The sequence below is a fragment of the Pseudomonas sp. B21-031 genome (assembly GCF_024748985.1).
In the GTDB taxonomy this organism is placed as follows: Bacteria; Pseudomonadota; Gammaproteobacteria; order Pseudomonadales; family Pseudomonadaceae; genus Aquipseudomonas; species Aquipseudomonas kermanshahensis.
The window spans coordinates 1-55,192 of the sequence record NZ_CP087181.1; the positions used below are offsets into that span (position 1 = coordinate 1).

Genomic DNA, 55,192 nt, shown 5'->3' on the forward strand with positions numbered 1-55,192 from the left:
GTGTCAGTGGAACTTTGGCAGCAGTGCGTGGAGCTTCTGCGCGATGAACTGCCTGCCCAGCAATTCAACACCTGGATCCGTCCGCTACAGGTCGAAGCCGAAGGCGACGAGTTGCGCGTCTATGCGCCTAACCGTTTCGTTCTCGATTGGGTCAATGAAAAGTACCTGGGTCGTCTGCTCGAGCTGTTGGGTGAGAACGGCAGCGGCATTGCGCCTGCCCTTTCCTTATTAATAGGCAGCCGTCGCAGCTCGGCGCCGCGGGCCGCGCCCAATGCGCCGGTCAGTGCCGCTGTGGCCGCTTCGCTGGCGCAGACCCAGGTACAAAAAGCTGCGCCTGCTGCGGTGTCGGTAGAGCCTGCCGCTGCGCCTGTGGAAGCTGCGCAGGTCAACGAGGTTGCCGAGCCTTCGTCGCGTGACAGCTTTGACGCCATGGCCGAGCCTGCGCCGGCACCGGCTACCAACACCCGCACCGAACAGCGCACCGTTCAGGTTGAAGGTGCGCTCAAACACACCAGTTACCTGAACCGCACCTTCACTTTCGACACCTTCGTCGAAGGTAAGTCGAACCAGCTGGCGCGGGCTGCTGCCTGGCAGGTCGCCGACAACCCGAAGCATGGTTACAACCCGCTCTTCCTTTATGGTGGTGTGGGCTTGGGTAAAACCCACTTGATGCATGCTGTGGGTAACCACCTGCTGAAGAAAAACCCGAACGCCAAGGTGGTCTACCTGCATTCGGAGCGTTTCGTCGCGGATATGGTCAAGGCGCTGCAGCTCAATGCCATCAACGAATTCAAGCGCTTCTATCGCTCGGTCGATGCGTTGCTGATCGACGACATCCAGTTCTTCGCCCGCAAAGAGCGCTCTCAGGAAGAGTTTTTCCACACCTTCAACGCACTGCTCGAGGGCGGCCAGCAGGTGATCCTCACCTCCGACCGCTACCCGAAGGAAATCGAAGGCCTGGAAGAACGTCTGAAATCCCGCTTCGGCTGGGGCCTGACCGTTGCGGTAGAGCCGCCAGAGCTGGAAACGCGTGTGGCGATTCTGATGAAGAAGGCCGACCAGGCCAAAGTCGAGCTGCCGCATGACGCTGCCTTCTTTATTGCCCAGCGCATCCGCTCCAACGTCCGCGAACTGGAAGGTGCCCTGAAGCGGGTGATCGCTCACTCGCACTTCATGGGCCGCGACATCACCATCGAACTGATTCGCGAATCGCTCAAAGACTTGCTGGCGCTGCAAGACAAGCTGGTCAGTGTGGATAACATTCAGCGCACAGTGGCCGAGTACTACAAGATCAAGATCTCCGATCTGTTGTCCAAGCGTCGCTCGCGTTCTGTCGCGCGCCCGCGCCAGGTAGCCATGGCCCTGTCGAAGGAGCTGACCAACCACAGTCTGCCGGAGATCGGCGACATGTTTGGTGGTCGCGACCACACGACCGTGCTGCACGCCTGCCGCAAAATCAACGAACTGAAGGAATCCGACGCGGACATCCGCGAGGACTACAAGAACCTGCTGCGGACGCTGACGACCTGATGGCCGTCTGCGCAGCTAATTGAAGGCAAGGGACTAGACCATGCATTTCACCATTCAACGCGAAGCCCTGTTGAAACCCCTGCAACTGGTCGCCGGTGTCGTCGAGCGCCGTCAGACCTTGCCGGTCCTGTCTAACGTATTGCTGGTTGTGCAAGGCCAGCAGCTGTCGTTGACCGGTACCGACCTGGAAGTCGAACTGGTAGGCCGCGTGCAACTGGAAGAGCCAGCCGAGCCTGGCGAAATCACTGTCCCGGCCCGTAAGCTGATGGACATCTGCAAAAGCCTGCCAAACGACGTCCTGATCGATATCAAGGTCGACGAGCAAAAACTGTTGGTCAAGGCCGGCCGCAGCCGCTTCACCCTGTCGACCCTGCCCGCCAATGACTTCCCGACGGTGGAAGAAGGCCCTGGCTCGCTGACCTGCAACCTGGAACAGAGCAAGCTGCGCCGCCTGATCGAGCGCACCAGCTTTGCCATGGCTCAGCAGGATGTGCGCTACTACCTCAACGGCATGCTGCTGGAGGTGTCGCGTAACACCCTGCGCGCTGTCTCTACCGATGGCCACCGCCTGGCGCTGTGCTCCATGAGCGCGCCCATCGAGCAGGATGATCGCCACCAAGTGATCGTGCCGCGCAAAGGTATCCTGGAGCTGGCCCGTCTGCTGACTGATCCGGAAGGCATGGTCAGCATCGTCCTGGGGCAACACCATATTCGCGCAACCACCGGCGAGTTCACCTTCACCTCCAAGCTGGTGGATGGCAAATTCCCGGACTACGAGCGTGTTCTGCCAAAGGGTGGCGACAAGCTGGTAGTCGGTGATCGTCAGGCGCTGCGTGAGGCATTCAGCCGTACCGCGATCCTGTCCAACGAAAAGTACCGCGGCATTCGCCTGCAACTGGCCGCTGGCCAACTGAAGATTCAGGCCAACAACCCTGAGCAGGAAGAAGCAGAAGAAGAGATCAGCGTCGACTACAACGGCAGCGCGCTGGAGATCGGCTTCAACGTCAGCTACTTGCTGGACGTGCTGGGCGTGATGACGACCGAGCAGGTGCGTCTGATTCTGTCCGACTCCAACAGCAGTGCGCTGCTGCAGGAGGCTGGCAATGATGACTCTTCCTACGTTGTCATGCCGATGCGTCTGTAACCTGTAGCAGACTGAATGTCCCTTCGACGTATCATGGTCACCGCGGTGCGCAACCTGCACCCGGTGACCCTCTCACCCTCTCCCCGCATCAACATCCTCTACGGTGCTAACGGCAGCGGCAAAACCAGTGTGCTCGAAGCTGTGCATTTGCTGGGGCTGGCGCGCTCCTTCCGCAGCACGCGCCTGAACCCGGTGATCCAGTACGAGCAGCCAGCTTGCACCGTGTTTGGCGAGGTTGAGTTGACGTCGGGGGGCACCAGCAACCTGGGCGTATCTCGCGAGCGGCAAGGTGATTTCACCATCCGTATCGACGGGCAGAATGCCAAAAGCGCTGCGCAGTTGGCCGAGCTGCTACCCCTGCAGCTGATTAACCCGGACAGTTTCAGGCTGTTGGAAGGCGCCCCGAAAATTCGCCGCCAATTCCTGGATTGGGGAGTGTTCCACGTGGAACCTCGTTTTCTGCCTGCTTGGCAACGTCTGCAGAAGGCGCTCCGGCAGCGGAACTCGTGGTTGCGGCATGGTACACTTGACCCAGCTTCGCAAGCCGCCTGGGACCGGGAATTGTGCCTGGCCAGCGCGGAAATAGATGAATACCGTCGCAACTACATCAAGGCCTTGAAGCCCGTCTTCGAGCGAACCCTGAGCGAACTGGTCGAGCTTGACGGGTTGACCCTGAGCTATTACCGAGGCTGGGACAAGGACCGGGAACTCAACGAAGTACTCGCCTCCTCTCTTCTTCGTGACCAGCAAATGGGCCACACCCAGGCCGGTCCGCAGCGTGCTGATCTGCGTCTTCGTTTGGCTGCCAATAACGCAGCCGACATTCTGTCGCGAGGGCAGCAGAAACTTGTGGTGTGTGCGCTACGCATTGCCCAAGGGCACCTCGTCAGCCAGGCTCGCCGCGGTCACTGTATTTATCTCGTGGATGACTTGCCGTCAGAATTGGACGAGCAACACCGCCGCGCATTGTGCCGCTTGCTAGAAGAATTACGCTGCCAGGTGTTCATCACCTGTGTAGATCACGAATTACTGAGGGAAGGCTGGCAGACGGAAACGCCAGTTGCTTTGTTCCACGTGGAACAGGGCCGTATCACCCAGACCCACGACCATCGGGAGTGAAGGCATGAGCGAAAATCAAACGTACGACTCCTCCAGCATTAAAGTGCTGAAAGGTTTGGATGCCGTACGCAAGCGTCCCGGCATGTACATTGGCGACACCGATGATGGTAGCGGCCTGCACCACATGGTCTTCGAAGTGGTCGACAACTCGATCGACGAAGCCCTCGCCGGTCATTGCGATGACATCACCGTCATCATCCACACGGATGAATCCATCAGCGTGCGCGACAACGGTCGCGGCATTCCGGTTGACGTGCATAAAGAAGAAGGCGTATCGGCAGCCGAGGTCATCATGACCGTGCTGCACGCCGGCGGTAAGTTCGACGACAACTCGTACAAAGTTTCGGGCGGCCTGCACGGTGTGGGTGTTTCCGTGGTTAACGCCCTGTCGGAGAAGCTGGTGCTGACCGTGCGTCGCAGCGGCAAGATCTGGGAGCAAACCTACGTTCACGGTGTCCCTCAAGCGCCGATGGCGATTGTGGGTGACAGCGAAACGACCGGTACCCACATCCACTTCAAGCCTTCGGCTGAGACGTTCAAGAATATCCACTTCAGCTGGGACATCCTGGCCAAGCGGATCCGTGAACTGTCGTTCCTCAACTCGGGCGTCGGTATTCTGCTCAAGGATGAACGCAGCGGTAAGGAAGAGTTCTTCAAATACGAAGGCGGCCTGCGTGCGTTCGTCGAGTACCTGAACACCAACAAGACGCCAGTGAACAACCAGGTGTTCCACTTCAACGTCCAGCGTGACGATGGCGTGGGTGTTGAAGTTGCCCTGCAGTGGAACGACAGCTTCAACGAAAACCTGCTGTGCTTCACCAACAACATTCCGCAGCGCGATGGCGGTACTCACTTGGTGGGCTTCCGTTCTTCGCTGACCCGCAGCCTGAACAGCTACATCGAGCAGGAAGGCCTGGCAAAGAAGAACAAGGTTGCGACCACGGGCGACGACGCCCGTGAAGGCCTGACCGCGATCATCTCGGTCAAGGTCCCTGACCCTAAGTTCAGCTCCCAGACCAAAGACAAGCTGGTTTCCTCGGAGGTGAAAACTGCCGTGGAACAGGAGATGAACAAGTACTTCTCGGACTTCCTGCTCGAGAACCCGAACGAAGCCAAAGCTGTTGTCGGCAAGATGATCGACGCCGCCCGTGCCCGCGAAGCCGCGCGCAAGGCGCGTGAGATGACTCGCCGCAAAGGTGCACTGGACATCGCGGGCTTGCCAGGCAAGTTGGCCGACTGCCAGGAAAAGGACCCTGCCCTTTCCGAACTGTACCTGGTGGAGGGTGACTCCGCTGGTGGTTCGGCCAAGCAAGGTCGTAACCGTCGCACTCAGGCGATCCTGCCGTTGAAGGGTAAGATCCTCAACGTCGAGAAGGCTCGCTTCGACAAGATGATCTCGTCCCAGGAGGTCGGTACGCTGATCACCGCACTGGGCTGTGGTATCGGTCGCGAAGAGTACAACATCGACAAACTGCGTTATCACAACATCATCATCATGACCGATGCTGACGTTGACGGTTCGCACATCCGTACCCTGCTGCTGACCTTCTTCTTCCGTCAGCTGCCAGAGCTGGTCGAGCGTGGCTACATCTACATTGCCCAGCCACCGTTGTACAAGGTGAAGAAAGGCAAGCAGGAGCAGTACATCAAGGACGACGAGGCCATGGAAGAATACATGACCCAATCGGCCCTGGAAGATGCCAGCCTGCACCTGGACGAGTCGGCGCCAGCGGTTTCCGGTGTTCAGCTGGAAAGCCTGGTGAACGAGTTCCGTGGCGTGATGAAGACCCTCAAGCGTTTGTCGCGCCTGTACCCACAGGAGCTGACCGAGCACTTCATCTACCTGCCGGAAGTTACCCTGGAGCAACTGGGTGACCACGCTGTGATGCAGGCCTGGCTGGCCAAGTTCCAGGAGCGTCTGAGCAGCACCCAGAAGTCGGGCCTGGCGTATCAAGCCAGCCTGCGCGAAGACAAGGAGCGCAATGTCTGGCTGCCGGAAGTGGAAATCACCTCGCACGGCCTGGCCAGCTACATCACCTTCAACCGCGATTTCTTCGGCAGCAACGACTACCGTACCGTGGTCAACATCGGTTCCAAGCTGGCAAGCCTGCTGGGCGAAGGTGCTTATGTGCAGCGTGGCGAACGCCGCAAGGCAATCGTCGAGTTCAAGGAAGGCCTGGACTGGCTGATGAACGAAAGCACCAAGCGCCACACCATCCAGCGATACAAAGGGCTGGGTGAGATGAACCCGGACCAGCTGTGGGAAACCACCATGGACCCAACTGTGCGCCGCATGCTCAAGGTCACCATCGAGGACGCGATCGCTGCCGACCAGATCTTCAACACCTTGATGGGCGACGCAGTGGAACCTCGCCGCGAGTTCATCGAAAGCAACGCGCTGTCGGTATCGAACCTGGACTTCTGATCAGGTGTAGGTTGAACGACATAAAAAAGCCCGCGAAAGCGGGCTTTTTTATGCGTGCGATACGGTGGGTCAGTAACCGCTGAGAATGTTCACGATCACCCCACTGGCAATCGCCACCAGCACGTAGTCGCCATTCACAGCCAACCAACGGTGGTCACGCGGTGGCGCATAGAGGTGACGTGCACGCCAGTCGGTTACCCAGTAGCGGTCGCCGCGGTAATGGGGGTCAACGGCATGCCCGCGTTGCCATTGCTGATGGGGTATCGGCATACCCGGCTGTGGACGAAAGTTCGGGTTTTGGTAAGGGGCTGGCGCATGGCCGTTACCCGGCCGACCCTGCGGCTGTTTGCCGTGCTGGCCGTTGCCATGCGGTGTGTTGCCCTGATGGGCGGGGCCGTTTTCATGCCCCTGGGGTGGGCCCGGTTGAGCGAAGCTGGCCAGCGGCGCGCTGAACATCAGCGCGGCGCACAGCACGGTCAGGGTTTTTTTCATGTGTTGCTGATCCTCTGCATGTTAATGCCCGGCGCAAGTTCTGTTCGCCTGGTGCGGTTAACGGATCAGACAGCGGTTTTGCCAAGCTACTCCTTGGCTTGAGGTAAAGGTCAGGTAAAGGTGGGCAAGGCCGAGTCGCCCTACGTGCCCAAGCCCAGTGCCTTCAAGCGTCGGTAGAGGGTGCGCTCACTCATGCCCAGATGGCGCGCCAGCTCACTGCGTGGGCCCTGAAACTGCTCCAGCGCCTGCGCCAGCTCACTCAGGTCGCTATGGCCTCGGCCCCTGGTCACGCCGGGTGCAATCGGTGGGCCGATGTCGTCAGGCAGGTGCTCGGGACGGATCAGCCCGTCATCGGCAAACAGCCGTGCCCGTTCAAGGATGTTACGCAACTCGCGGATATTGCCCGGGAACGGATGCAGCTCGAGGTGCTTCAATGCGTCATCGGCCAACCTGGGCGCAGGCTGCCCAGCCATACGCTGGAGCAGGCTCTCGACCAGCAATGGCAGGTCCTCCACGCGCTCACGCAGGGCAGGCAGCCGGATAGGAAAGCCACTGATGCGGTAATACAGATCCTCACGGAACGAACCTTCGGCGACCATTTTCTTGAGCGGCTTGTGCGTGGCCGAGACCAAACGGAAATCCGAGTGCACGGTCCGCAGGCTGCCCACCGGGCGGAAGCTGCCGGATTCGATCAGGCGCAGCAGCTTGACCTGCATGGCCATCGGCACTTCACCGATTTCGTCGAGGAACAACGTGCCGCCATGCGCGGCTTCGGCCAGGCCGATCTTGCGTTGGTTGGCGCCGGTGAACGCCCCTTTCTCGTAGCCGAACAGCTCGCTCTCGAACAGCGACTCGGTCAAGCCGGTGCAGTCGACCACGACCAACGGCCCGTTTGCGCGCGGGCTGCCCATGTGCAGGGCGCGGGCGAACAGCTCTTTGCCGGTACCCGATTCGCCCTGGAGCAACACCGGAATTTGTGCGGGCGCCGCGCGCTGCAGGCTGGCCAATGCTGCCTTGAACGCTGGCGCCCGCCCTACCAGGCCCTGCTGCTGAGGTTGCGCCGCGGCGAGCGTGATGGTGGTGAGGCGCTCGACAAAGGCGACCACCCTGCCCTGCTCATCCAGGATCGGCCGCAGCTCGACGTCCACATGCTCTGGGCCGCGTGGCGTGTGATGAATGTGCAGCACACGTTCCGGCACCTTGCTGTCCCATGCCTTGCGCATGGGGCAATGCTCGCCGGCCTGGTCGCACGGCACGGCATAGTGGTGCGAGACCTTGTGGCATTTTTCACCCAGCGGCGCCTGCTGGTCTCGGCCGAACTGGCGGCGGTAGGCCGCGTTGGCCGCGAGAATGTTGTAGTCCGTGTCCAGCACGATGGTGGGCAGGGCATCGTGTTCGAGGTAGGAAACCAACGCTAGGATGATGTGATGAGGCTCAGGCATGACGGCACCGATGTGATAACCCGGCGGAGGGTAGCAAGGACTGCCAAACACTGCCATTGGCTGACAGTCGACTGCCAACGTGACTGCCATGTTGCCAGGCAAGCGCCAGCCCGGCCCGTATTCATTGGCCAAGGCCTGTGAAAAACCCTGGCATGCATCTTGATAAACCTCCGTTCACTGCCTACGCCTCTATAGGGGGCGTAGGAAACTTTGGAGAACGTGATGATCATCGGTAACAACCTTCACGTGGAAGCCTTCTTCGACGAGGCGACCTCGACCATCAGCTACCTGCTCATGGACGGCGAGACGCGCAAATGCGCGTTGATCGACAGCGTTTTGGATTACGACCCCAAGTCGGGGCGCACCTGCACCGCCTCGGCAGACCGGTTGATCACCCGGGTAAAGGCGCTCGATGCCAAGGTGCAGTGGATACTGGAAACCCATGTGCATGCAGACCACCTGTCGGCCGCGGCCTATCTGAAGGACAAGCTCGGCGGCCACACCGCCATCGGTGCGCACATCACCCAGGTGCAAAAAGTGTTTGGCGCGCTGTTCAATGCCGAACCCGGCTTTGCCCGGGATGGCAGCCAGTTCGATGTCCTGCTGGAGGATGAGGAAGGTTTCCGTATCGGCAACCTGCATGCCCGTGCTTTGCACACGCCGGGGCACACCCCCGCCTGCATGAGCTATGTGGTGGTCGATGGCGGTGAAAAGGCGGTGTTCGTCGGTGACACGCTGTTCATGCCCGACTATGGCACGGCCCGTTGCGACTTCCCCGGCGCTGATGCCCGCACCCTGTATCGCTCGATCCGCCGCCTGCTGGCCTTCCCCGACCAGACCCGATTGTTCATGTGCCACGACTACCTGCCGGGCGGGCGCGACATGCAATACGTCACGACCGTGGCCGAGCAACGTGTCAGCAATATCCACATTCACCACGGCATCGACGAAGACAGCTTCGTGGCCATGCGCGAAGCCCGCGACAAGACCCTCGACATGCCCGTGCTGATCCTGCCCTCGGTGCAGGTCAACATGCGCAGCGGCCACTTCCCTGAGCCCGAGGCCAATGGCGTGAGCTACCTGAAGATTCCACTGAACACGCTTTAACCGCTTTTACCCATAACGAGATTTCCAGGAAATACCGCCATGCCTGCCTTGCTCCACCCTGCCAAAACGCTCAATACCGACCACCACAAAGTGGTCATCGTCGGTGCCGGTGCTGCCGGTATCGCGACCGCGTCCAGCCTGATCAGCCGTGATCCGTCACTGGATATCGTCCTGATCGACCCCGCCGACGTGCATTATTACCAGCCCGGTTGGACCCTGGTCGGCGCCGGTGTGTTCAAGGCGCCAGACACGGCGCGCACCATGGCCTCGACCCTTCCCCATGGCGTCCATTGGATCAAAGCGCGCGTGCAGGGCTTCGACCCCTTGGGCCAGTTGGTCGTACTCGAAGATGGCCGCGCTATCAGCTATGAACAGTTGGTGGTTTGCCCAGGCCTGAAACTCGATTGGCAGGCCATCGACGGCCTGAGCGAGACACTGGGCCGTAACGGCGTGACCTCCAACTACCGCTACGACCTGGCCTCGTACACCTGGCAACTGGTGCAGCAGCTGAAGCACGGCCGCGCCCTGTTCACCCAACCGCCGATGCCGATCAAGTGCGCCGGTGCGCCACAGAAAGCGCTGTACCTGTCTTGCGACCACTGGCTGCGCCATGGTCACCTGGGGGATGTGAAAGCCAGTTTCTTCAACGCCGGTGCCGTGCTGTTTGGCGTGGCCGACTACGTGCCCGCACTGATGGCTTATATCGACAAGTACGCCGTGGACCTCAACTACGCCCATCGCCTGGTGGCGGTGGATGGCCCCGGCAAGCGCGCGACGTTCGTGCGTATCTTGGCCGACGGCAGCACTGAAACCCGAGTCGAGGCCTTCGACATGCTGCATGTGGTGCCGCCGCAAGTGGCGCCAGACTTCATTCGCGAGAGCCCGTTAGCAGACAGCGCGGGCTGGGTCGACGTCGACCCGCAGACCTTGCGCCATCGAAAATTCACCAACATCCATGCCCTGGGCGACGTGGCCAACACCAGTAATGCCAAGACTGCTGCGGCAGCGCGCAAGCAGGCGCCGGTAGTGGCCAATAACGTGCTGGTGGCGTTGGGCAGGCTCCCTACCCTCGCCATGTATGACGGCTATGGCTCATGCCCGCTGACTGTCGAGCGTGGCAAGATCGTGCTGGCCGAGTTCACCTATGGCGGCAAAGTGGCGCCGAGCTTCCCACGTTGGTTGCTCGATGGCCGACGGCCGACGCGCCTGGCCTGGTTGCTCAAGGCGCGGGTACTGCCACCGTTGTACTGGAAAGGCATGCTCAAGGGGCGTGAATGGTTGGCGCGGCCGCAGCCATTGGTAGCTGAGGCCAAACAGTGATCGAACAGCAACTGTTGGGCGCAGGCTTGGGGGCGGTCATCGGTGCCGTGCTGGCCTTGACCGGCGCGGGGGGCGGTATTCTTGCGGTGCCATTGCTGGTGTTTGGCCTTGGCCTGTCGATGGTCGAGGCGGCGCCAGTCGGCCTGTTGGCGGTGGGCCTTGCTGCCGCCGTGGGGGCAGTGCTGGGTTTGCGTCAGGGGTTGGTGCGCTACCGAGCGGCGTTGTTCATTGCCCTGATCGGCATCGCGGTAGCGCCCTTCGGGCTGATGCTGGCGCACCGTGTGCCCAATACGCCGCTGGCATTGGTATTCGCCGGCGTGCTGGTTTACGCCTGCCTGCGCATTTGGCGCAAGGCGGCCAGGGAGCTGCGCGGTGAAGCCAACGATGCTCACCGCTACATCGAACCCTGCGTGCTCAACCCGCTGCAGGGCCGTTTGCGCTGGACGTTGCCCTGCGCACGCGCCCTGGCCTTTACCGGCGCGCTGTCGGGATTGCTGTCTGGGTTGCTGGGCGTGGGCGGTGGGTTTGTGATCATCCCCGCCTTGAACCGCTACACCAATTTGCGCATGGCCAGCATCGTCTCGACCTCGCTGGCGGTAATTGCGCTGGTGTCCACGGGGAGCGTGGTCAGCGCCAGCCTGGCGGGGGTGATGCACTGGCAGGTCGGCGCACCGTTTGCGCTCGGTGCGGTGATCGGTTTGCTGCTGGCGCGGCCATTGGCAGCCAAACTCGCCGGGCCTCGCCTGCAGCAGATGTTTGCCGTGGCCGGTTGGGCAGCCGCCCTGCTGTTGGCCGGCAAGGCGCTACTGGGCTAGCAGCTCGCCCTGTTCGGCGGCACACAGCGCCAGCAGGTAGTCCCACACTACCCGCAGGCGCACCGATTTGTGCAGCTCGCGACGGGTGCAGATCCAATAGCTGCGCTGGATGGTTTCGCTGGGCAGCACCCGGACCAGCGTCGGGTCATGGCGCGCCATGAAGTTGGGCAGCACGGCAATGCCAAGGCCCGCGCGCGCCGCGTGTTGCTGGGCGATTACGCTGGTGCTACGGAACGCCACGTTGGGCGCGCGGCAGAAACTGTTGAGAAACAGCAGCTCTTGGCTGAACAGCAGGTCATCGACGTAGCCGATCCAGCTGTGCCGAGCCAGGTCTTCGCGGTTGCGCAGCGGCGGTGCGCGGTCGAGGTACGCTTGGCTGGCGTAGAGCGCCAGGCGGTAGTCGGTGAGCTTGCGGGTGATCAGCAGGTCGGCGTTGGGCCGCTCCAGGTGGATGCTGATTTCCGCCTCGCGGTTGAGGATGCTGACGAAGCGCGGCACCGCCACCAGTTCCACCTCAAGGCCTGGGTAGCGCTCGAACAGCGCGTTCATGCGCGGGGTGAAGAACATGATGCCAATGCCTTCGGTCACCCCCAGGCGGATCTTGCCCAGGGGGGTGATGGCTTGGGTGATTTCTTCCTGCGCCAGCAAGGCGACGTTTTCCATGGCTTCGGCGTGCTTGAGCAGGGCCTGCCCGGACGGGGTCAGGTCGTAGCCTTGGGCATGCTGCACGAACAGTGGCGTGCCCAGGCTTTTCTCGATGCTCTCGATATGCCGGGCGACGGTGCTGTGGGTGGTATTGAGGCGTTTGGCGGCAGTGAGCAAACGGCCGCTGCGCTGCAACTCGAGGAAAAACCGCAGATCGTTCCAGTCGAACATGCTGATCCTTTTGGGCTGTTCACTCTGGCCGGCGATGGCCAAAGCAGACATGTCACTGTGCTAAAACGCACAGCGGCTGCGCGAAATCTCGTGTTTCCACAGCGAAATTAATCAATAAGATGGTTCGGGACAAGAACAATAATCAGGCGCGAGGTTTCACATGCCATCAGCCGATTCTGTCTTCGACTACGTGGTCGTGGGCGCCGGTCCAGCCGGGTGCCTGCTGGCCAATCGATTGTCCGCCGACCCTTCCTGCCGCGTGCTGCTGTTGGAAGCGGGTGGCCGTGACAACTATCCCTGGATCCACATCCCCGTCGGTTACCTCTACTGCATCGGCAACCCCCGCACTGACTGGTGCTTCAAGACCGAAGCACAAAGCGGCCTGGGTGGGCGTAGCCTGGGTTATCCACGGGGCAAGGTGCTCGGCGGTTGTTCATCGATCAACGGCATGATCTACATGCGCGGCCAGGCGGCTGACTATGACCACTGGGCCGAGCAAGGTAACCCAGGCTGGGCCTGGAAGGACGTACTGCCACTGTTCAAGGCCAGTGAAAACCACTTTGCCGGTGACAGCGAGCACCATGGCGCCGCCGGCGAATGGCGGGTCGAGCGCCAGCGTTACAGCTGGCCAATCCTCGATGCGTTCCGTGACGCGGCCGAGCAAAGTGGCATCGCCAAGGTCGACGACTTCAACACCGGTGACAACCAGGGCTGTGGATACTTTCAGGTCAACCAGCGCAGTGGCGTGCGCTGGAACGCGTCAAAGGCGTTTCTTCGGCCGGTGCTCAGCCGGTCCAACCTGACGGTACTGACCGGTGTAGAAGTCGATCAGGTACTGCTCAACAACACCCGTGCCCGTGCGGTAAAAGCCCGCTGGCAAGGTGCCTGGCATGAGTTTGCTGCCCGTCGCGAGATCATTCTGTGCGCCGGCGCCGTCGGCTCGCCGGGGATCCTGCAGCGGTCTGGCATCGGCCCGCGCAAGCTGCTCGAAGACTTGGGCATTGGCGTGCGGCATGACATGCCCGGCGTCGGCGGTAACCTGCAGGACCACCTGCAATTGCGCCTGATCTACCAGATTCGCAACACCCGTACCCTGAACCAGATGGCCAACAGCCTGTGGGGCAAGATGGGCATGGGCCTGCGTTATCTCTATGACCGCAGCGGCCCGCTGGCCATGGCGCCTAGCCAGTTGGGGGCGTTCGTGCGCTCCAGCCCCGAACATGCCACAGCCAACTTGCAGTACCACGTGCAGCCCTTGTCGCTGGAGCGGTTCGGCGAGCCATTGCACCGCTTCCCGGCCTTCACCGCTTCGGTGTGCAACCTGCGCCCGCTCAGCCGCGGGCGCATCGACATCCGCGCCGCCGATATGCACAGCGCGCCACTGATCGACCCCAACTACCTCAGTGACCCCCAGGACTTGCGGGTCGCCGTAGACGCCATCCGCATGACGCGGCGCATCGTCCAGGCCCCTGCCCTCGCGGCCTTCGCCCCCCAGGAATACCTGCCGGGCCCTGCCCTGCAAAGCGAAGACGAGTTGTTTGAGGCCGCGGGCAAGATTGGCACCACCATCTTCCATCCCGTAGGCACCTGCCGCATGGGCATTGGCCCAGAGGATGTTGTGGATAACCAGCTGCGGGTGCATGGCATCCCAGGCTTACGGGTGGCGGATGCCTCGATCATGCCGCAGATCACCTCCGGCAATACCTGTTCACCCACGCTGATGATCGCCGAAAAGGCGGCGCAACTTATCCTCAAAGGAGCTGCGACCCAGACCTACCTAAACGAAGACGCGATACCGACGCCCTGACCCGGGTGCGTGCAACACCGGCAGCTTGCGGTCGGAGGCTGCCGACAGTGGAACAAAAAGAATAATCACTGTGGCCTGTGGGCCGAGGACAGCAACGATGTCGGATTACATCCAAGAGCAGGGTGCGACGGCCAGCAGCGCCAGCCGTCGTGAAGAAAGAAAGATCATTTTCGCGTCATCCCTCGGGACGGTTTTCGAGTGGTATGACTTTTTTCTCTATGGCGCGCTGGCAGCGGTCATCAGCAAGCAGTTCTTTGCTGGGGTCAACGACACCACGGCCTTCATCTTTGCCTTGATGGCCTTCGCCGCCGGCTTCCTGGTCCGCCCCTTCGGTGCGCTGGTGTTTGGCCGGCTGGGCGACATGATCGGGCGCAAGTACACCTTCCTGGTGACCATCGTGCTGATGGGCCTGTCGACCTTTGCCGTCGGCCTGCTGCCCACGTATGCCAGCATTGGTATTGCGGCACCGATCATTCTGGTGATCCTGCGCATGCTGCAGGGCCTGGCGCTTGGGGGCGAGTACGGTGGCGCGGCCACCTACGTGGCCGAGCATGCCCCGCCGGGTAAACGCGGCTTCCATACCGGTTTCATTCAATCCACCGCCACCCTGGGCCTGCTGCTGTCGTTGCTGGTCGTACTGGGCAGCCGTTACATCAGTGGTGACCAGTTCGAAACCTGGGGCTGGCGCCTGCCGTTCCTGCTGTCGATCTTCCTGCTGGCGATCTCCACCTGGATTCGCATGAGCATGCACGAGTCGCCTGCCTTCGTGAAAATGAAGGCCCAGGGCAAGATCAGCAAATCGCCGATCCGCGAGTCGTTCACCTCCTGGCCGAACCTCAAGGTGGTGCTCACTGCGCTGTTCAGCATCAACGCTGGCCAGGCCGTGACCTTCTACACCGCGCAGTTCTACGTGCTGTTCTTCATGACCCAGATGCTCAAGATGGACCCCGCCCAGGCCAACACGTTGCTGATCATCAGTGTGGTGATCGGGGCGCCGTTCTTCGTGTTCTTTGGTTGGCTGTCGGACCGTATCGGGCGTAAGCCGATTCTGATGCTCGGCCTGCTGCTGGCGACGGTGCTGTACTTCCCGCTGTTCAAGGCGCTCAGCCATTACGCCAACCCGCAGATCGACGCCGCCAGCCGCCAGGCACCGATCGTCGTGACCGCCGACCCGCAGGGCTGCACCTTCCAGTTCGACCCGGTTGGCAAGGCGCGTTTTGACAGCCCATGCGACAAGGTCAAGACGTTCCTGGTCAAGCAGGGCCTGCCGTACAGCTCGGTGAGCGTGGCTGGCAGCGAGGTGGTGGTCAACATTGGCGACAAGACCATCAATGGTTTCGACGAGACCGCCATGCGCTCGGCGATCGAACAGGCGGGGTACCCAGCCAAGGCTGATCCGGGGCAGGTCAACCAGGTGATGGTAGTGGTGCTGATCGTGGCGATGATCCTGATCGCGACCATGACCTATGGACCACTGGCGGCGGTGATGGTCGAGCTGTTCCCGACCCGTATCCGCTATACCTCGATGTCCCTGCCCTACCACATCGGCAACGGCTGGTTCGGTGGCTTCCTGCCGACGGTGTCGTTCGCGCTGGTGGTGTATACCGGGGATATCTTCTACGGGCTGTGGTACCCAGTGCTGGTGACCGGCATCAGCCTGGTAGTGGGGATTTTCTGCCTGAAAGAAACCAAGGACGTGGATATCGACAAGGTCTGACACACCTCAGCCTCACCCATAAAAAAACCGGCTTTAAAAGCCGGTTTTTTTATGCCGCGAAAAAACTTATGCACGTTTTTAGCAAATCTGTCATGTGAAGAAATAAACAACTAATTCAATCACTTACTGCATACATAGAACAGATCGCAGAAAAACTGCTCACACGTTATCCACAGAAACTCAAGCAGTCTGCTCCTGCGGCTTTTCAGCCGCGGGTGGCAGCGAACCCAGGGCCCTTTGCGTGGCCTCGTTCCAGGCGGCGGCGCGGTCATTGAGCTCGGCAATTGCACGAGGGCCGGTGCCGTTGGCGTACATCGGCTCACCGATCACCACCTCGATGGTGCCCGCACGCTTGCCCCAGCCCGCCTTGGGCCAGAACTTGCCCGCGTTGTGCGCAATGGGCAGCACCGGCAGGCCGGCATTGACCGCCAGTGCGGTACCGCCACGGGAGAACTTGCCGACGGTGCCAAACGGCACGCGGGTACCCTCTGGGAAGATCAGCACCCACACACCCTGCTTGAGCAGTTCATCACCTTGGCTGGCGACCTGACGCAGGGCTTCTTTAGGGTTGTCGCGGTTGATCGCGATGGGCCGCAGCATGGCCATGGCCCAGCCGAAGAACGGCACGTACAGCAGTTCGCGCTTGAGCACTTGGCTGAGCGGCGAGAAGTACTGGGAAAGGAAGAAGGTCTCCCAGGTGCTCTGATGGTTGGACAGGATCACACACGGCTCATTCGGCACATTCTCGGCGCCGGTGATCTTGTAGTCGATGCCAAGGATGGTGCGGGTCAAAAATAACGCGCAACGGCACCAGTACACGTTGATGAACGTGTAACGCTTGGGGAACGACAAGAATGGCGCGACAAAAAAGCTCAGGGAGCACCACAGCAACGAGCTGGTGCCCAGCAGCAGGTAAAAAAGAAAGATTCTGATCGCCTGCAGGATCGACATAGTGGCATGTACCGTTGCGGGGCGTGCCCGCCTGAGAAAATGCGCCCTAAGGCGCACTGTTTAAATTAGTTCTCTGGCGATAGCTGCCAGATCGTCGAAAATCAGTGTAGTTTCAGGGACACCTTTTTCCAGGGTCCGCTCGCCCTTGCCGGTTTTCACCAACACGGGTTGTGCACCGACGGCCAGGGCGGCCTGAAGGTCACCTTGGCTGTCGCCGACAAACCACACGCCGCCAAGGTCGGCCTGGTAGTGCTCGGCAATCGCCCGCAGCATGCCCGGCTTGGGCTTGCGGCAATCGCAGCCTTCATCCGGGCCATGTGGGCAATAGACGATATGGCCCACTTCGCCGCCCTGCTCGGCCACCAACGCACGCAGGCGCGCGTGCATGGCCTCGAGGGTTTGCACCGGGTAATAGCCGCGGGCAATGCCGGACTGGTTGGTGGCCACGGCCACCGTCCAGCCCGCTTTGCTCAACTGCGCGATGGCCTCGACCGAGCCGGGGATGGGGATCCACTCCTCCAGCGACTTGATGTAAGCGTCGGAGTCATAGTTGATCACCCCGTCTCGATCGAGAATCAGCAGTTTCAAGGCTTACCCCAGCAGCGAGATGTCGGCCACACCCAGGAACAGACCGCGCAGGCGGCTGAGCAGGGCATAACGGTTGGCGCGGACCTTGGCGTCCTCGGCGTTGACCATCACCGCCTCGAAGAAGGCGTCGACCGGGTCACGCAGGGCTGCCAGGCGGGCCAGCGACTCGCTGTACTGACGCGCAGCGGCCATCGGTTGCACGGCCTGGTCGGCCTGCTGGATGGCCGAGTACAGGGAGAACTCGTTGGCGTTGTCGAAGTACTTCGGCTCGACCTGTTCGGCGATGGCGCCTTCGGCCTTGCTCAGCAGGTTCGACACGCGCTTGTTCACCGCGGCCAGGGCTTCGGCTTCCGGCAGTTTGCGGAACGCCTGCACGGCCTGCACACGCTGGTCGAAGTCCAGGGCAGAGCCCGGCTTCAGGGCACGTACCGACAGGTAGGTGGCAACGTCGATGCCTTCGTCTTCATAGCGTGCACGCAGGCGATCGAAGATGAACTCCAGCACTTGCTCGGCCAGGCCGGCGGCCTTGACCTTGGCACCGAACTGCTTGACCGCGAACTCGGCCGCACCGGTCAGGTCCAGGTCCAGCTGCTTCTCGATCAGGATGCGCAGCACGCCCAGCGCAGCGCGGCGCAGTGCGTACGGGTCTTTGCTGCCGGTTGGCAGCATGCCGATACCGAAGATACCGACCAGGGTGTCGAGCTTGTCAGCGATCGCCACGGCAGCACCGGTGACGGTCTCTGGCAGCTCGGCGCCAGCGCCGCGCGGCATGTACTGCTCGTTCAGGGCCAGGGCGACGTCTTGCGGCTCGCCATCGTTGAGCGCGTAGTAGTAACCGGCAACGCCCTGCATCTCAGGGAACTCGCCGACCATCTCGGTGGCCAGGTCGCACTTGGACAGCAGGCCAGCACGCGCGGCGCGCTGGGCGTCGCCGCCAATCAGCGGGGCAATGAACGCGGCCAGCTTGGAAACACGCTCGGCCTTGTCGTACACGGTGCCCAGTTGAGCCTGGAACACCACGTTCTTGAGGCGCTCGTTGAAGGTCTCCAGCGGCTGCTTCTTGTCTTGCTTGAAGAAGAACTCGGCATCGGTCAGGCGTGGGCGCACGACCTTTTCGTTGCCTTCGATGATCTGCTTCGGGTCACGGCTTTCGACGTTGGCCACGGTGATGAAGCGCGGCAGCAGCTTGCCTTCGCTGTCCAGCAGGCAGAAGTACTTCTGGTTGTCCTGCATGGTGGTGATCAGGGCTTCTTGCGGCACGTCGAGGAAACGCTCCTCGAACGAACACACTAGCGGCACTGGCCACTCGACCAGCGCGGTCACTTCGTCCAGCAGCGCCGGCGGCACGATGGCGCTGCCTTCCTGCTGCAGGGCCAGTTCGGCGGTGCGCTTGGCAATCAGCTCGCGGCGCTCGGCGAAGTCGGCCAGCACGTAGGCTTTGCGCAGGTCTTCGACGTAGTTGGCCGGGGTGGTGATAACCACGTTTTCCGGGTGGTGGAAGCGGTGGCCACGGGACTCACGGCCGGCCTGCTGGGCGAGGATGGTGCAGTCGACGACTTGGTCGCCAAGCAGCATCACCAGCCACTGGGTTGGGCGCACGAACTCTTCGCGGCTGGCGCCCCAGCGCATGCGCTTGGGGATCGGCAGGTCGTTGAGCGAGTCTTCTACGATGGTCGGCAGCAGGCTGGTAGTGGCCTTGCCTGGGATGTGCTGGGAGAAACGCAGCTTGGCGCCGCTCTGGTCGATTTCCGACAGCTCTACACCGCACTTCTTGGCAAAGCCCAGAGCCGCTTGGGTCGGCTCACCGTCTTTGAAAGCAGCCTGCAGGGGCGGGCCGTCGATGTTGATGCTGCGGTCAGGCTGCTGCACGTCAAGCTGGCGGATCAGTACGGCCAGGCGGCGCGGCGCGGCGTATACCGATTTGCTGGCGTAGTTCAGGCCAGCGGCCTGCAGGCCTTTCTCGATACCGGCCAGGAAGGCGTCGCCCAGGCTGGCGAGGGCCTTGGGTGGCAGCTCTTCGGTGCCCAGTTCTACCAGGAAATCTTGAGCACTCATTGTGCAGCCTCCAGCTTAGCCAACACTTCGTCACGCAATTCAGGGGTGGCCATCGGGAAGCCCAGGCGTGCGCGGGCTTGCAGATAGCTTTGCGCCACGTCCCGGGCCAGGGTACGTACGCGCAGGATGTAACGCTGGCGCTCGGTCACCGAGATGGCGCGGCGGGCGTCGAGCAGGTTGAAGGTGTGCGAAGCCTTCAGGACCATTTCGTAGGTCGGCAGCGGCAGCTCCAGCTTGATCAGGCGGTTGGCTTCGCTTTCGTAGAAGTCGAACAGCTCGAACAGCTTCTCGACGTTGGCGTGCTCGAAGTTGTAGGTCGACTGCTCGACTTCGTTCTGGTGGAACACGTCACCGTAGGTGACCTTGCCGAACGGGCCATCGGCCCATACCAGGTCGTAGACCGAGTCGACACCCTGGATGTACATGGCCAGGCGTTCGAGGCCGTAGGTGATTTCACCGGTGACCGGGTAGCACTCGATGCCGCCCACTTGCTGGAAGTAGGTGAACTGGGTCACCTCCATGCCGTTGAGCCAGATTTCCCAGCCCAGGCCCCAGGCGCCGAGGGTCGGCGATTCCCAGTTGTCTTCGACGAAACGGATATCGTGGACCAGCGGATCCAGGCCAATGGCTTTCAGCGAGCCGAGGTACAGCTCCTGGAAGTTGGCCGGGTTCGGCTTGAGCACCACCTGGAACTGGTAGTAGTGCTGCAGGCGGTTTGGGTTTTCGCCATACCGTCCGTCGGCAGGGCGACGGCTAGGCTGCACGTAGGCGGCGTTCCAGGTCTCTGGGCCGACGGCGCGCAGGAACGTGGCGGTATGGAAAGTGCCGGCGCCTACTTCCATATCGTAGGGCTGAAGCACCACACAACCTTGAGCTGCCCAGTAGTTCTGCAGGGCGAGGATCAGGTCTTGGAAGGTACGCACGGCTGGCGTAGGCTGGCTCACGAAATTCACCTGTATCTGGGGATGCGGATGTAAAGAGCGGGAGTATAACCTGATTCGCCTCGCCCTCTACTCATTGGAGCCTTATGCCACGCTGCTTTTGGTGTACCGACGATCCGTTGTACCAGGCCTACCACGACCAGGAATGGGGAACACCGCAGCGTGATCCGGCGTTGCTGTTCGAGATGCTTTTGCTCGAAGGGTTCCAGGCGGGGCTGTCATGGATCACGGTTTTACGTAAACGCGAGCGTTATCGCGAGGTGATGCATGGCTTCGACCCGGTGAAGTTGGCGCAGATGAGCGATGAACGGATCGAAGCACTGATGCTCGACGCCGGCATCATCCGCAACCGCCTCAAGCTCAAGGCGGCCCGGCGCAACGCCCAGGCCTGGCTGGCTGTGGATAACCCGGCCGAGTGGCTCTGGTCGTTCGTGGGTGGCGTGCCCAAGGTCAACCATTTCAAGGACCGAAGCGAAATGCCTGCCGTTACCGATGAAGCGAAGGCAATGAGCAAAGCCCTGCAAAAAGCCGGCTTCACGTTTGTCGGCCCAACCATCTGTTATGCCTTCATGCAGGCCACCGGTATGGTCATGGACCACACCACCGATTGTGATCGCTACGCCGCCTTGGTGCGTTGACGGGGTACAATGCGCGCCTTGCTGAAATAAGGAATTCGCCTGTGGAAAAGTTCAAGGGCGCCCTGATGGTCGGGGTGCTTCGACTGTTCGCCAAGTTGCCCTGGGGCGCTGTGCAGCGCGTCGGCGCCGGTATCGGCTGGCTGATGTGGAAGGTCCCGAACGGGTCGCGCAACGTGGTGCGCATCAACCTCGCCAAGTGTTTCCCGGAGATGGACCCGGTGGCGCGTGAGCAACTGGTTGGCCGTGCGCTGAGAGACATCGGCAAGTCCTTTGTCGAAAGCGCTTGCGCCTGGATCTGGCCACCGCAGCGGTCGCTGGAGCTGGTCAAGGAAGTGCACGGCCTGGAAGTGCTGGAGCAGGCCCTGGCCTCAGGCAAGGGCGTGGTGGGTATCACCAGCCACCTGGGTAACTGGGAAGTGCTGAACCACTTCTATTGCAACCAGTGCAAACCGATCATCTTCTACCGCCCGCCGAAGCTGAAGGCGGTGGATGATTTGCTGCGTGAACAGCGGGTGCAGATGGGCAACCGCGTGGCGCCTTCGACCAAAGAAGGCATCCTCAGCGTGATCAAGGAAGTGCGCCGCGGGGGCCAGGTGGGCATTCCTGCCGACCCGGAACCTGCTGAGTCGGCGGGTGTGTTCGTGCCGTTCCTGGGCACCCAGGCGCTGACCAGCAAGTTCGTGCCGAACATGCTGGCTGGTGGCAAGGCGGTGGGTGTGTTCCTGCATGCGTTGCGGCTTCCGGATGGGTCTGGGTTCCGGGTGATTCTGGAAGCGGCGCCGGAGGCGATGTACAGCACGGATGTGACCGAGTCGGCGGCGGCCATGAGCAAGGTGGTCGAGCGGTATGTGCGCGAGTATCCGAGCCAGTACATGTGGAGCATGAAGCGCTTCAAGAAGCGCCCGGCGGGTGAGCCGCGTTGGTATTGAGATAGTTGGGGGCGCTTTGCGCCCCATTCGCGGGGCAAGCAGCCCTGGCAATTTCAGGCTTTATTCAGCTTTTTGAGGAACACCGCCATCTCTTTCTCGGCCTGCTTGTCCCCATGGGCCTGCGCCGCCACGATCCCGTCCTCCCAGGCCTTGCGCGCCGCCGCCAAATCCCCCTGCAACTGATACGCCTTACCTAGCAACTTCCACGCCGCCGAATACTTCGGGTCCTGCTCCACGCAACGCGCCAGGTGCACCGCCGCCTCAGCGCCATTGCCCTCATCCAGCCAGGCCTTGCCAAGGCCGAACCTCAACAGCGGGTTATCCACACCCTTGGCCAGCATCTTCTCCAGCGATTCGCGCATGCCCTCTTCTCCTAGAAGAAACTCAAGCCGACGTGGAACAGCTTCTCCACATCCCGAATATGCTTTTTATCCACAACGAACAGAATCACATGGTCACCCGATTCGATCACCGTGTCGTCGTGGGCAATCATCACCTCTTCGTCGCGAATGATCGCGCCGATGGTGGTGCCTGGCGGCAGGGCGATGTCTTCGATGGCCTTGCCGACCACTTTGCTCGACTTCGAATCGCCATGCGCCACGGCTTCGATGGCCTCGGCCGCGCCGCGGCGCAGGGAGTGCACGCTGACGATATCGCCACGCCGCACGTGGGCCAGCAAGGTGCCGATGGTGGCCAACTGCGGGCTGATGGCGATGTCGATCTCGCCGCCCTGCACCAGGTCCACATAGGCCGGGTTGTTGATGATGGTCATCACCTTGCGCGCACCCAGGCGCTTGGCCAGCAGCGACGACATGATGTTGGCCTCGTCGTCGTTGGTCAGGGCCAGGAAGATGTCGGCGTCGGCAATGTTCTCCTCCAGCATCAGGTCTTTGTCCGACGCACTGCCCTGCAGCACCACGGTGCTTTCCAGGCTATCGGAGAGGTGACGGCAGCGGGCCGGGTTCATCTCGATGATCTTCACCTGGTAGCGGCTTTCGATGGCCTCGGCCAAGCGCTCGCCAATCTGCCCGCCACCAGCGATGACCACGCGCTTGTTGGTTTCGTCGATGCGTCGCAGCTCGCCCATCACGGCGCGGATGTCTTTTTTCGCGGCGATGAAGAACACTTCGTCATCGGCCTCGATCACGGTGTCGCCGCGTGGGGTGATCGGCCGGTCACGGCGGAAGATCGCCGCCACACGGGTGTCGACGTTGGGCATGTGCGCACGGATCTGGCGCAACTGCTGGCCCACCAGCGGGCCGCCGTAGTACGCCTTGACCGCCACCAGTTGCGCCTTGCCTTCAGCGAAGTCGATCACCTGCAGTGAACCTGGGTGCTCGATCAGGCGCTTGATGTAGTTGGTCACCACTTGCTCGGGGCTGATCAGCACATCGACCGGGATATGGTCGTTGTGGAACAGCTCTTCGCGGGTCAGGTAGGCCGACTCCCGTACCCGGGCGATCTTGGTCGGGGTGTGGAACAACGAGTAGGCGACCTGGCAGGCCACCATGTTGGTCTCGTCGCTGTTGGTCACCGCCACCAGCATGTCGGCGTCGTCGGCGCCGGCCTGGCGCAGCACCGTCGGCAGCGAGCCGCGGCCTTGCACCGTGCGGATGTCCAGGCGGTCGCCGAGGTCGCGCAGGCGCTCGCCGTCGGTGTCGACCACGGTAATGTCGTTGGCCTCGCTGGCCAGGTGTTCTGCCAGCGTACCGCCCACCTGCCCCGCGCCGAGGATGATGATCTTCATCCGCTACTCCCTAACCGTTGTGCTTATCCGCGTGACGCGGCGATCTTGATCAGCTTGGCATAGTAGAACCCGTCGTGGCCGCCTTCCTGGGCCAGCAACTGGCGGCCATGTGGCTGGCGCAGGCCGGCCTCGGTGGCCAGGTCCAACTCACGGGCGCCCGGGGTGCGGGCGAGGAAGGCGTCGATCACCTCGGTGTTCTCGGTCGGCAAGCTCGAGCAGGTGGCGTAAAGCAGCATGCCGCCCACTTCCAGGGTCGGCCACAGGGCATCGAGCAGCTCGCCTTGCAACGTGGCCAGGGCCGGAATGTCGTCGGCCTGACGGGTCAGCTTGATGTCCGGGTGGCGGCGGATTACACCGGTGGCCGAGCACGGGGCGTCGAGCAGGATGCGCTGGAACGTTTTGCCGTCCCACCAGCTGGCGGTGTCGCGGGCATCGCAGGCGATCAGCTCGGCGTCCAGTTGCAGGCGATCGAGGTTCTCGCGCACGCGGGTCAGGCGCTTGGCTTCCAGGTCGATGGCCACCACCTGCGCCAGGCCAGCTTCGGCCTCGAGCAAGTGGCAAGTCTTGCCGCCCGGGGCACAGCAGGCGTCGAGCACGCGTTGGCCGGGGGCCAGTTCGAGCAGGTCAGCGGACAGCTGCGCGGCTTCGTCCTGCACGCTCACCCAGCCTTCGGCAAAGCCAGGCAGGCTGCGCACGTCGCAGGGCTCATTCAGCACGATGCCGTCACGGCTGTACTGGCAGGCGCTGGCGCCCACACCGGCCTCAGCCAGCAAGGCCAGGTAGGCATCGCGGCTGTGGTGACGGCGGTTGACCCGCAAAATCATCGGCGGGTGGGCGTTGTTGGCGGCGCAGATGGCTTCCCATTGCTCGGGCCAGAAGGCCTTCAGCGATTTCTGCAGCCAGCGCGGGTGGGCAGTGCGCACCACCGGGTCGCGCTCCATGCCCGCGAGCAGCGCTTCGCCCTCGCGCTGTGCGCGGCGCAGCACGGCGTTGAGTAGGCCTTTGGCCCACGGCTTTTTCAGCTTGTCGGCGCAACCCACGGTTTCGCCGATAGCGGCGTGCGCCGGAATGCGCGTGTAGAACAGCTGGTACAGGCCGACCAGCATCAAAGCCTGCACATCGGCATCGGCAGCCTTGAACGGTTTTTGCAGCAACTGCGCAGCGAGCAGGTCGAGGCGCGGCTGCCAGCGGGCGGTGCCGAAGGCCAGGTCTTGGGTCAGGCCCCGGTCGCGTTCGTCGACCTTGTCCAGTTGTGCCGGCAATGAGCTGTTCAGCGAAGCCTTGCCGCTGAGCACAGCGGCCAAGGCACGGGCGGCGGCCAGGCGTGGGTTCATTGGCCGAGCACCTTGCCGTTGGCGAATTTCTCGCGGCGGCTGTTGAACAAGTCGCTGAAGTTCAGCGCCTTGCCGCCGGGCAGTTGCAGGCGGGTCAGGCTCAGTGCCTGGTCACCGCAGGCGACTACCAGGCCGTCCTTGCTGGCAGACAGGATCTCGCCAGGGGCGCCGTTGCCTGTGGACAACGTGGCAGCGAGCACCTTCACGCTTTCGCCGTCCAGGGTGCTGTGGCACACCGGCCACGGGTTGAAGGCACGCACCAGGCGCTCCAGCTCCACGGCCGGGCGGCGCCAGTCGATGCGTGCTTCGTCTTTGTTCAGCTTGTGGGCATAGGTGGCCAGGGCGTCATCCTGGGCTTCACCCAGCAGCGAGCCGTCGGCAAGGCCAGCAATGGCTTGAATGACCGCAGGCGGGCCCATTTCGGCGAGGCGGTCATGCAGGGTGCCGCCGGTGTCTTCGGCGCTGATCGGGGTGACCACCTTGAGTAGCATCGGGCCGGTGTCCAGGCCCGCTTCCATGCGCATCACGGTCACGCCGCTCTCGGCATCGCCGGCTTCCACGGCGCGCTGGATCGGCGCCGCTCCGCGCCAGCGTGGCAGCAAGGAGGCGTGGCTGTTGATGCAACCAAGGCGCGGAATATCCAGCACGGCCTGGGGCAGGATCAGGCCGTAGGCGACCACCACCATCAGGTCGGGCTTGAGCGCGGCGAGTTCTGCCTGGGCATCGGCATTGCGCAGGGTTGGCGGCTGCAGCACCGGGATGTCGTGGGCCACGGCCAGTGCCTTGACCGCGCTCGGCATGAGCTTCTGGCCACGCCCGGCTGGGCGGTCCGGCTGGGTGTAGACGGCCACGATCTCATAGGGGCTGTCGAGCAGTGCCTTGAGGTGTTCGGCGGCAAACTCTGGAGTGCCTGCGAAGACGATGCGCATGGAGTTCTCGCTGCAAAAAAGAAAAAGGCTTGCCGGAGCAAGCCTTCTGGAAGGTGGGGATCAGGCTTGCTGGCGGTGCTGCTTTTCCAGCTTCTTCTTGATCCGGTCGCGTTTGAGCGTGGACAGGTAGTCGACGAACAGCTTGCCGTTGAGGTGATCGAACTCGTGCTGCACGCACACGGCCAGCAGGCCTTCGGCTTCGAGCTCGAACGGCTTGCCGTCGCGGTCCTGGGCTTTGACGCGCACCCGCAGGGGGCGGTCGACGTTTTCGTAGAAGCCAGGCACCGACAGGCAACCTTCCTGGTACTGGCCCATGTCGTGGGTCAGTTCTTCGACGACGGGGTTGATGAAGACCCGCGGCTCGCTGCGGTCTTCGCTCAGGTCCATCACCACCACCTGCTTGTGGACGTTGACCTGGGTCGCCGCCAGGCCGATGCCAGGCGCTTCATACATGGTTTCAAACATGTCGTCGATCAGCTGGCTCAGGGCGTCGTCGAACACCGTCACCGGTTTGGCGAGGGTGCGCAGGCGCGGGTCCGGGAATTCGAGAATGTTCAAGATGGCCATAAGGTCGGGCAGTCACTGTGCGTTCGGTTGAAAACTGAGCACACATAATAAAGGTAATCGGGGCATTCGGCACCTGGCAAAGCTCGGCTAGGGTTTAAACGGACGGCTTATCACCCATTTGATGGACAGGTTGTCAAAGCGTTATCAACACAGTTATCCACAGGTTGTGCCACGTCGATGGCCCCGTTTCGATCAAGGATGATCCTCATGTTGACCCACCATTCGTCGCCTTGCGCGCCTGCCGAACTGGAGGCGAGGTTGCGCCTGCACCGCCTGCCGGACACTGGGTTACGCCGCTTTCACAGCCTGCTGAAAGCTTTTGGCAGCGCTTCTTCGGCGCTGAGTGCGCCGGCCGCAGCCTGGCGCGCACTGGGTATTCCGCAAGCCAGCATCGAAGCCCGAAGAAGCGCCGAAGTGCGTGACGGTGCACTGGCTGCGATGGCCTGGTTAGAGCGCCCGGGCCAGCATTTACTGATGTGGGACAGCCCTGGCTACCCTGCTCTGTTGGCCGAAATCGACGACCCGCCGCCGTTGCTATTCGTCGCTGGCGACCCCGCATTACTTGAAAGGCCACAGTTGGCCATTGTGGGCAGCAGGCGTGCTTCACCCCCCGCGCTCGACACTGCCCGGGCATTTTCCCGCTACTTGGCGCAGACGGGTTTCACCATTACCAGCGGCTTGGCACTGGGTATTGATGGTGCCGCTCATCGGGCAGCGTTGCAGGCCGGGGGCGGCACAATTGGGGTACTCGGGACGGGGCTGCAAAAACTTTATCCACAGCGCCATCGCGAGCTTGCCCAGGCGATGATCGACAGCGGCAGCGCGCTGGTTTCCGAGTACCCACTGGATGCCGGCCCGCTGCCGGGCAATTTTCCGCGGCGTAATCGAATCATCAGTGGCTTGTCGCTGGGTGTATTGGTTGTGGAGGCGAGCCTGGCCAGTGGCTCGCTGATCACGGCGCGCTTGGCGGCCGAGCAGGGCCGCGAGGTGTATGCCATCCCAGGCTCCATCCACCACCCAGGTGCCAAAGGCTGTCACCAGTTGATTCGCGACGGTGCGCTGCTGGTGGAGAGCGTGGAACAGATTCTGGAAAGCCTGCAGGGCTGGCAGAACTTGCCCCCGGCCATTGTTGAACAGCGTGATCACCCCCTGCTCGCCTTGCTGCATGCCGCGCCACAGACTACCGAGAGCCTGGCCCACTGCAGCGAACTGCCGTTGGCCCAGGTGATGGCGCAGCTCACCGAATTGGAGCTAGAAGGCCGAGTCAGCAATGAAGCCGGGCGTTGGTTTGCCCGCGTTGGCTAAGTACACTGCTCACAAGCAAGGTATATAGGCGGAGAGACAGCAATGGTGAGCAGTTTTCGTGTGCAACAAGCCGCACGTGAGATCCGGGCGGGCGCGGTTATCGCCTACCCAACGGAAGCGGTCTGGGGCCTGGGCTGTGACCCGTGGAACGAGGACGCGGTGTATCGCCTGCTGGCGCTCAAGTCGCGGCCTGTGGATAAAGGGTTGATCCTGATCGCCGACAATATCCGCCAGTTCGACTTTTTGTTCGAAGATTTCCCCGAGGACTGGATTGACCGCATGGGCAGCACCTGGCCAGGCCCGAACACCTGGCTGGTACCGCACCAGGACCTGTTGCCGGAGTGGGTGACCGGGCAGCACGACACGGTGGCGCTGCGGGTCAGTGACCACCCGCAGGTGCGTGAGCTGTGCGCGCTGGTCGGGCCGCTGATTTCCACCTCGTGCAACCCCGGCGGTCGCCCGGCGGCGAAAAGCCGCTTGCGGGTGGAGCAGTACTTCCATGGCCAGCTGGACCTGGTACTGGGCGGGGCGTTGGGCGGGCGGAAGAACCCAAGTGTAATTCGCAACCTGGCGACGGGCGAAATCGTTCGGCCGGGCTAAATTGCCAAGCGCCGATACCCCTCCTTGTGGGAGCGGGCTTGCCCCGCGAAGAGGCCAGCCCAGGCGGCCAGTGTGTATGGCCAGGGCTTCGCCCTGGTTCGCGGGGCAAGCCCGCTCCTACAATTGATCGAGTCGCCTGGAATTTCTCTGATCTCCATCCAAATGGCTGTCCGGCATTCAGTTTGGGAAAACTCCTACATCTCGTAACGAATAACATCACCTTCTCAGTGGGAAGTCCTGTCTCTAGGCTTCAGACCGTCGCCGAACAACTTGGCGATCGGGTGTGGTAGCCCGGATGCATCTTTTCCATGACAGTCTATGGCGGCTGTGCGCGGGAGGCTTTCGAGCCTGCCTGGTTTGGAAAATGCCCGGGTCTACCACCTCGCGTACAGCCGCCACCCAATTCACGTGGTAGTGATTGGCGGCGGCATTGTGGAGCATTTTCCAATGGTCAAGAAAATAGTCCCCGATCCACCCCTACCCAGCACCTCAACTCGACCCTTCGGCCGTTGCGATGCCGGTCATGATCCACTCTTCACCGTAAACCCGAACATTTCCGCTGAAGACGCCTTGGTCCATGTCGCCCTATACCTGCGCAGCGCCTATGAAACTGGCTACAAAGCCCTGGACTATATGCGCGAAGAAGGCCGTGGCATGTTCTGGTCGAACCTGCATGCGATTGAAATGGCAGAGGGTGTGGTGGAGGCGATACTCGATGGCATCGAGTCGACACCGCCGCCGAGGAAGTAAGCCAGTTATGAAGAGACAAGCTGGTCAGACAGCTCACCTAGATGAGACCGTGTACTTGCTTGCAGGTCAAACAAATGCAAGCCGGCTTCGCGCGTCTATCGAGCAGCTCAATTCTATTGGTAACCAGATGCTGTGGGAGCTGTCCGTTGAATCCTCAATGCCTGTACTGACGCAATCGCCGGCAAGCCGGCTCCCACAGGGATAGCACTATAGTTTAAGGCCGACGCAGTTCCTGTGGGAGCGGGTTCACCCGCGAACACCGGCAGAGCCGGTGCCATCAATCGCAGTGGCTGATTCGCGGGCATGCCCGCTCCCACAGGGAATGTGTCTGGCTCAGGGGATCAGCACGGTCGACCCCACAGTCCTGCGCGCCGACAGCTCTGCCTGCGCCTTGGCCGCCTCACTCAGCGGATACCGCTGCTGGATATCCACAACCAGCTTCCCACTCGCAATCATCGCAAACAGGTCATCGGCCATGGCCTGGGTGTTCTCGGCATTGTTGGCATAACTCGCCAGGGTCGGCCGGGTGACATACAGCGAGCCCTTCTGCGCCAGAATCCCCAGGTTCACCCCGCTCACCGCGCCCGAAGCATTGCCAAAGCTCACCATCAACCCGCGTGGCTGCAGGCAGTCCAGTGAGGTCAGCCAGGTATCGGCGCCCACGCCGTCGTACACCACCGGGCATTTCTTGCCGTCGGTCAGCTCCAGTACGCGCTTGGCCACATCTTCATGGCTGTAGTCGATGGTTTCCCATGCCCCCAGCGCCTTGGCCCGCTCGGCCTTCTCAGCGGAGCTGACAGTACCGATCAACTTGGCCCCCAGCGCCTTGGCCCATTGGCAGGCCAGCGAACCCACGCCACCGGCAGCGGCATGGAACAGGATCACGTCGCCCGGTTGCACCGCATAAGTCTGCTTGAGCAGGTACTGCACGGTCAGGCCCTTGAGCATCACCGCCGCTGCCTGCTCAAAGCTGATGTTATCCGGCAGCTTGACCAGGTTGGCCTCGGGCAGCGTATGCACTTCGCTGTAGGCACCCAGCGGGCCGCCGGCATGGGCTACCCGATCACCGACTTTCAGGCGGGTGACGCCCTCACCCACGGCTTCGACCACACCAGCGGCCTCGGTGCCGAGCCCGGAAGGCAAGGATGGCGGTGCGTACAAGCCGCTGCGGAAATAGGTGTCGATGAAGTTCAGGCCAATCGCCTGGTTACGCACGCGGACCTGCTGTGGCCCAGGTGGGGCGGGGTCGAACTCTACAAGCTGCAGAACTTCCGGGCCGCCATGCTGGCTGAACTGGATACGCTTGGCCATCTCGCACTCCTGTTGTCGGGATTGGTAACAGCCCTCTATCGGACGCCTTTGCTTGATCGCCGTCAACTGCGGCGCGTCAGCCGCCGGTGGTATGCTACGCGGCGAATTCTTCTCTGCCCGCTCCAGGTGACCCGATGACCAGCCGCACCGAGGCCGTGAAAGCCTACCTGCTCGACCTGCAAGACCGCATCTGCTCCGCCCTTGAACGTGAGGACGGCGGCGCCCGCTTTGTCGAGGACGCCTGGACGCGTGAAGCCGGTGGCGGGGGCCGCACGCGGGTGATCGGTGAGGGCAAGGTGATCGAGAAAGGCGGGGTCAACTTCTCCCACGTGTTCGGTGCCGGCCTGCCACCGTCGGCCAGCGCCCACCGCCCCGAGCTGGCGGGCCGTGGTTTCGAGGCCCTGGGGGTGTCGCTGGTTATCCACCCGCACAACCCGCATGTGCCGACGTCCCACGCCAATGTGCGCTTCTTCATCGCCGAAAAAGAAGGCGAAGAGGCGGTGTGGTGGTTCGGCGGCGGTTTCGACCTGACCCCGTACTACGGCAACGAAGAAGACTGCATCCACTGGCACCGTGTGGCCGAGCAGGCCTGCGCGCCGTTCGGCGCTGACGTGTACCCGCGCTACAAAGCCTGGTGCGACCGCTACTTCCACCTCAAGCACCGTGGCGAACCACGTGGCATTGGCGGGCTGTTCTTCGACGACCTGAACGAGTGGGACTTCGACACCTGCTTTGCTTTCATCCGTGCCATTGGCGATGCCTTTGTCGAGGCCTACCTGCCGATCGTCCAACGCCGCAAGGACACGCCCTATACCGCCGAGCAGCGTGAGTTCCAAGAGTACCGTCGCGGTCGCTACGTGGAGTTCAACCTGGTCTACGACCGTGGCACCTTGTTCGGCCTGCAATCGGGTGGGCGTACCGAGTCGATCCTGATGTCGCTGCCGCCGCAGGTCCGCTGGGGCTACGACTGGAAGGCCGCGCCTGGCAGCGAAGAAGCGCGCCTGACCGAGTACTTCCTGCAAGACCGCGACTGGCTCGCCCAGTAAGCCTGTGGATAACCGAGGAGCCCCCATGGACCAGTACGTCGTTTTCGGTAACCCCATCGGCCACAGCAAGTCGCCGCTGATCCACCGCCTGTTCGCCGAGCAGACCGGCCAGGACCTGGAATACGCCACCCTGCTGGCGCCGCTGGACGAGTTCAGCGATTGCGCCCGCGGCTTCTTCAAGCAAGGCAGTGGCGGCAATGTCACGGTGCCGTTCAAGGAAGAAGCCTACCGCCTGTGCGACAGCCTGACCCCACGTGCCCAGCGGGCGGGTGCGGTGAATACCCTGAGCAAGCTGGCGGATGGCTCGCTGCGGGGGGACAACACTGACGGTGCTGGCCTGGTGCGCGACCTGACCGTGAATGCGGGGGTTGAGCTGGCGGGCAAGCGGATCCTCATTTTGGGTGCGGGCGGTGCAGTGCGTGGGGTGCTGGAGCCGATTCTGGCGCACGATCCGCAGTCGCTGGTGATCGCCAACCGCACGGTAGAAAAGGCCGAGCTACTGGCGCGTGAGTTCGCTGAGCTGGGGCCGGTGGTGGCCAGCGGGTTTAGCTGGCTGCAGGAGCCGGTGGACGTGATCATCAACGCCACCTCGGCAAGCCTGGCGGGCGAGATGCCACCGATTGCCGACAGCCTGGTCGAGGCCGGGCGCACGGTTTGCTACGACATGATGTACGGCAAGGAGCCGACGCCGTTTTGCCAATGGGCTACCAACCTAGGTGCGGCCAAGGTGCTGGATGGGCTGGGGATGCTGGCTGAGCAGGCGGCGGAGGCGTTCTTTATCTGGCGTGGGATTCGGCCGGATACGGCGCCGGTGCTGGCTGAACTGCGCCGACAGCTTGCTCGGGGTTGACGCTGTCGGGGCCGCTTCGCGGCCCATCGCAGGCAAGCCAGCTCCTACAGGGATATCGCAAGGCCCGAGGTTGGCGCTGTACTTGTAGGAGCTGGCTTGCCTGCGATGGGCTGCAAAGCAGCCCCAAGATCTCAACCCAACCTCACTCTTCAAACCTGATGGGACACAAATCCACCCCTTCCAACTTTTGCAATTCCTCGACCACCTGCGGCCGGGCCCGCTGCAAGGTCAAACTGCCCCCCGCCCGCCGCAACCGCCGTGCCTCCCGGTGCAACATATCCACACCCGAATAATCGATAAAATTTACCTGCCGCGCATCGATCACCACATGCGGCCCCTGGCAGCGCTGCAAGCGCACCTGCAGGTAATGCGCCGCGCCAAAGAAGATCGACCCGCCCACCCGCAGTACGTCGGCCTGCCCTTCGCGGCTCTGCTGCACCCGTGGCCGGGACGTGCGTTTGAGGTAAAAGAACAGCGAAGCCAGCACCCCGGCATAGATCGCGGTCTGTAGCTCCAGCAATAAGGTTGCGGCGGCGGTCAGGGCCATGACCAGGAACTCCGAGCGGCTGACCCGGAACAGCGCCCGAATGCCACGGTGATCCACCAACCCCCAACAGATCAGCAGGATGCTGCCCGCCATGGCCGGGATCGGCAGGTGGGCGATCAGCCCTGCCCCTGCGACGGCAAACAGCGCGACCCACAGGGCCGAGAACACCCCGGCCAGCGGTGAGCGGGCGCCGGCGTCATAGCTCAAGCCCGAACGGGTGAAAGAGCCTGATGACAGGTAACCGGAGAAGAACGCGCCGACGATGTTCGACAGGCCCTGGGCGCGGATTTCCTGGTCGGCGTCGATCAGCTGCTCAGACCGCGCAGACAGCGACCGGGCGATCGACAGGCTGGTGACCAGGCCGAGCATGCCCACCGCCACCGCCGTCGGCAGCAGCCGCAGCATCAACTCCACGTCCAGTAGCGGCAGTGGGCTCAACGGGGGCAATTGGCCAGTGAAGGCAGGTACCCGCGGCACATGCCCAAAAAAGCCAGGCAGTGACCAGGCCAGCAAGCTGACCACGACCAGGCTTATCAACAGGCTCGGCCAGCGTGGCCGCCAGAGCTTGAAGGCCATGCCGATCAGCACCGTGGTCAGCCCCAGTATCAGCGACGGCAGGTCGACCTCCCCGGCGTGGCTGGCCAGGTCTTGCACGGTTTTCAACGCCGTGGCCTGGCTTGGCAAGTCCATGCCCAACAGGTTGGGCAACTGGCCGAGGGCGATGACGATGGCGGCGCCGAGAGTGAAACCGAGCACCACCGAGTGGGAGACGAAATTGACCAGTGCGCCGAAGCGCAGCAGGCCGAGCAAGAGCTGGAAGATGCCGGCGAGCAATGTCAGCAGCAGGACCAGCGTGATGTAGTCGGCGCTGCCCGGCACCGCCAGGGGGCTGACGCTGGCGTAGAGGACGATCGAGATGGCTGCGGTCGGGCCGCAGATCAGGTGCCAGGAAGACCCCCACAAGCAGGCAATGAGCACCGGGACGATGGCGGCGAACAGGCCGTATTCGGCGGGCAGGCCGGCGATCAGGGCGTAGGCGATGGATTGCGGCAGGGCAAGGATGGCACCGCTCAGGCCGACCAGCAGGTCCTGGCGCAGGCTGCGGCCCGATTGGCGGGGGAGCCAGGCAAGGAAAGGCAGCAGCTGGATGAGGCGGTGCATAAGTATTTCAGTTTCCCGAGTGTTGTAGCGGCCCCTGTGGGAGCGGGTTTACCCGCGAATGCGTCGGTGGCTTCACTAGAGCATTCGCGGGTAAGCCCGCTCCCACAGGATGAGTGTGATTATCGAGATTACAGTTTGCTTGTGACGGCCTCTTTCGCATCGCCACCGGACTTGGCGCTGACCCCAGCCAACCACCCTTCCAGTACTTCGGGATGCGCCTTCACCCAAGCCTTGGCTGCTTCATCGAAGCTCACTTTTTTATCCACAACCTCGGCCATGATGCTGTTTTCCATGTCCAGGGTAAATGTCAGGTTGCTCAGCAGCTTCGCTGTATTCGGGCACGCCTGTGCATAACCTTTGCGGGTCAGGGTGTAGACCTGGCCCTTGCTGCCAAACCACTTCTCCCCACCCGTGAGGTAGTGCATCTTCAGCTTCACGTTCATCGGGTGCGGTGTCCAGCCGAGGAAGGTGATGAATTGCTGCTTCTTCACGGCGCGGTCCACTTGCGCGAGCATCGCTTGTTCACTTGACTCCACCAGCTTCCACTGGCCGAGGTCGAACTGGTTCTGGTCGATGATTTCTTTCAGCGACAGGTTGGCAGGCGCGCCAGCGCCGATCCCATACAGTTTCTTGTCGAACTGGTCGGCGTGCTTTTGCAGGTCGGCGAAGTCTTTGACGCCTGCGTTCCACACATAGTCGGGCACCGCGAGGGTGAACTCGGTGCCTTCAAGGTTGCGCGACAGCTGCTGCACATCACCATTGGCGATGAACTTGTCATGAAACCCCTGGTGCGCCGGCATCCAGTTGCCGAGGAAGGCATCGACGCGCCCGTCCTTGAGGCCGCCATAGATGATCGGCACGGCCAGGCTGTCGATCTTTACCTGGTAGCCGAGGCTTTCCAGCAGCAGGCGGGCGATGGCATTGGTGGTGGCAATATCGCTCCAGCCGGGGTCGGCCATCTTCACGGTGCTGCATTGCGCGTCTTCGGCGTGAGCCGTGGCAGCGCCCAGGCCGAGGGCCAGGGCAAGCACAGCGGCGGAGATTTTTTGCATGGCGAACTCTCTTCTCAATCCAGAGGGGCGGGCTGTGGATAACGGGCCTTGCGCTCGAGGTCGTCGAGATCGATGTGGTTGCGCATGTACTGTTGGCTGGCGTCCACCAACGGTTGGTGGTCCCAGCTTTTCAGCTTGCCGATGGCCAGGGCCTCGGCCACCAGGCGGCGGCGGCGCTGGCTGGCCAGCACCTGTTGGCGCAGGGTGGGGATGTCCCAGCGCTGCTGGGCTTCATCGGCAAATGCCTGCAGCAGCGCCTGATGGTCGGGGTTGCTGGCGAGGTTCTCCCGCTCGTGCGGGTCGCGGCTCAGGTCATAGAGTAGCCATGGGTCGTCTTCGCTGTACACGAACTTGTACGGGCCACGGCGGATCATCATCAGCGGGCCGACTGTGCCTTCGGCCATGTATTCGCCAATGACCTCGTCGTGGCCACCCTGCCCTTGCAGGTGGCCCAGCAGCGAGCGGCCGTCCAGGTGCAGGGACGTGTCCACGGCACCGCCGGCCAGTTCGACCAGGGTCGGCAGCAGGTCGCAGGTGGAGACCGACGCACTCACGCGCGCGGCGGCAAAGCGTTTGGGGGCGTGGATCAGCAATGGCACGCGCGCCGACATTTCGAACCAGTGCATCTTGTACCAAAGGCCGCGCTCGCCAAGCATGTCGCCGTGGTCACCGGAGAACACGATCAACGTATCGTCCGCCAAGCCGCATTCTTCGAGGGTTTGCAGCAGCTGGCCAATGTTGTCATCGATGTAGCTGCAGGCGCCAAAGTAGGCGCGGCGGGCATCGCGGATCTTGTCCACAGGCAGGGGCTTGTTCCACAGGTCGTAGACCTTGAGCAGGCGCTGCGAGTGCGGGTCTTGCTCGCGCTGGTCAAACTCGCCGCTGGGCATTGGGATATCCATACCTTCGTAGCGATCCCAGTAGCGCTTGGGAATGGTGTACGGGTCGTGGGGGTGAGTCATCGATACGGTTAGGCAAAACGGCCGGCCATCGTTTTCGCGCACATGGTCGTAGAGGTACTGGCGGGCTTTGAACACCACCTCCTCGTCAAAATCCAGCTGGTTGGTGCGCACGCATGGGCCGGCCTGCAGCACCGACGACATGTTGTGGTACCAGCTCGGGCGCTCGTCCGGGGCGTCCCAGTTCACGGCCCAGCCGTAATCGGCGGGGTAGATATCGCTGGTCAGGCGCTCTTCGTAGCCGTGCAACTGGTCTGGGCCGCAGAAGTGCATCTTGCCCGACAGCGCAGTGCGGTAGCCGAGACGGCGCAAGTAATGGGCGTAGGTGGGCACATCGGCGGGGAAGTCAGCGGCGTTGTCGTAAGCGCCAATCCGGCTGGGTAACTGGCCGCTGACCAGGGTGAAGCGCGACGGTGCGCACAGCGGGCTGTTGCAGTACGCCGAGTCGAACACCACCGCCTGGTCGGCGAGGCGGGCGAGGTTTGGCATCTGGATGGGCGAAGGGGCGTAGATCGGCAGCAGGGGCGCGGCCATTTGGTCGGCCATGATGAACAGGATATTCGGGCGCGTCATGGTTGGCTTCCATCGTTGAAGGTTATGCGAACCGCTTGCCTACCAAGATGCGACTGTGGATAACATGGGTAAAGCCCATGGCGGGCAATGACTGGGATTAGCTGAGCTTATGTTTGAGCGCCTTGGCGAGCTGTCGCTCGATACCCTGCGTGTGTTCGAGGCCGCGGCACGCTTGCGTGGCTTTACGGCCGCAGCGCTTGAGCTGGGGACCACGCAGCCCGCCGTGAGCCAGCAGGTGAAGCGCCTGGAGGCCCAGCTGGGTACCCGGCTGTTCGACCGGATCTACCGGGGCATTGCGCTGACCGAGGCCGGCCAATTGCTGTTCGAACAGGTGCACCAAGGGCTGTTGGCCATGGACGATGGGCTTGCCCTGGCCAGCGGGCGAGGCCAGCGCGAGGTGCTTCAGGTGGCGACCGACTTCGCCTTCGCGGCGTTTTGGTTGATGCCCCGGTTGCAACGCTTTCATGAAGCTTATCCACAGGTGGATGTGAGCCTGGTAACGGGTGAGCGCAGCCAGGCGATGCTGCGGACGGATATCGATGTGGCGGTGCTGTTTGGTGATGGGCGTTTTCATCAAGGCGAGAGCCGGTGGTTGTTCGATGAGGAGGTATTCCCCGTCTGCAGCCCCCGCCTGACTCATGGCAAACCCTTGTCAGCCGTGGCTTTGCAGCGTTTGCCGTTGCTTCACCTGCGCGGTGAGCAGGCCAGCCGCTGGTTTGATTGGGCGGGTGTGTTTCGTGGGTTTGGCGTAAACAGCCCACCGCCGCCGGGGCAGTTGCGTTTTGATAACTACACCTTGCTGATCCAGGCGGCGATTGCCGGGCAAGGGGTAGCGATTGGCTGGGGGCACCTGGTCGATGGGCTGGTTGAACAGGGGCTGCTGTGTCGGCCTTTGGAAGGGAGTTTGCGCTCGGAACGTGGGTATTACGCGGTTTTGCCACCGCGCAAGCGGCGTGGGGCGCTGATTGAGCGGTTTGTCGATTGGCTGGAGGATGAGCGGGGGGGGTGAGATTTTGGGGCTGCACAGCAGCCCCGGCGATCTACACCACGAAGTTCAAATGCTCGTCCCGATGCAACCCTAGGTCCAGCATATCGGCCATACCCGCCGCTACCCTCTCCAGGTCGACCAACGTCTGGGGTGCATTGATCAGGGTCCAGTGCAACGCGCTGCGCTGCAACCCATCGACAACCTGGTCCACGCCTTCGCGTGCTTCATCGCTGTAATCGCCTGGCCTGTCCAGCACATCGAAATCGCCCACCAGCAACAGCCGGCGTATAGTCGTACGCGCAAGCCCGGCCATCAGCGCTTCGCTCATCTGCCATTGCGCAGGCAGGTCACCGGGTGCCAAGGCTGACACCAAGGCAACTACCGCTGAGCCACCTGCGGCACCCTGCTCTGCCTGGTCGGCACTCGCCAGCCCGCCTATCTTGAAATGCAGACCAGGGCGTGGCGCATGGCGGTTGAGGTCATCGACCACGGCGGTCACTTCGTGCTGGCGTGACAGCAGCTCGGTAATCAGCGCACTGCCAAGGCTGGACTCGGCCCCGAACAGGACCAGCTTGAATACTGGGGTTTCGGCGTTTTTCACTGCATCACTTCCTTTGCAGGGGGTGATGGTTTGACCGCAATCAGGAGTTATCGTGCAAAGGATCAAGGGCTATCACGCCCACGTGTACTACGACGCATCGACCTTCGAGCAGGCGCGAGAACTGTGCGAGGAGGCGGCGCGGCTGTTCCCCGTGACCATGGGGCGCATGCACCAGCAACCGGTGGGGCCGCATCCGGACTGGAGTTGCCAGCTGGCGTTCGGGCCTGAAGTGGTGGGGGTGGTGTTGCCTTGGTTGGCGCTTTATCGGAAAGGGTTGGTGGTGTTTCTGCATCCGCTGACCGGGGATGAGCTGGCCGATCACAGGGATCATGCGATCTGGATGGGGGCTGTGCGGCCGCTGAAGCTGTCGATTTTTGGCGGTTAGATGGGGGCCGCTATGCGGCCATTCGCGGGGCAAGCCCGCTCCGACAGGTCGAGTGCTTTCTGACAGATTGCAGTGAACCTGTGGGAGCGGGCTTGCCCCGCGAAGAATGCAACGCCAATCAACGGCGGGCGCCGCGTACCCCTTCAGCCAACGCCGAGCACAGGCTCAGCACATCATTGACGGCCTGATCGGCATCCTTGGCATGAGCGATCTTGTCGACCAGCGCCGACCCCACCACCACACCATCGGCCAGGCGGGCGATGTTCGCAGCCTGCTCCGGGGTACGAATGCCGAAACCAACGCTGATCGGCAGGTCGGTATGCCGACGCAGGCGGGCAATGGCTTCGGTCACGTGCTCGGTGGTTGCCGAGCCCGCGCCGGTCACACCGGCGACGGACACGTAATAGACGAACCCGGAGCTGCGCTCCAGCACACGCGGCAGGCGTGCGTCGTCGGTGGTCGGGGTAGTCAGGCGGATGAAGTCGATGCCCGAAGCCTGAGCCGGGGTGGCCAGCTCGGCATCATGCTCGGGCGGCAGGTCGACGATGATCAGGCCATCGACGCCGGCTTCCTTGGCTTCTGCCACGAACTTTTCGACGCCAAAGCGGTGGATCGGGTTGTAGTAACCCATCAGCACGATCGGCGTGGCCTGGTTGCCCACGCGGAATTCACGAACCATCTGCAGGGTCTTGGCCAAGGTCTGGCCGGCTTCCAGTGCACGCAGGGTCGCTAACTGAATGGCCACGCCATCGGCCATCGGGTCGGTGAACGGCATGCCCAGCTCGATCACGTCGGCGCCGGCTTCCGGCAGGCCCTTGAGGATGCGCAGCGAAGCGTCATAGCCCGGGTCGCCCGCGGTAACAAAGGTGACCAGTGCCGAACGGCCTTCGGCCTTGAGTGCGGCGAAGCGTTGTTCAAGACGGCTCATGCCTGTTTCTCCTGGGCGGCCATGTGGTTCATCACGGTTTGCATGTCTTTGTCGCCGCGCCCGGACAGGCACACGACCATCAGGTGGTCCTTGGGCAGCTTCGGTGCGCGCTTGATCGCCTCGGCCAGGGCGTGGGAGCTTTCCAGGGCCGGGATGATACCTTCCAGGCGGCAGGTGGCGTGGAACGCATCGAGCGCTTCGTCGTCGGTGATGCTGACGTACTCGACGCGCTTCACTTCATGCAGGTAAGCGTGCTCCGGGCCGATGCCTGGGTAGTCGAGGCCGGCGGAAATCGAGTGGGCGTCGGTGATCTGGCCGTCAGCGTCCTGCAGCAGGTAGGTGCGGTTACCGTGCAGCACGCCGGGTACGCCGCCGTTCAGGCTGGCGGCGTGTTTGTCGGTGTGCACGCCATGGCCGCCGGCTTCGACGCCGATGATCTGCACGCTTGGCTCTTCAAGGAATTCGTGGAACAGGCCCATGGCGTTGGAGCCGCCACCGACGCAGGCCACCAGGCTGTCGGGCAGGCGCCCTTCCTTCTCTTGCAACTGGGCACGGGTCTCCTTGCCGATGATCGACTGGAAGTCGCGGACCATGGCCGGGTACGGGTGCGGGCCGGCGACGGTGCCGATCAGGTAGAAGGTGTCTTCGACGTTGGTGACCCAGTCGCGCAGGGCCTCGTTCATGGCGTCTTTCAGGGTGCCAGTACCGGCGGTGACCGGGACGATTTCGGCGCCCAGCAGCTTCATGCGGAACACGTTGGCCTGCTGGCGCTCGATGTCGGTGGCGCCCATGTAGATCACACAAGGCAGGCCGAAGCGGGCGGCGACGGTGGCGGTGGCCACGCCGTGCATGCCGGCACCGGTTTCGGCGATCAGGCGCTTTTTGCCCATGCGCTTGGCCAGTAGCACCTGGCCGATGCAGTTGTTCACCTTGTGCGCGCCGGTGTGGTTGAGCTCTTCACGCTTGAAGAAGATTTTTGCCCCGCCACAGTGCTCGGTCAAGCGCTCGGCGAAGTACAGCGGGTTCGGGCGGCCGATGTAATCGCGCTGGAAGTAGGCCAGCTCTTCAAGGAACTTCGGGTCGGCCTTGGCGGCTTCGTATTCGCGGGCCAGGTCCAGTACCAGTGGCATCAGGGTTTCTGCCACGTAGCGGCCGCCGAACGAGCCGAACAGGCCGTTGGCGTCTGGGCCAGGGCGGTATTGAGTCTGGGTCATGGGGCGCTCCAAGGCGTAATGAATGAGTGATGGGCTTTACTCTAACCACGCAACGCCCGTCTGAAAACCGATAAGATTGCGCAAACCTGTCAGGAAAACTCACAAGACAATGGCCCAGGACCTTCCCCCGCTCAATGCCCTTCGGGCCTTCGAGGCGACTGCCCGGCTTAACAGCGTCAGCCAGGCGGCCGAAGCGCTGCATGTGACGCACGGCGCGGTCAGCCGGCAGATCAAAGTGCTTGAAGAACACTTGGGCATTGCCCTGTTCGTCAAGGATGGCCGCGGCATCAAACTCACAGATGCCGGCATGCGCCTGCGCGATGCCAGTGGCGAGGCATTCGACAGGTTGCGGGGCGTGTGTGCCGAGTTGAGCCGGGATAACAGCGAGGCGCCGTTCGTCCTTGGCTGTTCTGGCAGCCTGCTGGCGCGGTGGTTCATCCCCAGGCTCGGGCGGCTCAAGGCCGACCTGCCGGAGCTGCGCTTGCACCTGTCTGCCGGGGAAGGCGACCTGGACCCGCGGCGCCCAGGCCTGGACGCCTTGCTGGTGTTTGCCGAGCCACCGTGGCCGGCGGACATGCAGGTGCACGTGTTAGCCGAAGAACGCATCGGGCCGGTGCTCAGCCCCCACTTCGCCGGTTTCGAGCGTTTGCGCGGCGCGGCGCCCCAGGCTTTGCTGGGCGAGTCGCTGCTGCACACCACCTCACGCCCGCAGGCGTGGCCTGCGTGGGCGGCGCAGCATGGGCTCGAGCCGGGCGCATTGCCGTTCGGCCAGGCCTTCGAACACTTGTACTACCTGCTGGAGGCCGCAGTGGCTGGGCTGGGGGTCGCGATCGCGCCGCAGCAGTTGGTGGCGGATGATCTGCGGGCTGGGCGGTTGGCGGCCCCTTGGGGCTTTTCACCCACGCACGCCGCGCTGGCGCTGTGGGTGCCACGGCGCGCCGCGGATGGGCGCGCCGAGCAACTGGCGCAATGGCTGCGCCAGGAATTGCGGCTGCAGATCGCTTAGTTGCGCTTGTACAGCAGCCATGCCGCCAGCAGGCCCAAGGCACCCACGGCTACCCCGGCGGTGGTGATGGGGTGCTCCTGGGCGTAGTCACGGGTGGCGATACCGGTTTGGCGAGTGCGGGTCTTCACTTCCTCGTAGGCGTCGCTCAGCAGGCTGCGCGAATGTTTGAGTGCGCTCTCGGCGTTGCTGCGGATTGCCTTCACCGACTTCTGGGACTCCTCCGAGGCATCGTGTTTGAGGTTTTCCAGCGATTTCAGAAGGCTTTCGATCTCGGCTTCCATGCTTTCCAGGGATGTTTTACGCAGCGAGTTGCGGTGCATGTTGACTCTCCTTCGGGGATGGGCTGTAAGAGTTGCGACTGCACCGCGTGGCGAAAGTGCGATCGAACTTTCATCCCTGGCGACGGCTCGCAGGTAAACCAAGCCTGCGCTGCTAGGCTCAATTTCACCGTCATCCAAGGAGAGTGCACATGTCCGATCATCACACGTAAAAGAAGATCGAACTGGTTGGGTCGTCGCCCACCAGCATCGAGGACGCGATCAACAATGCCCTGGCCGAAGCGGGCAAGAGCATCAAGCACCTGGAATGGTTTGAAGTGATCGACACCCGGGGTCATATCCGTGACAACAAGGCGGCGCACTTCCAGGTCACGCTCAAGGTTGGGTTTCGGATTGCTAATAGCTGAAACAGTGCCGGGCTAGCTGGCGCCGGCAAGATGGGGTAATAGAGAGGGGGCGCCGTTGCCGGCGCCCTCTTGATTTTCATCTGTACAAGGAAAGCGATCGATGAAGAAACTGATTCTGGCGGCGGGCCTGATGGCACTGGCGGGTGGTGCGCTGGCGGCGGGCAAGCCGTGTGAAGAGCTCAAGGCCGAGATTGCCGCCAAGCTGGATGCCAAGGATGTAAAAGGCTACAAGCTGGAGATCGTCAAGAAAGGCGAACCAGCGGGCAAGGTGATTGGCAGCTGTGAAGGTGGCACCAAGGAAATTGTCTACCGACGCGGCTGAACGGCGCCCCTTTCGCGGGCAAGCCCGCCTCCACGGCCTGTGGGGCGGGTTACCCGTAACGCGCGGCTACGCAGTCTTCAAGGCCTGCGCCATCAGTTCATAGGACCTGACCCGGTCCGCATGCTCATACAAGTCGCAAGTGAAGATCAGCTCATCCGCGCCGGTCTGTTCCAGTAGCACCTCGACGTTGGCCCGCACCTTCTGCGGGCTGCCAATCATCGCCAGGCCGAGGAAGCTCATCACCGCATCGCGCTCGTGGGGTAGCCACAGCCCATCCATGCTTGGTACGGGCGGACGCTGCATCAGGCTCTGCCCGCGAATCAGGGCAAGAATGCGCTGGTACACCGACGTGGCCAAGTACTCGGCGTGCGCGTCGGTGTCGGCCACCACCATGGGAATACCGAGCATCACATAAGGCTTGTCCAGCGTGGTGGAGGGCTTGAAATGGTTGCGATAGACGCGGATCGCCTCGTGCATGTAGCGCGGCGCAAAATGCGAGGCGAACGCATAGGGCATACCGCGCATGCCGGCCAACTGCGCACTGAACAGGCTTGAGCCGAGCAGCCACATTGGCACCTCGGTGTCATGCCCCGGCACGGCGATCACTTTTTGATCATCGGTGCGCGGGCCGAGGTAGCGCGACAGCTCTTCGACGTCATCGGGGAAGTCGTCCGCGCTGCCGGAGCGCTCGCGGCGCAGGGCCCGGGCGGTCATCTGGTCGGAACCAGGGGCGCGGCCCAGGCCCAGGTCGATGCGGCCTGGGTACAGGCTGGCCAAGGTGCCGAACTGTTCGGCGATCACCAGTGGCGCGTGGTTGGGCAGCATCACGCCACCGGAACCGACACGAATGGTCGAGGTACCGCCCGCCAGGTAGCCGAGCAACACCGAGGTCGCGGAACTGGCAATGCCATCCATGTTGTGGTGCTCGGCCACCCAGAAGCGGTTGTAGCCGAAGCGTTCCGCGTGCTGTGCAAGGTCCAGCGAGTTACGCAGCGACTGCGCCGGCCCGCCATCGGCGCGTACGGGCACAAGGTCGAGGGTGGAAATTTTCAGGTCACGCAGCTGCGTCATCGGAGCCTCCTTGAACGTGGTTGGCCAGAGGCCTTTTGAACTCTGTATGGGCACATTCGGTGGATTCAATGCTTGCGGTCAGATTGATCTGAACTTGCCGTAGGTAGCCGACCTCTGAACCCTTAAGCATGTCACCCCAAGATATGTAAACGTAGCGACCAGGAGGCATCATGAAAAAGACAGCATCGGCGATCTGGCAAGGCGGCCTGAAGGACGGCAAAGGCTTGCTTTCCACTGAAAGCGGCGCGCTCAAGCAGAACCCGTACGGCTTCAATACCCGTTTCGAAGGCTCGCCGGGCACCAACCCGGAAGAGCTGATCGGCGCTGCCCATGCCGGTTGTTTCTCGATGGCGCTGTCGATGATGCTGGGTGAGGCGGGGCTGACCGCAGACCGCATTGATACCATTGCCGAGGTGACGCTGGACAAGCAGGCCGACGGCTTTGCCATCACTGCCGTGCACCTGATCCTGAAGGCCAAGGTGCCGGGCGCCAGCGAGGCGCAGTTCCTTGAAATCGCCAACAAGGCCAAGGCCGGTTGCCCGGTGTCGAAGGTGCTCAATGCCACCATCAGCCTGGATGCCTCGCTGGTGGGCTAGGCGGCGCAACGAGGGCGGTTTGCTGTAGTCTAACCAGCAATGGCAGCACGACTGCCCTTTCAGGAGCCGTTCCATGATCCGCGTAGCAATCGCCGTGTTGGCCTCCCTGCTCGCCACCTCTACGCTAGCGGCAGTGAAGCCGTGCGAAGAATTGAAAGCCGAGATCGAGGCCAAGATCCAGGCCCAGGGCGTAACGTCCTACACCCTGGAAATTGTGGCCAATAGCGAGGTCAAGGACCCGAACATGGTCGTGGGTAGCTGCGAAGGTGGCACCAAGAAGATCATCTACCAGAAGAACGATCGGTAGCGTCTGAATGCAGGGGCCGCTTTGCGTCGCGAAAGGGGCGCAAAGCGCCCCCAATGTCACGGAATGCAAAACACGTTGCTGGGCTCGTTCACCACCACCTTGCGGCTGGCGTCGTACAGCAGCACCTGCGGCTCCATCACGGGCGCCCGGGCCTCTAGGCGATAGCGTTCGCCGGCTTTGAAATTGTCATAGCGCACCGTCAGATAACAGGTACGGTCCCTCGGCTGGGACATGATGCCCCCGCCGTAAATCTCATAATCAAATCGCACCACCAACTCGTGCTTGCCAGGCGTTACCTGGAAGTAGCGGCCATCTTCCAGCCGCTGACCGTCGAGGCGGTCGGCCATGAGGACTCTGCCGGGGGTGATGGTGGAAAGCTCGACCCAGGCCTGCTTGGGGTCGACGGGCGGCAAGGGGCTGGCACAAGCCCCCAGTGCACTGAGGGCGATCAGCATCATGGGCTGGCGCATGGCAAAACTCCCACTTGCGATTCACACGTTACAAGCATAGCGCCGTTTGCGGGGTTCAGGTGCGCTGACAGCCCGCTGGCAGGCCTTGGCCCACCAGTTTTTGCTGGTGGTCGTAAAGTTTGATCCAGGGGCGGAAGCCAATGCTGCCCGCCTGCAACTGGTAGCGCTGGCCGGCGCTGAAGTCTTTGAAGGTGAGGTTGAGCTGGCAATCGCGCCACAGCGGCTCGTTGACCGGGCCGATATTGCTTGGGGTGACCGGGAACTGGTAGCGCACGGTCAGTTCGTGGCTGCCGGGGGCAACTTCGAAATAGCGTGTGTCAGCCCAGTCGCGTTCGTCCACCTGCACGGCGTGCAGCGACGTCTCGTCAACGGGGGTGAGGTCGACCCAGGCCTGATTCGGATCCGGGTCCGGCAGGGTTGAGCACGCAGATAACAGCATGAGTGTGCTGGCGGCAAACAATGGACGCATGGCGAAACTCCCCCCTGGCGAGATAGTCTTGGAGCGAATTGGCCATGAGCGAGTCAGACAGTCCCAGATGCTTCGACTTTTTCTTTTTCAGCGCTCAGGCCCTGGGCCACTCGACCGCCTTTTCACCCGTTTTGTTCCCGTGTTGGCGGCCGTTCTGCTGAACGGTTGCAGCAGCGTCGGCTATTACGGCCAGTTGGCAGAGGGCCAATGGCTGCTACTGCGCGCGCGTCAGCCGGTAGAAAAGGTGCTGGCAGACCCGGCCAGCAGCCCGCAGTTGCGTGCCCGGCTGCAGCATGCCGAACAGGCCCGGGTATTCGCCAGTCAGCAGCTGAAACTGCCGGACAACCGCAGCTACCGGGTATATGCCGACCTGGGGAGCCCCTACGTGGTATGGAATGTATTCGCCACACCTGAACTGTCGTTGCAGCCGGTGACGCATTGCTTCCCGATTGCCGGCTGCGTCGCCTATCGCGGCTATTACCGCCAGGGGGCGGCGCGTGGCGCGGCGGCGTTGATGCGCCAGGCGGGTATGGATGTGTATGTGGGCGGCGTCGAGGCGTATTCGACCCTGGGCTGGTTCGACGACCCGTTGTTGTCGTCGATGGTCGGCTGGGGGGATGAGCGGTTGGCGTCGTTGATTTTCCATGAGCTGGCCCATCAGCGCTTTTATGTGCAGGACGACACGGCGTTCAACGAATCGTTTGCCACCTTCGTCGAGCAGGAGGGATCGCGGCAATGGCGCGCAGCGCGTGGGCTTGCACCGATCGACGATGATCAGGCGCAGCAGCGTGACCAGTTCATTCGGCTGGTGCTGGCCAGCCGTGAACGGCTCCAGGAGATGTATGCCGGGCCACTGGATGACGCGCACAAGCGTGTGGCGAAGCAGGCGGAGTTCGAGCGGTTGCGGCGCGAGTACCGAGCCGTGCGTGATAGCCAGTGGGCGGGCGACACGCGTTACGACGCCTGGATGTATGGGCCGATGAGCAATGCCAAGCTGCTGCCGTTTGGGCTGTATGACCAATGGGTGCCGGCGTTTGCGGCGGTGTTTGGTGAGGTGGGTGGGATTTGGGGGCGGTTTTATGAGCGGGTCGAGCAGTTGGGACGATTGCCAATTGAAGAGCGGAAGGCAGCGTTGCAACGGTTGATGATTAGCCGGTGAGATTTTGGGGCTGCAAAGCAGCCCCAATCATTATCAGGCGTTAATGAAGGCCCGATGCATCTCGGCCAACGTAGCGAAATGAAACTCCGGCGCTTGGGCCGTCAACTCTTCTTCGCTACCAAACCCATACCCCACCGCCACTGCCTGCAGCCCATTGCTGCGGGCCCCGATCAGGTCGTGCTTGCGATCACCGATCATCAGCGTTTGCGCCGGGTCCAGCCCTTCCTCGTCGAGCAGGTGACGAATCAGCTCGACCTTGTTGGTACGCGTGCCGTCCAGCTCACTGCCATAAATCACCTTGAAGTGATGGTCGAACGCAAAGTGTCGAGCAATCTCGCGGGCGAATTCCCAAGGCTTGGACGTGGCCACATACAGTGTGCGCCCTTGGCCATTGAGGGCCTCGAGCAGTTCAGGTACGCCCTCGAACACCTGGTTTTCGTACAGACCAGTGACGCGGAAACGCTCGCGATAAAAATTGACCGCCTCCCACGCCTTGGCTTCGTCGAAGCCGTAGAACTGCATGAATGCCTGCAGCAAGGGCGGGCCGATGAAGTGTTCGAGGCGGGCCAGGTCGGGTTCATCGATGCCCAGTTTGGCCAAGGCGTACTGGATGGAGCGGGTGATGCCCAACCGTGGGTCGGTCAGGGTGCCATCAAGGTCGAAGAGGATGTTCTGCTGGTGCATGTAAGCGATTCCACTCAAGTCATTCTGGTTGGTCGTAGCCTTCGGCCAGGTGCTGGTCCTTGAGCTTGACGTAATTGCTGGCGCTGTATGGGAAAAACGCGCGTTCCTTGTCGGTCAACGGCCGGGCCTGTTTCACCGGGCTGCCCACATACAGGAAGCCGCTCTCCAGGCGCTTGCCGGGCGGTACCAGGCTGCCAGCGCCGATGATCACCTCGTCCTCGACGATGGCGCCGTCCATGATGGTGCTGCCCATGCCGACCAGGATGCGGTTGCCCAGGGTACAGCCATGCAGCATCACCTTGTGACCGATGGTCACTTCATCGCCGATGATCAGCGGGAAGCCATCCGGGTTGAAAGGGCCGGCATGGGTGATGTGCAGCACGCTGCCGTCCTGCACGCTGGTGCGTGCGCCGATGCGGATGCGGTGCATGTCGCCGCGTACTACAGTCAATGGCCAGACCGAGCTGTCTTCGCCAATCTCCACGTCGCCCAACACCACCGCCGAGCGGTCGACGAAGGCCCGTGGTGCAACTTTCGGAGTGTGTTGCTGGAAGCTTCGAATGGCCATGATAGGGTCTCTCATCTGTGCCGATAGGCAGGCTGCCTGCTGCGGTCGGCGTCGATTGTAATTAAGATGGTCCAGTGTTTCTTCTGCCAAGGTATCCAAACCGTGAGTGCGACCAACCCGCTTCTGCAGCCCTACGATCTGCCGCCCTTCTCGGCGATCCGCGCCGAACACGTGCTGCCGGCGATCGAAGAGATCCTGGCCGACAACCGCAAAGCCATTGCCGAGATCCTCGAAAAGCAGGGCAAGAACCCTACCTGGGCTGGCCTGGTGCTGGCCATGGACGAACTGAATGACCGCCTGGGCGCTGCCTGGAGCCCGGTCAGCCACCTCAATGCTGTGTGCAACAGCAAGGAATTGCGCGAGGCCTACGAGTCTTGCCTGCCAGCGCTGAGCGCCTACTCTACCGAACTGGGCCAGAACCGTGCGCTGTTCGAAGCCTACGAGGCGCTGGTCAACAGCCCGGAAGCGGCGGGTTTCGACGTGGCGCAGAAGACCATCCTCGAACATGCCCTGCGCGACTTCCGCCTGTCGGGCATCGACTTGCCGGCCGACAAGCAGCAGCGCTATGCCGAAGTGCAGAGCAAGCTCAGCGAGCTGGGCAGCCGGTTCTCCAACCAGCTGCTCGATGCCACCCAGGCCTGGACCAAGCACGTCACCGACGAAGCCGTGCTGGACGGCCTGACTGATTCGGCCAAGGCGCAGATGGCGGCCGCAGCCCAGGCCAAAGACCTGGACGGCTGGCTGATCACCCTGGAATTCCCCAGCTATTACGCGGTGATGACCTACGCCAGCGACCGCGCCCTGCGCGAAGAGCTGTATGCCGCCTACTGCACCCGCGCCTCGGACCAAGGCCCTAATGCCGGCCAGTTCGACAATGGCCCGGTGATGCAGGAAATCCTCGACTTGCGTCAGGAACTGGCCAAGCTGCTGGGCTACCCGAACTATGCTGAGCTGAGCCTGGCCACCAAGATGGCCGAGTCCAGCGACCAGGTGCTGAGCTTCCTGCGTGACCTGGCCAAACGCTCCAAGCCGTTCGCTGCCCAGGACCTGGAGCAGCTCAAGGCTTACGCTGCCGAGCAGGGCTGCCCGCAGCTGTCCAGCTGGGATGCCGGTTACTTTGGCGAGAAGCTGCGCGAGCAACGCTACAGCGTGTCGCAGGAAACCCTGCGTGCCTACTTCCCGATCGACAAGGTGCTGTCGGGCCTGTTCAGCATCGTTCAGCGCCTGTACGGCATCGAAATCGCCGAGCTCAAAGGCTTCGACAGCTGGCACCCGGATGTACGCCTGTTCGAAATCAAGGAAAACGGCCAGCACGTCGGCCGCTTCTTCTTCGACCTCTATGCCCGCGCCAACAAGCGCGGTGGCGCCTGGATGGACGGCGCCCGTGACCGTCGCCGCACCGTTGAAGGCGCGCTGCAGAGCCCGGTGGCCAACTTGGTGTGCAACTTCACACCTGCCGCGCCCGGCAAGCCGGCGCTGTTGACCCACGATGAAGTCACCACCCTGTTCCATGAGTTCGGCCACGGCCTGCACCACCTGCTGACCCGCATCGAACATGCCGGTGTGTCTGGCATCAATGGCGTGGCCTGGGACGCGGTCGAGTTGCCGAGCCAGTTCATGGAGAACTGGTGCTGGGAGCCGGAAGGCCTGGCGCTGATCTCCGGCCATTACGAAACGGGCGCTGCCCTGCCCCAGGACCTGCTAGACAAGATGCTGGCGGCGAAGAACTTCCAGTCGGGCATGATGATGGTGCGCCAGCTGGAATTCTCGCTGTTCGACTTCGAGCTGCATGCGACCCATGGCGATGGCCGTAGCGTGCTGGAGGTGCTTGAAGGCGTGCGCGACGAGGTGACAGTGATGCGCCCACCGGCGTACAACCGCTTCCCCAACAGCTTCGCGCACATCTTCGCGGGCGGTTATGCCGCGGGTTACTACAGCTACAAGTGGGCCGAAGTGCTGTCGGCCGACGCGTTCTCGCGCTTTGAGGAAGAAGGCGTGCTGAATGCCGAGACCGGCCGTGCCTTCCGCGAGGCGATCTTGGCGCGGGGTGGTTCGCGTGAGCCGATGGTGTTGTTCGTCGACTTCCGTGGCCGTGAGCCTTCCATCGATGCATTGCTGCGCCACTGCGGGCTGAGCGAGGACGCGGCGGCATGAGTGAGGTAGCTGTGAACAAGACCAAGAAGCGCTTTATCGCCGGGGCGGTCTGCCCGGCGTGCAGCGAGCCCGACAAGCTGATGATGTGGAACGAAGATGGCGTGCCGCACCGCGAGTGCGTGGCCTGCGGCTTCACCGATACCCTGAATGAACAAGGGCTGTCGGTGCCTTCGGAGCTCGGCACGCGGGTCAACCACCTGGCGCCCAAGCCGGCGCCGGCCAAGGTGCAGACCGTGCAGTTCTTCCCCAACCCGAAGCTGAAGAAACCGGCCGAATAAGGCCGGCCTGCCTGACCGGGTGGTAGATAATCAAGCCTCTACCGCCCTGCCAGGCAGGCATGCTCGCCCGCTCCCCCACTGAGCAAGGCGATGCGTCATGGACAATCCCCTCCTGCAAGGCAGCAAGACCCCCGTCGATTATTCCGCGATCACCCTGCAGAACATGCAGGCGGCATTCGATCATGTGCTGCAGGCGCACGAACAAGGCATCGCCCGCATCATCGAGCAACAGCAGGCGCTGCCCACTTGGGATGACCTGGTGTTGGCAGTCGATGAGCTGGATGCGCAATTGCTGGCGGTGCTCTATGCCGTCATGCCACTGATGGGTAAGGCGCCGAGCTGGGGCGAGGCGGTTATGGACTTCTACGCCCGAACGGTCGCACGCTTCGATCAAAAATTCACCAACACCAGCCTGCAGGCACTCTACGCACGCTTGGCCAGCAGTGCCCATGGCGTGAACCTGGCTGCACAGCAGTGCACCACCCTGAGTTGGCACCTGGACAAGTTCGCCAGCAGTGGCGTTGCGCTCGGCGCAGCCGACAAGGCGCGCCTGGTCGAGTTACAGACGCAGATCGGCAACCTGCGCCAAGCGTTCTTAGGCAACCTCGACCGGCCAGGGCTGCTGGTCGATGACGAAGCCGAACTGCGTGGCCTGCCACCCAGGCTGCGTGAAGAGCTGGCCGTGCGCGCCGAGGAGGTCGGCGAGCAAGGCTGGCTGGTCGCCTGCGAAAGCGCGTCCACCGAGGCCGTGCTGCGCCAGGCGGCCCACCGCCCCCTGCGTGAGCGGCTCTACCGCGCGCTTCATACCCGTGGCGTCAGCACCGATCTGGCGCAGGATAACGGCACCCATCTACAGCAACTGGCCGAATGCCTGGACGAAAAAGCCCGCCTGTTGGGTGCTGCCAACCACGTCGAACTGAGCCTGCGCAGCAAGAGCGCCGGGTCACTCAGCGAGGTTGGTGATTTTCTTCAGGACCTGGCAGCGGCAGTGAAGCCGGCAATGGGGCAGTGGCGCACGAAGCTTCAACAGCAGGCGACGGCGCAAAACCTGGGGCCTGTCCAACCTTGGGACATCAGCTATCTACAGGCCACAGCGGGCGACGCCAGTGCCAATGAGGCATTTCGTGATTACTTCCCGTTGAGTGCAGTGGTCACGGCCTTGACTGGCCTGGCCCGGCAACTGTTTGCGCTCGACCTGCGTCCCAGGCAACTGGCTGCCTGGGACGACAGCGTGCAAAGCTTCGAGGTCTGGCAGGACCACGCCTACATAGGCCTGCTTTACCTGGACGCGGTGCAACACGCTGGCAAACAGCCCGACGCCGTGTTCACCACCTATGTGCGTAACCGGCGCATCGATGCCGAGGGCATCTACCAGCCTGCGGTGGTGGTGGTGAACAGCGATATCCCCGCCGCACTGGCGGGCGCCGAGCCGTTGCTCGATCACCTGTCGCTGCGCAAGCTGTACCACGAGTTCGGCCATGCCCTGCACCACTTGCTGGTGCGCACCACCAACCAGGTGATGTCCAATGTAACCGAGCTGGGCAATGACGGCGTGGAGCTATTCGGCAAGCTGCTGGAGCGCTGGGTGTGGGATGCGCGTTACCTGGCGGGTATCGCGGCGCCGCGTAAGGATGGCAGTGCGCTGAGCGAGGCCCAGGCTGAGGCATACCTGAGCCAGTTCAAGCAGGAAGGCATCGAGGAAATCGGCCGCGACCTGAGCCTGGCGCTGTTCGACCTCGACCTGCATGGCGCGCCCCATGACGGCAGAACGCTTGAGCAGCGCCTGCAGCAAGCCCGCGGCCTTTGCGGCTACTGGCCTATGGCGGACTTCGAGCACCCCGCGCATGCCTTTGATCACTTGGTCACGGGCTACGATGCTGGCTTTTACGCCTACCTGTGGGCAGACGTGCATGCCTTCGACCTGTTCACGCGTTTCGAAGCGAGTGGCTTGCTCGACCGCGAAACGGGGCAAGCGCTGCAAGAGACCCTGTTCGAACCCGGTGCCTCGCAGCCGCTGCGTGATGGTATCGAAGCCTTCCTCGGGCGCCTGCCCAGCCATGACGCCTATGCACGTTGGTATGGCCTGACCTGACCAGAGGCGCTGGAATAAACCGCATGCCCCCTATACTGTATATGGATACAGTATAGGGGTGGATGATGATTCCTCCAGCACCGCAAAAAGGCCGTGGCACGGCGCATAACCCCCACAACCGCTTTGCCCCGAACCATTCGGTTGCGGAGGATGACGGCTGGTACCAGGAGGTACCGCTGACCCAAGGCACCGAGGTGCGGGTCGAAACCGCCAAGACCGTCATCAGCCGCAACACCTCGCCCGACCTGCCCTTCGACCGGTCCATCAACCCCTATCGAGGTTGCGAGCATGGTTGTATCTACTGCTATGCCCGCCCCTCGCACGCGTATTGGGACCTGTCCCCAGGCCTGGATTTCGAGACCAAGCTGATCGCCAAGACCAATGCTGCCGACGTGCTCGAACAGCAGTTGAGCAAACCGGGCTACGTTTGCGCGCCGATCAACCTGGGCTCGAACACCGACCCTTACCAGCCCATCGAGCGTGAGCACCTGCTGACCCGGCGCTTGCTTGAAGTGCTCCTGCGCTTCCGCCACCCGGTGACCATCGTCACCAAAGGGTCACTGGTGCTGCGTGACCTCGACCTGTTGTCCGAGATGGCCAGCCAGCGGCTGGTGCGGGTGATGATCAGCCTGACGACGCTGGACGATGACCTCAAGCGGGTGCTTGAGCCCCGTGCGGCATCGCCCAAGGCGAGGTTGCGGGCGATCCGGGTGCTGCGCGAGGCGGGTGTGCCGGTGGGGGTCTTGTGTTCGCCGATGATACCGATGATCAACGACAGTGAACTGGAGCGCTTGCTGGAGGCCGCCAAGGAGGCCGGTGCGCAAAGCGCTGCCTACATGATGTTGCGCCTGCCGCTGGAAGTGGCGCCGCTGTTCGAGCAGTGGTTACAGGACCATTACCCCCAGCGTGCGGCCCATGTGTTGAGCCTGATTCGCCAGAGCCGCGGCGGTGAACTGTATGACAGTCGCTTTGGTGCACGCATGCGCGGCGAAGGCATTTTCGCCGAGCTGCTGGCTCAGCGGTTCGCCAAAGCCATGCGCAAACTGGCATTCGAGGGGCGCGAAGCACAGGCGCTCGATTGCTCGAAGTTCTGCCCGCCTGGTGGCCAGTTGGCACTGTTCTGACTGCCCCCAATAACGCCGAAGTGGCACCCTAGATATCAAAGTGGCATCTAATTGCCATTACTCAGTGGCACTTCAGCGGAGGCGGTGAAGTTGCCGTGCCTGCCCAGCCTATATTCATACTGGATTAACTTTCCCTGCTGGCGTTTACGTAAGAATACGTCGCGTGCAAGTGTGAACTCTGTCAAATTTTTCAAGCCATTTAATACTGGCAAAGATAGTGGCAATTAAATATCAAATTAATATAGATGTTCTGTTAAGCCCAGATTTTACGGTGCCTGCAGCCATTCCTGTCTGACTAGTCAATGGTACGTTAGTCCCAAGCGTGTAAGAGAAAGCTTACAAAGCTGTAAGAGATCGACTCTTTCGTTAGTAATTGTTGCCGGGTAACCTGCGCGCCCTTGTGAAGTGGCTCGCATAACACGAACAAATTCTGCAATTGCAGGTTAGTTCGCGGGCGGTGACATTCCGCTTCGCCATTAGTTCAAAGAACTGCACGAGAAAAATATTTGGAGTGCCCTCCCCAAGACCTTGGGGTGGTATCTATTTTCATGGACGATCAAGTGTGGAAATCGCAGAAACTGCCAGCCTGAAAGAGCGCGCCAAAAAGAAACTGGAGCGCGATGCCGGCCCCCTCATCATCGATGCACTCAACGATCCGCAGACCGTTGAGCTGATGTGCAATGGCGACGGCAAACTCTGGCTGGAGCAGTTGGGCAAGCCGATGAGGCACATCGGCGACCTGCGCCCGGCCCAGGCCGAGTCCATCATCAAGACCGTGGCCGGCTTCCACGGCAAGGAAGTGACCCGCAGCAAGCCGTTGCTCGAGGGCGAGTGGCCGCTGGACGGTTCTCGCTTCGCCGGCCAACTGCCGCCCGTGGTGCGAGCGGCCACCTTTGCCATCCGCAAGAAGGCGGTGGCCATCTACACCCTGGACCAATATGTCGAATCGGGGATCATGACCCCGATCCAGTGCGACGCCATCAAGCGCGCCATCCGCGATCACCGCAACATCCTGGTCATCGGCGGTACCGGTACCGGCAAGACCACCCTGGTCAACGCCGTCATCAACGAAATGGTCGTGGAGTTCCCCAGCGAGCGGGTCTTCATCATCGAAGACACCGGCGAGATCCAGTGCGCGGCCAAGAACTTCGTGCAGTACCACACCACCGTCGATGTGAGCATGACCCACTTGCTCAAGACCTCCCTGCGCATGCGCCCGGATCGCATTCTGGTGGGCGAGGTGCGCGGTGAAGAAGCGCTTGACCTGATCGATGCCTGGAACACCGGCCACCCTGGCGGCGCGGCGACGTTGCACGCCAACAGCGCCAGCGAGGGGCTTACCCGCCTCAAATCCCTGGTTTCCCGCAATAAATCGGCCCCGGCCGAAATCGAACCGCTAATTGGCGAAGCGGTTCACGTCGTCATCTCCATCGCCAGAACCCCAGAAGGCCGCCGCATTCAGGA

At 62.3% G+C, this 55,192-nt stretch carries 54 protein-coding genes (1 of these 54 cut by a window edge); 29 read left to right on the forward strand and 25 right to left on the reverse strand.

The window, feature by feature from the left end:
- The 4 genes from dnaA to gyrB are packed head-to-tail and all read left to right on the forward strand — an operon-like array spanning position 1 to position 6,218.
- Positions 1-1,530 carry a chromosomal replication initiator protein DnaA gene (gene dnaA, locus LOY53_RS00005; RefSeq protein ID WP_099452499.1) on the forward strand — a complete coding sequence of 510 codons (1,530 nt, stop codon included), beginning with the start codon at positions 1-3 and terminating at the stop codon, positions 1,528-1,530.
- Between the two features lie 40 nt (positions 1,531-1,570).
- Positions 1,571-2,674, forward strand: coding sequence for a DNA polymerase III subunit beta (dnaN, locus tag LOY53_RS00010; protein ID WP_027592068.1), 1,104 nt, complete (start codon positions 1,571-1,573; stop codon positions 2,672-2,674).
- A gap of 15 nt (positions 2,675-2,689) precedes the next feature.
- Positions 2,690-3,793 (forward strand): DNA replication/repair protein RecF, encoded by a 1,104-nt coding sequence (gene recF, locus LOY53_RS00015; RefSeq protein ID WP_027592067.1) that lies wholly within the window; start codon positions 2,690-2,692, stop codon positions 3,791-3,793.
- 4 nt (positions 3,794-3,797) lie between these two features.
- A complete protein-coding gene (gyrB, locus tag LOY53_RS00020) occupies positions 3,798-6,218 on the forward strand; it encodes a DNA topoisomerase (ATP-hydrolyzing) subunit B (protein WP_027592066.1) in 2,421 nt (806 codons plus the stop codon).
- 69 nt (positions 6,219-6,287) lie between these two features.
- On the opposite strand, the gene LOY53_RS00025 is transcribed toward gyrB, so the two are convergent.
- Positions 6,288-6,710 carry an RcnB family protein gene (locus tag LOY53_RS00025; RefSeq protein ID WP_252826296.1) on the reverse strand — a complete coding sequence of 141 codons (423 nt, stop codon included), beginning with the start codon at positions 6,708-6,710 and terminating at the stop codon, positions 6,288-6,290.
- Positions 6,711-6,850: 140 nt separating this feature from the next.
- Entirely contained in the window at positions 6,851-8,152 is a 1,302-nt protein-coding gene (locus LOY53_RS00030; RefSeq protein ID WP_258703453.1) for a sigma-54-dependent Fis family transcriptional regulator, read from the reverse strand.
- Between the two features lie 222 nt (positions 8,153-8,374).
- Between LOY53_RS00030 and LOY53_RS00035 the strand changes: the two genes are divergently transcribed.
- Genes LOY53_RS00035 through LOY53_RS00045 form a run of 3 tightly spaced genes read left to right on the forward strand, consistent with a single transcriptional unit; the run spans position 8,375 to position 11,394 of the window.
- Positions 8,375-9,259, forward strand: a complete 885-nt coding sequence (locus LOY53_RS00035; RefSeq protein ID WP_258703454.1) for an MBL fold metallo-hydrolase — start codon at positions 8,375-8,377, stop codon at positions 9,257-9,259.
- A 39-nt stretch (positions 9,260-9,298) separates the two neighbouring features.
- Positions 9,299-10,579: an FAD/NAD(P)-binding oxidoreductase gene (locus tag LOY53_RS00040; protein WP_258703455.1), complete on the forward strand. Its 1,281-nt coding sequence runs from the start codon at positions 9,299-9,301 to the stop codon at positions 10,577-10,579.
- Positions 10,576-11,394, forward strand: coding sequence for a sulfite exporter TauE/SafE family protein (locus LOY53_RS00045; protein ID WP_252826300.1), 819 nt, complete (start codon positions 10,576-10,578; stop codon positions 11,392-11,394). The genes LOY53_RS00040 and LOY53_RS00045 overlap by 4 nt, the downstream gene beginning before the upstream one ends.
- On the opposite strand, the gene LOY53_RS00050 is transcribed toward LOY53_RS00045, so the two are convergent.
- A complete protein-coding gene (locus tag LOY53_RS00050; protein ID WP_027592060.1) occupies positions 11,383-12,270 on the reverse strand; it encodes a LysR family transcriptional regulator in 888 nt (295 codons plus the stop codon). The two genes, LOY53_RS00045 and LOY53_RS00050, sit on opposite strands and share 12 nt — an antisense overlap.
- A 160-nt stretch (positions 12,271-12,430) precedes the next feature.
- On the opposite strand from LOY53_RS00050, the gene LOY53_RS00055 reads away from it, so the two are divergent.
- Both LOY53_RS00055 and LOY53_RS00060 read left to right on the forward strand, forming a co-directional pair.
- Positions 12,431-14,077, forward strand: a complete 1,647-nt coding sequence (locus tag LOY53_RS00055) for a GMC family oxidoreductase (protein WP_258703456.1) — start codon at positions 12,431-12,433, stop codon at positions 14,075-14,077.
- A 97-nt stretch (positions 14,078-14,174) separates the two neighbouring features.
- Positions 14,175-15,794: an MFS transporter gene (locus LOY53_RS00060; RefSeq protein ID WP_186679273.1), complete on the forward strand. Its 1,620-nt coding sequence runs from the start codon at positions 14,175-14,177 to the stop codon at positions 15,792-15,794.
- 180 nt (positions 15,795-15,974) lie between these two features.
- Here the strand turns inward: LOY53_RS00060 and LOY53_RS00065 are convergent, their stop codons facing one another.
- Genes LOY53_RS00065 through glyQ form a run of 4 tightly spaced genes read right to left on the reverse strand, consistent with a single transcriptional unit; the run spans position 15,975 to position 20,332 of the window.
- Positions 15,975-16,745: a 1-acyl-sn-glycerol-3-phosphate acyltransferase gene (locus LOY53_RS00065; RefSeq protein ID WP_027592057.1), complete on the reverse strand. Its 771-nt coding sequence runs from the start codon at positions 16,743-16,745 to the stop codon at positions 15,975-15,977.
- 60 nt (positions 16,746-16,805) lie between these two features.
- Positions 16,806-17,333 carry a D-glycero-beta-D-manno-heptose 1,7-bisphosphate 7-phosphatase gene (gmhB, locus tag LOY53_RS00070; RefSeq protein WP_027592056.1) on the reverse strand — a complete coding sequence of 176 codons (528 nt, stop codon included), beginning with the start codon at positions 17,331-17,333 and terminating at the stop codon, positions 16,806-16,808.
- A 3-nt stretch (positions 17,334-17,336) separates the two neighbouring features.
- On the reverse strand, positions 17,337-19,388 hold the full coding sequence (gene glyS / locus LOY53_RS00075; RefSeq protein ID WP_085272131.1) for a glycine--tRNA ligase subunit beta: 2,052 nt from the start codon (positions 19,386-19,388) through the stop codon (positions 17,337-17,339).
- Entirely contained in the window at positions 19,385-20,332 is a 948-nt protein-coding gene (glyQ, locus tag LOY53_RS00080; protein ID WP_027592054.1) for a glycine--tRNA ligase subunit alpha, read from the reverse strand. The genes glyS and glyQ overlap by 4 nt, the downstream gene beginning before the upstream one ends.
- 83 nt (positions 20,333-20,415) lie before the next feature.
- Here glyQ and LOY53_RS00085 point away from each other — a divergent pair, with 83 nt between their 5' ends.
- Positions 20,416-20,967, forward strand: coding sequence for a DNA-3-methyladenine glycosylase I (locus LOY53_RS00085; RefSeq protein WP_252826303.1), 552 nt, complete (start codon positions 20,416-20,418; stop codon positions 20,965-20,967).
- A 41-nt stretch (positions 20,968-21,008) separates the two neighbouring features.
- Positions 21,009-21,896, forward strand: a complete 888-nt coding sequence (locus LOY53_RS00090) for a lysophospholipid acyltransferase (RefSeq protein WP_252826304.1) — start codon at positions 21,009-21,011, stop codon at positions 21,894-21,896.
- A gap of 53 nt (positions 21,897-21,949) precedes the next feature.
- Here the strand turns inward: LOY53_RS00090 and LOY53_RS00095 are convergent, their stop codons facing one another.
- Genes LOY53_RS00095 through def form a run of 5 tightly spaced genes read right to left on the reverse strand, consistent with a single transcriptional unit; the run spans position 21,950 to position 26,473 of the window.
- Positions 21,950-22,258 (reverse strand): tetratricopeptide repeat protein, encoded by a 309-nt coding sequence (locus LOY53_RS00095; protein WP_099452509.1) that lies wholly within the window; start codon positions 22,256-22,258, stop codon positions 21,950-21,952.
- Between the two features lie 11 nt (positions 22,259-22,269).
- Positions 22,270-23,643: a Trk system potassium transporter TrkA gene (gene trkA, locus LOY53_RS00100; RefSeq protein ID WP_085272130.1), complete on the reverse strand. Its 1,374-nt coding sequence runs from the start codon at positions 23,641-23,643 to the stop codon at positions 22,270-22,272.
- A 23-nt stretch (positions 23,644-23,666) separates the two neighbouring features.
- Complete coding sequence (gene rsmB, locus LOY53_RS00105; RefSeq protein WP_027592049.1) at positions 23,667-24,977, reverse strand: 16S rRNA (cytosine(967)-C(5))-methyltransferase RsmB; 1,311 nt, start codon at positions 24,975-24,977, stop codon at positions 23,667-23,669.
- The gene (gene fmt, locus LOY53_RS00110) at positions 24,974-25,906 is read right to left on the reverse strand and encodes a methionyl-tRNA formyltransferase (protein ID WP_099452511.1); all 933 of its coding nucleotides are present in this window, start codon (positions 25,904-25,906) and stop codon (positions 24,974-24,976) included. Before fmt ends, rsmB begins: the two co-directional genes overlap by 4 nt.
- 60 nt (positions 25,907-25,966) lie before the next feature.
- Positions 25,967-26,473, reverse strand: a complete 507-nt coding sequence (gene def, locus LOY53_RS00115) for a peptide deformylase (RefSeq protein ID WP_027592047.1) — start codon at positions 26,471-26,473, stop codon at positions 25,967-25,969.
- A gap of 207 nt (positions 26,474-26,680) precedes the next feature.
- On the opposite strand from def, the gene dprA reads away from it, so the two are divergent.
- The 3 genes from dprA to LOY53_RS00130 all read left to right on the forward strand — a co-directional run bounded on the left by dprA (position 26,681) and on the right by LOY53_RS00130 (position 29,128).
- Positions 26,681-27,778, forward strand: a complete 1,098-nt coding sequence (dprA, locus tag LOY53_RS00120) for a DNA-processing protein DprA (RefSeq protein ID WP_258703457.1) — start codon at positions 26,681-26,683, stop codon at positions 27,776-27,778.
- Between the two features lie 42 nt (positions 27,779-27,820).
- Positions 27,821-28,378: an L-threonylcarbamoyladenylate synthase gene (locus tag LOY53_RS00125; RefSeq protein ID WP_099427977.1), complete on the forward strand. Its 558-nt coding sequence runs from the start codon at positions 27,821-27,823 to the stop codon at positions 28,376-28,378.
- 447 nt (positions 28,379-28,825) lie between these two features.
- The gene (locus LOY53_RS00130; protein WP_099455767.1) at positions 28,826-29,128 is read left to right on the forward strand and encodes a hypothetical protein; all 303 of its coding nucleotides are present in this window, start codon (positions 28,826-28,828) and stop codon (positions 29,126-29,128) included.
- 333 nt (positions 29,129-29,461) lie between these two features.
- Here LOY53_RS00130 and LOY53_RS00135 read toward each other — a convergent pair whose 3' ends face one another.
- Complete coding sequence (locus LOY53_RS00135) at positions 29,462-30,439, reverse strand: NADPH:quinone reductase (RefSeq protein ID WP_252826309.1); 978 nt, start codon at positions 30,437-30,439, stop codon at positions 29,462-29,464.
- A 134-nt stretch (positions 30,440-30,573) separates the two neighbouring features.
- On the opposite strand from LOY53_RS00135, the gene hemF reads away from it, so the two are divergent.
- Together hemF and aroE are read left to right on the forward strand one after the other, a co-directional pair.
- Entirely contained in the window at positions 30,574-31,485 is a 912-nt protein-coding gene (hemF, locus tag LOY53_RS00140) for an oxygen-dependent coproporphyrinogen oxidase (protein ID WP_027592042.1), read from the forward strand.
- Between the two features lie 25 nt (positions 31,486-31,510).
- Positions 31,511-32,335, forward strand: coding sequence for a shikimate dehydrogenase (aroE, locus tag LOY53_RS00145; protein ID WP_252826310.1), 825 nt, complete (start codon positions 31,511-31,513; stop codon positions 32,333-32,335).
- Between the two features lie 142 nt (positions 32,336-32,477).
- Here the strand turns inward: aroE and LOY53_RS00150 are convergent, their stop codons facing one another.
- The 3 genes from LOY53_RS00150 to betC form a co-directional block, all read right to left on the reverse strand.
- On the reverse strand, positions 32,478-34,043 hold the full coding sequence (locus LOY53_RS00150; RefSeq protein ID WP_186679253.1) for a SulP family inorganic anion transporter: 1,566 nt from the start codon (positions 34,041-34,043) through the stop codon (positions 32,478-32,480).
- 128 nt (positions 34,044-34,171) lie between these two features.
- Positions 34,172-35,095 (reverse strand): choline ABC transporter substrate-binding protein, encoded by a 924-nt coding sequence (choX, locus tag LOY53_RS00155; RefSeq protein ID WP_258703458.1) that lies wholly within the window; start codon positions 35,093-35,095, stop codon positions 34,172-34,174.
- Positions 35,096-35,109: 14 nt separating this feature from the next.
- Positions 35,110-36,627 carry a choline-sulfatase gene (gene betC, locus LOY53_RS00160; RefSeq protein WP_258703459.1) on the reverse strand — a complete coding sequence of 506 codons (1,518 nt, stop codon included), beginning with the start codon at positions 36,625-36,627 and terminating at the stop codon, positions 35,110-35,112.
- Positions 36,628-36,736: 109 nt separating this feature from the next.
- On the opposite strand from betC, the gene LOY53_RS00165 reads away from it, so the two are divergent.
- On the forward strand, positions 36,737-37,636 hold the full coding sequence (locus tag LOY53_RS00165) for a choline sulfate utilization transcriptional regulator (protein ID WP_258703460.1): 900 nt from the start codon (positions 36,737-36,739) through the stop codon (positions 37,634-37,636).
- Between the two features lie 31 nt (positions 37,637-37,667).
- Here LOY53_RS00165 and LOY53_RS00170 read toward each other — a convergent pair whose 3' ends face one another.
- A complete protein-coding gene (locus tag LOY53_RS00170) occupies positions 37,668-38,216 on the reverse strand; it encodes an NAD(P)H-binding protein (protein WP_258703461.1) in 549 nt (182 codons plus the stop codon).
- 52 nt (positions 38,217-38,268) lie between these two features.
- On the opposite strand from LOY53_RS00170, the gene LOY53_RS00175 reads away from it, so the two are divergent.
- The gene (locus LOY53_RS00175) at positions 38,269-38,601 is read left to right on the forward strand and encodes a DOPA 4,5-dioxygenase family protein (protein ID WP_099452521.1); all 333 of its coding nucleotides are present in this window, start codon (positions 38,269-38,271) and stop codon (positions 38,599-38,601) included.
- 118 nt (positions 38,602-38,719) lie between these two features.
- On the opposite strand, the gene trpA is transcribed toward LOY53_RS00175, so the two are convergent.
- Positions 38,720-39,529 (reverse strand): tryptophan synthase subunit alpha, encoded by an 810-nt coding sequence (gene trpA, locus LOY53_RS00180; protein ID WP_186679243.1) that lies wholly within the window; start codon positions 39,527-39,529, stop codon positions 38,720-38,722.
- Positions 39,526-40,743, reverse strand: coding sequence for a tryptophan synthase subunit beta (gene trpB / locus LOY53_RS00185; protein ID WP_252826315.1), 1,218 nt, complete (start codon positions 40,741-40,743; stop codon positions 39,526-39,528). Before trpB ends, trpA begins: the two co-directional genes overlap by 4 nt.
- Before the next feature lie 109 nt (positions 40,744-40,852).
- Between trpB and LOY53_RS00190 the strand changes: the two genes are divergently transcribed.
- Complete coding sequence (locus LOY53_RS00190) at positions 40,853-41,749, forward strand: LysR family transcriptional regulator (RefSeq protein WP_099427986.1); 897 nt, start codon at positions 40,853-40,855, stop codon at positions 41,747-41,749.
- On the opposite strand, the gene LOY53_RS00195 is transcribed toward LOY53_RS00190, so the two are convergent.
- Entirely contained in the window at positions 41,746-42,069 is a 324-nt protein-coding gene (locus LOY53_RS00195) for a YqjD family protein (protein WP_027592031.1), read from the reverse strand. The genes LOY53_RS00190 and LOY53_RS00195 overlap by 4 nt on opposite strands.
- Before the next feature lie 176 nt (positions 42,070-42,245).
- On the opposite strand from LOY53_RS00195, the gene LOY53_RS00200 reads away from it, so the two are divergent.
- Entirely contained in the window at positions 42,246-42,434 is a 189-nt protein-coding gene (locus LOY53_RS00200) for a dodecin (protein ID WP_258704189.1), read from the forward strand.
- Between the two features lie 100 nt (positions 42,435-42,534).
- Positions 42,535-42,756: a DUF1161 domain-containing protein gene (locus LOY53_RS00205; RefSeq protein WP_027592029.1), complete on the forward strand. Its 222-nt coding sequence runs from the start codon at positions 42,535-42,537 to the stop codon at positions 42,754-42,756.
- 66 nt (positions 42,757-42,822) lie between these two features.
- Here the strand turns inward: LOY53_RS00205 and LOY53_RS00210 are convergent, their stop codons facing one another.
- On the reverse strand, positions 42,823-43,827 hold the full coding sequence (locus LOY53_RS00210; RefSeq protein ID WP_252826316.1) for an LLM class flavin-dependent oxidoreductase: 1,005 nt from the start codon (positions 43,825-43,827) through the stop codon (positions 42,823-42,825).
- Positions 43,828-43,997: 170 nt separating this feature from the next.
- Between LOY53_RS00210 and LOY53_RS00215 the strand changes: the two genes are divergently transcribed.
- Positions 43,998-44,423: an OsmC family protein gene (locus LOY53_RS00215; protein ID WP_027592027.1), complete on the forward strand. Its 426-nt coding sequence runs from the start codon at positions 43,998-44,000 to the stop codon at positions 44,421-44,423.
- 73 nt (positions 44,424-44,496) lie between these two features.
- Entirely contained in the window at positions 44,497-44,730 is a 234-nt protein-coding gene (locus LOY53_RS00220) for a DUF1161 domain-containing protein (protein WP_252826317.1), read from the forward strand.
- A 56-nt stretch (positions 44,731-44,786) separates the two neighbouring features.
- On the opposite strand, the gene LOY53_RS00225 is transcribed toward LOY53_RS00220, so the two are convergent.
- The gene (locus LOY53_RS00225) at positions 44,787-45,200 is read right to left on the reverse strand and encodes a DUF2057 domain-containing protein (RefSeq protein ID WP_252826318.1); all 414 of its coding nucleotides are present in this window, start codon (positions 45,198-45,200) and stop codon (positions 44,787-44,789) included.
- A gap of 55 nt (positions 45,201-45,255) precedes the next feature.
- Positions 45,256-45,669: a hypothetical protein gene (locus LOY53_RS00230; RefSeq protein WP_027592024.1), complete on the reverse strand. Its 414-nt coding sequence runs from the start codon at positions 45,667-45,669 to the stop codon at positions 45,256-45,258.
- A 67-nt stretch (positions 45,670-45,736) separates the two neighbouring features.
- Here LOY53_RS00230 and LOY53_RS00235 point away from each other — a divergent pair, with 67 nt between their 5' ends.
- The gene (locus LOY53_RS00235) at positions 45,737-46,828 is read left to right on the forward strand and encodes an aminopeptidase (protein ID WP_258703462.1); all 1,092 of its coding nucleotides are present in this window, start codon (positions 45,737-45,739) and stop codon (positions 46,826-46,828) included.
- Positions 46,829-46,861: 33 nt separating this feature from the next.
- On the opposite strand, the gene LOY53_RS00240 is transcribed toward LOY53_RS00235, so the two are convergent.
- Positions 46,862-47,512 carry an HAD family hydrolase gene (locus LOY53_RS00240; RefSeq protein ID WP_027592022.1) on the reverse strand — a complete coding sequence of 217 codons (651 nt, stop codon included), beginning with the start codon at positions 47,510-47,512 and terminating at the stop codon, positions 46,862-46,864.
- 19 nt (positions 47,513-47,531) lie between these two features.
- Positions 47,532-48,080 carry a gamma carbonic anhydrase family protein gene (locus LOY53_RS00245; RefSeq protein WP_027592021.1) on the reverse strand — a complete coding sequence of 183 codons (549 nt, stop codon included), beginning with the start codon at positions 48,078-48,080 and terminating at the stop codon, positions 47,532-47,534.
- Positions 48,081-48,146: 66 nt separating this feature from the next.
- On the opposite strand from LOY53_RS00245, the gene prlC reads away from it, so the two are divergent.
- The 5 genes from prlC to trbB all read left to right on the forward strand — a co-directional run.
- On the forward strand, positions 48,147-50,234 hold the full coding sequence (prlC, locus tag LOY53_RS00250) for an oligopeptidase A (protein ID WP_252826321.1): 2,088 nt from the start codon (positions 48,147-48,149) through the stop codon (positions 50,232-50,234).
- Positions 50,231-50,512, forward strand: coding sequence for a YheV family putative zinc ribbon protein (locus LOY53_RS00255; protein WP_252826323.1), 282 nt, complete (start codon positions 50,231-50,233; stop codon positions 50,510-50,512). The genes prlC and LOY53_RS00255 overlap by 4 nt, the downstream gene beginning before the upstream one ends.
- A 97-nt stretch (positions 50,513-50,609) precedes the next feature.
- A complete protein-coding gene (locus LOY53_RS00260) occupies positions 50,610-52,604 on the forward strand; it encodes a M3 family metallopeptidase (RefSeq protein ID WP_258703463.1) in 1,995 nt (664 codons plus the stop codon).
- A gap of 65 nt (positions 52,605-52,669) precedes the next feature.
- Positions 52,670-53,728: a PA0069 family radical SAM protein gene (locus LOY53_RS00265; protein ID WP_258704190.1), complete on the forward strand. Its 1,059-nt coding sequence runs from the start codon at positions 52,670-52,672 to the stop codon at positions 53,726-53,728.
- Between the two features lie 568 nt (positions 53,729-54,296).
- Positions 54,297-55,192: the 5' portion of a P-type conjugative transfer ATPase TrbB gene (trbB, locus tag LOY53_RS00270; RefSeq protein WP_309475947.1), read on the forward strand. 55 nt of this gene lie beyond the right edge of the window; 896 of the gene's 951 nt are visible here — the first part of the coding sequence; its start codon is at positions 54,297-54,299; the stop codon falls past the right edge of the window.

What these genes read in the sequence shown, in the direction of transcription:
- LOY53_RS00130 (WP_099455767.1), top strand. Translation starts at nt 28,826, where the DNA reads ATGGTCAAGAAAATAGTCCCCGATCCACCCCTACCCAGCACCTCAACT.
- LOY53_RS00135 (WP_252826309.1), bottom strand. Translation starts at nt 30,439, where the DNA reads ATGGCCAAGCGTATCCAGTTCAGCCAGCATGGCGGCCCGGAAGTTCTG.
- recF (WP_027592067.1), top strand. Translation starts at nt 2,690, where the DNA reads ATGTCCCTTCGACGTATCATGGTCACCGCGGTGCGCAACCTGCACCCG.
- LOY53_RS00265 (WP_258704190.1), top strand. Translation starts at nt 52,670, where the DNA reads ATGATTCCTCCAGCACCGCAAAAAGGCCGTGGCACGGCGCATAACCCC.
- LOY53_RS00085 (WP_252826303.1), top strand. Translation starts at nt 20,416, where the DNA reads ATGCCACGCTGCTTTTGGTGTACCGACGATCCGTTGTACCAGGCCTAC.
- LOY53_RS00255 (WP_252826323.1), top strand. Translation starts at nt 50,231, where the DNA reads ATGAGTGAGGTAGCTGTGAACAAGACCAAGAAGCGCTTTATCGCCGGG.
- LOY53_RS00210 (WP_252826316.1), bottom strand. Translation starts at nt 43,827, where the DNA reads ATGACGCAGCTGCGTGACCTGAAAATTTCCACCCTCGACCTTGTGCCC.
- fmt (WP_099452511.1), bottom strand. Translation starts at nt 25,906, where the DNA reads ATGCGCATCGTCTTCGCAGGCACTCCAGAGTTTGCCGCCGAACACCTC.
- gyrB (WP_027592066.1), top strand. Translation starts at nt 3,798, where the DNA reads ATGAGCGAAAATCAAACGTACGACTCCTCCAGCATTAAAGTGCTGAAA.
- LOY53_RS00230 (WP_027592024.1), bottom strand. Translation starts at nt 45,669, where the DNA reads ATGCGTCCATTGTTTGCCGCCAGCACACTCATGCTGTTATCTGCGTGC.
- trpA (WP_186679243.1), bottom strand. Translation starts at nt 39,529, where the DNA reads ATGAGCCGTCTTGAACAACGCTTCGCCGCACTCAAGGCCGAAGGCCGT.
- LOY53_RS00245 (WP_027592021.1), bottom strand. Translation starts at nt 48,080, where the DNA reads ATGGCCATTCGAAGCTTCCAGCAACACACTCCGAAAGTTGCACCACGG.
- LOY53_RS00225 (WP_252826318.1), bottom strand. Translation starts at nt 45,200, where the DNA reads ATGCGCCAGCCCATGATGCTGATCGCCCTCAGTGCACTGGGGGCTTGT.
- LOY53_RS00050 (WP_027592060.1), bottom strand. Translation starts at nt 12,270, where the DNA reads ATGTTCGACTGGAACGATCTGCGGTTTTTCCTCGAGTTGCAGCGCAGC.
- LOY53_RS00215 (WP_027592027.1), top strand. Translation starts at nt 43,998, where the DNA reads ATGAAAAAGACAGCATCGGCGATCTGGCAAGGCGGCCTGAAGGACGGC.
- glyS (WP_085272131.1), bottom strand. Translation starts at nt 19,388, where the DNA reads ATGAGTGCTCAAGATTTCCTGGTAGAACTGGGCACCGAAGAGCTGCCA.
- LOY53_RS00260 (WP_258703463.1), top strand. Translation starts at nt 50,610, where the DNA reads ATGGACAATCCCCTCCTGCAAGGCAGCAAGACCCCCGTCGATTATTCC.
- choX (WP_258703458.1), bottom strand. Translation starts at nt 35,095, where the DNA reads ATGCAAAAAATCTCCGCCGCTGTGCTTGCCCTGGCCCTCGGCCTGGGC.
- hemF (WP_027592042.1), top strand. Translation starts at nt 30,574, where the DNA reads ATGACCAGCCGCACCGAGGCCGTGAAAGCCTACCTGCTCGACCTGCAA.
- LOY53_RS00040 (WP_258703455.1), top strand. Translation starts at nt 9,299, where the DNA reads ATGCCTGCCTTGCTCCACCCTGCCAAAACGCTCAATACCGACCACCAC.
- LOY53_RS00060 (WP_186679273.1), top strand. Translation starts at nt 14,175, where the DNA reads ATGTCGGATTACATCCAAGAGCAGGGTGCGACGGCCAGCAGCGCCAGC.
- LOY53_RS00055 (WP_258703456.1), top strand. Translation starts at nt 12,431, where the DNA reads ATGCCATCAGCCGATTCTGTCTTCGACTACGTGGTCGTGGGCGCCGGT.
- LOY53_RS00165 (WP_258703460.1), top strand. Translation starts at nt 36,737, where the DNA reads ATGTTTGAGCGCCTTGGCGAGCTGTCGCTCGATACCCTGCGTGTGTTC.
- aroE (WP_252826310.1), top strand. Translation starts at nt 31,511, where the DNA reads ATGGACCAGTACGTCGTTTTCGGTAACCCCATCGGCCACAGCAAGTCG.
- LOY53_RS00065 (WP_027592057.1), bottom strand. Translation starts at nt 16,745, where the DNA reads ATGTCGATCCTGCAGGCGATCAGAATCTTTCTTTTTTACCTGCTGCTG.
- trpB (WP_252826315.1), bottom strand. Translation starts at nt 40,743, where the DNA reads ATGACCCAGACTCAATACCGCCCTGGCCCAGACGCCAACGGCCTGTTC.
- def (WP_027592047.1), bottom strand. Translation starts at nt 26,473, where the DNA reads ATGGCCATCTTGAACATTCTCGAATTCCCGGACCCGCGCCTGCGCACC.
- LOY53_RS00095 (WP_099452509.1), bottom strand. Translation starts at nt 22,258, where the DNA reads ATGCGCGAATCGCTGGAGAAGATGCTGGCCAAGGGTGTGGATAACCCG.
- LOY53_RS00240 (WP_027592022.1), bottom strand. Translation starts at nt 47,512, where the DNA reads ATGCACCAGCAGAACATCCTCTTCGACCTTGATGGCACCCTGACCGAC.
- LOY53_RS00195 (WP_027592031.1), bottom strand. Translation starts at nt 42,069, where the DNA reads ATGCACCGCAACTCGCTGCGTAAAACATCCCTGGAAAGCATGGAAGCC.
- prlC (WP_252826321.1), top strand. Translation starts at nt 48,147, where the DNA reads ATGGTCCAGTGTTTCTTCTGCCAAGGTATCCAAACCGTGAGTGCGACC.
- LOY53_RS00220 (WP_252826317.1), top strand. Translation starts at nt 44,497, where the DNA reads ATGATCCGCGTAGCAATCGCCGTGTTGGCCTCCCTGCTCGCCACCTCT.
- rsmB (WP_027592049.1), bottom strand. Translation starts at nt 24,977, where the DNA reads ATGAACCCACGCCTGGCCGCCGCCCGTGCCTTGGCCGCTGTGCTCAGC.
- LOY53_RS00235 (WP_258703462.1), top strand. Translation starts at nt 45,737, where the DNA reads ATGCTTCGACTTTTTCTTTTTCAGCGCTCAGGCCCTGGGCCACTCGAC.
- dprA (WP_258703457.1), top strand. Translation starts at nt 26,681, where the DNA reads ATGTTGACCCACCATTCGTCGCCTTGCGCGCCTGCCGAACTGGAGGCG.
- LOY53_RS00205 (WP_027592029.1), top strand. Translation starts at nt 42,535, where the DNA reads ATGAAGAAACTGATTCTGGCGGCGGGCCTGATGGCACTGGCGGGTGGT.
- LOY53_RS00035 (WP_258703454.1), top strand. Translation starts at nt 8,375, where the DNA reads ATGATCATCGGTAACAACCTTCACGTGGAAGCCTTCTTCGACGAGGCG.
- LOY53_RS00190 (WP_099427986.1), top strand. Translation starts at nt 40,853, where the DNA reads ATGGCCCAGGACCTTCCCCCGCTCAATGCCCTTCGGGCCTTCGAGGCG.
- betC (WP_258703459.1), bottom strand. Translation starts at nt 36,627, where the DNA reads ATGACGCGCCCGAATATCCTGTTCATCATGGCCGACCAAATGGCCGCG.
- LOY53_RS00150 (WP_186679253.1), bottom strand. Translation starts at nt 34,043, where the DNA reads ATGCACCGCCTCATCCAGCTGCTGCCTTTCCTTGCCTGGCTCCCCCGC.
- LOY53_RS00125 (WP_099427977.1), top strand. Translation starts at nt 27,821, where the DNA reads ATGGTGAGCAGTTTTCGTGTGCAACAAGCCGCACGTGAGATCCGGGCG.
- LOY53_RS00030 (WP_258703453.1), bottom strand. Translation starts at nt 8,152, where the DNA reads ATGCCTGAGCCTCATCACATCATCCTAGCGTTGGTTTCCTACCTCGAA.
- dnaN (WP_027592068.1), top strand. Translation starts at nt 1,571, where the DNA reads ATGCATTTCACCATTCAACGCGAAGCCCTGTTGAAACCCCTGCAACTG.
- LOY53_RS00025 (WP_252826296.1), bottom strand. Translation starts at nt 6,710, where the DNA reads ATGAAAAAAACCCTGACCGTGCTGTGCGCCGCGCTGATGTTCAGCGCG.
- trkA (WP_085272130.1), bottom strand. Translation starts at nt 23,643, where the DNA reads ATGAAGATCATCATCCTCGGCGCGGGGCAGGTGGGCGGTACGCTGGCA.